This window comes from Streptomyces sp. NPDC049837 (assembly GCF_040674455.1).
Taxonomy (GTDB): Bacteria; Actinomycetota; Actinomycetes; order Streptomycetales; family Streptomycetaceae; genus Streptomyces.
The window spans coordinates 851,916-909,586 of the sequence record NZ_JBFAMP010000001.1; the positions used below are offsets into that span (position 1 = coordinate 851,916).

Consider the following 57,671-nt stretch of genomic DNA (forward strand, 5'->3'; position numbering starts at 1 on the left):
GAGACCGCACGTCCGCCAGGTGGATCACCATACGAAAGGGAAAGCAGCCCATGGCAGTCCAGACCCGTCCGGCCCCCGCCGAGCCGCAGATCCAGACCCAGGAGCAGATCCAGCTCAGCCTCAGCACGCGGGCCGCGCGGAACCTCGCGACGACCACCAAGTCCCAGCCCCAGATGCAGGAGATCAGCTCGCGCTGGCTGCTGCGGAAGCTGCCGTGGGTCCATGTGCCCGGCGGCACCTACCGGGTCAACCGACGGCTGTCCTACGCCGTCGGCGACGGCCGGGTGACCTTCGTACAGACCGGCTCCAAGGTGCAGGTCGTGCCGGCCGAGCTGTGCGAACTGCCGCTGCTGCGCGGGTTCGCCGACCCCACCGCGCTGGCGGCGCTGGCCGACAAGTTCGTCCAGAAGGAGTTCGAGCCCGGCCAGGTCCTCGCCGAGCGCGGCAAGAAGGCGGACCAGGTCTTCCTGATCGCGCACGGCAAGGTCGAGAAGCTCGGCAAGGCCAAGTACGACGACGCCGACACCCGGCTGGGCATGCTCGCCGACGGCGACTCGTTCGGCGGCCGGATGCTGGCGGGCGACAACGGCGCCAAGTGGGAGTTCTCCGTCCGCGCCACCACGAAGACCACGGTGCTGGTGCTCACGCAGGCCGCGTACAAGCAGGTGGCCGGCCAGTACGAGACGCTGCGCGAGCACGTCCAGTCGCTCGCCTCCAACGGGCACAAGCCGACGAACAAGTACGGCGAGGCCGAGATCAACTTCCTCTCCGGACACGACGGCGAGCCGGACCTGCCCACCACCTTCGTCGACTACGAACTCGAACCGCGCGAGTACGAGTTGAGCGTCGCGCAGACGATCCTGAAGGTGCACAGCCGGGTCGCCGACCTCTACAACAAGCCGATGAACCAGACCGAGCAGCAGCTCAGGCTCACCATCCAGGCGCTGCGCGAGCGCCAGGAGCACGAGCTGGTCAACAACCCCGACTTCGGGCTGCTGAACAACACGGACTACAACCAGCGCATCCAGGCCCACTCCGGCGCACCCACCCCGGACGACCTCGACGACCTGATCAGCATGCGGCGCAACACGCAGTACCTGTTCGCGCACCCGCGCACGATCGCCGCGTTCGGCAAGGAGTGCAACAAGCGGGGCCTGTACATGGGCAGCGTGGACGTCAGCGGCCACCAGATCCCCGCCTGGCGCGGCATCCCGATCCTCCCGTGCGGCAAGATCCCGATCACCGAGCACCACACGTCGTCGATCATCGCGATGCGTACCGGCGAGGACAACGAGGGCGTCATCGGCCTGTTCCAGACCGGCCTGCCCGACGAGTACGAGCCCGGTCTCAACGTCCGCTTCATGGGCATCGACGAGAAGGCGATCATCTCGTACCTGGTCAGCACCTACTACTCGGCCGCGATCCTGGTCCCGGACGCGATCGGCATCCTCGAGAACGTCGAGGTTCGTTCGCGTGCCGAATAGCCGGCTCGCCACGCACCACCGCACGGCCGCGCCGCCGGCCGTCCATGAGCTCGCGGGTCCGGTGGGCGTCCTGCTCGCCGGGCCTGCGGGACCCGCGCAGCCGCCCGCCCCGGCGGCCTCCCCGCTCGCCACGGGGCCGACGGGGCCGTGCTGATCGCGGCCGGGGAGGAGTGCTCGGGGCGCGCGGGCGGCGCCCGCGACGACGACGCGAGCGCCGCCCGGCCCCGCACCCCTCCCTCCCCCCACACATCGCAAGGAGCCACCCCCGTATGACCATGACCACCTCCTCCGACGAGGTGCTGCGCACCGACTTCCAGAGGTCCGTCGCCGCGTACTGGAACACCAACCAGCAGGACCCCGTCAACCTGCGGCTGGGTGAGGTCGACGGTCTCTACCACCACCACTACGGGCTCGGCGAGTACGACCCGGCCGTCCTCCAGGGCCCCGAGGACACCCGCCAGGAGCGGATCACGAGGGAGCTGCACCGGCTGGAGACCGCGCAGGCGGAGGTGCTGCTGGACCACCTGGGGCCCGTCACCGCCGAGGACCGGCTGCTCGACGCCGGCTCGGGGCGCGGCGGCACCAGCTTCATGGCCAACCAGCGCTTCGGCTGCTACGTCGACGGGGTGTCGATCTCGGAGTACCAGGTCGGGTTCGCCAACACCCAGGCCGAGGAGCGCGGCGTCTCGGACCGCGTGAAGTTCCACTTCCGCAACATGCTGGACACCCGTCTGGAGACCGGCTCCCGCCGGGCCGCCTGGACCAACGAGACGACCATGTACGTGGACCTCTTCGAGCTGTACGCCGAGATGTCCCGCGTACTGCGGCACGGGGGGCGCTACGTCTGCGTCACCGGCTGTTACAACGACCTCACCGGTGGTCGTTCCAAGGCCGTCAGCCGCATCGACGAGCACTACACCTGCAACATCCACCCGCGCAGCGAGTACTTCAAGGCCATGGCGGCCAACGGCCTGGTGCCGATCAACGTCGTCGACCTGACTGCCCGGACGATCCCGTACTGGGAGCTGCGCGCCAAGTCCGCCCTGGCCACGGGCATCGAGGAGCCCTTCCTCACCGCCTACAAGGAGGGCAGCTTCCACTACCTGCTGATCGCGGCGGACCGGGCCTGACGGGGCGGGGAGGCTCCCACGGGTGTGGGAGCGCGCCGAGGCGTACCGTGGGCTGGTAGGCAGCCTGCCGCCCGCGTGCTTGGAAGGGGTGCCTCCCATGCCCGACAAATCGCTGTTGCAGGGACGAGCCGCAGGTGCGCACGCCCACGGCTCCTGCCGGGGGGACATCGGCCGGCGTGTGGCCGCGCGCCGGGAGCAGCTCGGTCTGAGCCGCGAGGAGGTGGCCGTGCGGGCCGGGTCGGCGCCCGGGTACATCCAGTACCTGGAGGAGCAGCCCGCCACGCCCGGGATCGGCTTCCTGCTGCGGCTGGCGGACGCGCTGGAGACCAGCGTGGTGGAGCTCACCGGCGGTACCGCGGACCTGCCGCCCGGCACCGGCCACTCCCCGCTCCACCCGGAGCTGGTGGACCTCGGCCTCGACGAGTGCCGCTCGCTGCTCGGCACACACGGGGTGGGGCACGTGGCCGTGACGACGCGCGAGGGCCCCGCCATCCTGCCGGTGAACTACCTGGTCGACGAGGGCGAGGTCGCCTTCCGGGTGGCACCGGACGCGCTGCCGCCCCTGTCGGAGGGCGGCCGGATGGCGTTCGAGGTGGACCACATGGACGACGCGCTGGGACGGGGCTGGAGCGTTCTGGTCGTCGGCACCCCGCACACCGTCACCGATCCCGAGGCCGTGCACAGGCTGGACGACCAGGCGTACGGCACGCCGTGGGCCGAGGGCGAGCAGGTGTGCTGGGTGGCCGTCACGCCCGACCGGGTCAGCGGCCGGCGGATCAACGTGCCGTACACGCACGCGTGACTCCCCCGCGTGGGGTTCACGGGGGCAGCGGCAGCACGCAGACCTCACCCGGCTCGACCGTGACGGTGACACCGTCGGCCAGCTCGATGCCGATCGGCTCGCTGCCGGAGCCCGGCACGGCGATGTGCAGGTGGCCCGGCGTCATGCGCAACCGTACGCCCCAGTGGCCCCGGTAGCGGAGGGTGAAGTCGTACTCGGACAGCTCGGGCAGCGGTACCGGATCGAGCCGCAGCATGCCACCGCGCGTCTCCAGGCCGGTCAGGCCGCGCTGTACGAGGTCGAGGGTGCCCGCCATCGCGCCCAGGTGGATGCCCTCGCCGGTGGTGCCGCCCTGGACGTCGGCGATGTCCCCTTCGAGGGCCTCCTGGCAGAACCGCCACGCCTCCGAGCGCCGCACCCGGGCCAGCACCCAGCCGTGCACCAGGCCGCTCAGTGTCGAGCCGTGGCTGGTGCGGTGCAGGTAGTAGTCCACGGTCCGGTGCCAGGTGGCGTCGTCCAGGGAGTAGCCGAGGCGGCTCATCAGCGCCGCCAGCTCGGCGGGCGAGAAGAGGTAGCCGAGCATCAGCACGTCGGCCTGCTTGGACGCCTGGTAGCGGTTGACGGAGTCGCCCTCGGCCTCCAGGATCCGGTCGAGCCGGCGGATGTCTCCGAAGCGGGCGCGCCACCCTTCCCAGTCGAGTTCGGCCAGGTCGCCGAAGCCCTCGAACTGGCTGATGACGCCCTTGTGGAACGGCACGTGCAGCCCGCGTGAGACGTCCTCCCACAGCTCCAGCTCGCTGTGGTCCAGCTCCGTGCGCTCGACGAGCTCGCGCCGGCGCGGTTCGGGCAGGTCGCGCAGCAGCTCCAGGGTGCGGGCGAGCACCCAGGCGGCGGTGACGTTGGTGTACGCGTTGTCGTCGAGCCCCGGGGTGACGGCGTCCGGGTAGGCGTCGTGGTACTCGTCGGGGCCGAGGACGCCCCGGATGCGGTAGCGGGCCAGGTCGCGGTCCCAGGTGGCGCGGCAGGCCCAGAAGCGGGCGATCTGGAGCAGCATCTCCGCGCCCTTGGTGTGCAGGAACTCGGTGTCGCCGCTCGCCTCGCAGTACTTCCACACGTTGTACGCGATGGCCGAGCCGACGTGGTGCTGGAGGTGGGAGTGGTCGGGCAGCCAGCGTCCCGAGCGCGGGTTGAGGTGGAGCCGCTGGGTCTCCTCGCGGCCGTCGCTGCCGCTCTGCCAGGGGTACATCGCGCCGATGCAGCCCGCGTCGCGGGCGGTGAAGCGGGCGCGTTCCAGCCGCCGGTGGCGGTAGGTGAGCAGCGCCCGGGACACCTCGGGGAAGTGCAGGTTCAGATAGGGCAGGACGAAGAGTTCGTCCCAGAAGATGTGTCCGCGGTAGGACTCGCCGTGCAGGCCCCGGGCCGGGACGCCGACGTCGAGGTCGGCGGTGTGCGGGGAGAGGGTCTGGAGGACGTGGAACAGGTGCAGGCGCAGGATGCGGCCCGCCTGTTCCGGCACCTCCAGCGCGGCCCGCCGCCAGAGCTGCCGCCAGGCGGTGCGGTGGGAGACCAGCAGGGCGTCGAAGCCGGGGGCGCGGCGCACCCGGTCGACGGCGGCGTGCAGGGGGTCGCTGATCGCCGCGTCGCGGGAGGTGTGCAGGGCGACGGTCTTGTCGACGACGACGGGGCTGCCCGGCCGGACCGCGAACCGGAAGCACTGGGTGACGCGGCACTCGCCGTGGTGGACCGTGAGTTCGGTGTCCTCGGCGCCGGTGGCGGTCGTGCGGGCGGCCATGCCGATCCGGATGTCGGAGGTGCTCGTGCGGCAGCGCAGCCACACGGTGTCGGCGGCGGCGTCGCCGGTGTGCACGTGGGTGAGGTGGCGGGAGGCGAGCTGCCGGTAGCGGGCGACCCCGCCGTTGGTGACGTCGCCGTCGAGGCCGGCCTCGACGTCCAGGGTCCCCGCCCAGTTCTCGGCCGTGAACTCGGTGCGCAGCGCGGCGAGGTGCGGGTCGCCCATGTGCACGACCCGGGTCTGCCGCACGGCCAGCCGCCGGCCGTCGTCGTCCTCGTAGCGGATCAGGCGCTCCAGGGTGCCGGCGCGCAGGTCGAGGGTCTGGCGGTGGTCGATGAGCTCCTCGCTGTCGGGTCCGAGCCATGCGGCGGGCGTCTCGGCGTCCGTGTCGTCGATGCGGTAGCGCAGCGGCAGCCAGTTGGGAAGGTTGACCATGTCCTCGTTCTCGACGGTGCGGCCCGCCACGTCGGAGGTGAGCCGGTTGTAGCAGCCCGCCACGTACGTACCCGGGTAGTGGACGCCGTCGGCGGCGCACTCGGTGGCGGCACCACGGGTGGCGAAGTAGCCGTTGCCGAGGGTGCACAGGGACTCGCGGAGGCTCTCCTTGGCGGGCGTGTAGCCCTCCCACTCCCAGGTCCAGTCCGTCACGACGGCACTCCTTCACAGGGAGCGTCGAGCAGCTCCGCCAGGTCGTGTACGACGATGTCGGCGCCCGCGCGGTGCAGCGCGCCGCCCGCCCCGGGGACTCCCGTGCGGTTCACGCCGACGACCAGCCCGAAGCCGCCGCGCCGGCCCGCTTCGGCGCCGGCCAGGGCGTCCTCGACGACCGCGCAGTCGGCGGGCGGGGCGGCGAGTCTCCGGGCGGCCTCCAGGAAGAGGGCGGGGTCGGGCTTGCCGGGCAGCCCGAGGCGGGCCGCCTCGACGCCGTCGACCAGCGCGTCGAAGAGGTCCAGGACCCGCGCGGCGGCGAGGACCTCGCGGGCGTGGCGGGAGGCGGAGGCGGCGGCGAGCGGGGTGCGGGCGCGCCGGAGGGCGTGCAGCAGCCGCACGGCGTCGGGGAAGGCGTCGACGCCCCGCTCCCGGAGCCGTTCGGTGAACAGCCGTTCCTTCTCGGCGGCGACCGCCTCGACGGTGGCGGGTGAGGGGCGCAGCCCCCGCGAGGCGAGGAAGGCGGCCGCTCCGTCGAGGCGGGGCTTTCCGTCGACGTACCGGAGGTAGTCCTCGGTGGCGTCGAACGGCCGGCGCTGCGCCGGGTCCTCCGGCGGGTGGGCGCGCAGCCGGGCGTCGAAGGCCGCCTTCCAGGCCATGGCGTGCGCCCGGGCCGAGTCGGTGAGCACGCCGTCGGTGTCGAACACGACGGCACGCACCGCCCGCAGCCGGTCGGCGGCCTGTGCGGTCATGGGCGGGTCCTTCCGGGTCGTCCTCATGACCCCTCCTGACTCCTCGCGGGTTCCCGGCTACGGCCGGCGTACGCCGCGAGCCGTCACCCTCCGTCCGCCCTCCACTCGAACCTTCACTCGAACTTTCAGTCGAACCTTCACGCGAAAGTGGAACCTCTTCCGTCTCTTGATCCTCTTCCCTCCCGAAGCGCGCGCAGTCGACGGCTCAGGAGAACGAGCCCAGGAGAACGAGAGAGAAGGGGGCGCCGCGTGATGGCCCAGACGCTGCCGTACGGTCCGCGGCCGCCCCTCGGGGAAGGGCACTCATGTTCAGCAAGGCTCTCGCGCCGGAGTACCAGGGCGCGCTCAGCGCGCTGTCGGTCAACGCGTCCCTCACGGACGTGCTCGCCGCGGCGACCGAGCAGATGACCGCCGCCCGGCGTGCGGGGGACGCGCACGAGACGGCACGCGCCGGGCTCGCGGTGGCGGAGGCGCACCGCCGGCTGGGCCACGTCGAGGCGGCCGACCGGGCGTGGAAGGCGAGCTACCGCACGGCCCGCTCGGCCGGGGACGTACCGGCCATGGCGTGGGCGCTGTGGAGCGGCGGCACGCTGGCCCGGCAGCGCGGGGCGCTGGCGCTCGCCTTCCGGCTGCTGCGGTACGCGGCCGACCTCGGCAAACGCGGCGGTGACGTGGTGGCCCACGGCTACTCGCTGGCCGGGCTCGCGGAGACCGGCCGCATCCAGGGCGACTACGAGGCGGTCGGCGCCCTGCACGACGAGCTGCTCGCGGAGGCGCGCAAGCGGGGCGAGGCCCGGCACACCGTGTGGGCGCTGGAGGGCATCGCCCAGATGCACCGCAACAGCGGCCGGTACGACACGGCGTACGAGCTGTTCGAGGAGGCCGCCGGGATAGCGGCCGCCGCCGACGACCGGCGCGGTCACGCCTGGGCGCTGCGCGGGCTGGCCGACATCGTCTCCGTACGCGACGGTGACGCCGACCGCGCGCTGGAGCTGCTCGGCCGGGCGGAGGCGGACTGCCGCGCGATGGACCTGTCGAGCGCGCTGGCCTACAACCACAAGATGCGCGGCAACGTGCTGTACCGGGCGGGGCGGTACGCGGAGGCTCTGGAGACCTACGAGCGGGCGCTGGCCGAGTTCCGCGAGATGGACGAACCCCGGGGCGAGGCCCTGTCCCGCCTCGGCGCCGTCAAGGCCCGCGCCCGCCTCGGGGCGGACCCGGAGGGCACGGCCGCCGAACTCGCGGACCTCCGGGGCGTCCTGGACCGCATGGGTCTGCGCCACGCCCGCGCCATGGTCGACAAGGCCCACGCCGAGCTCGGCCTGCCGGTCGAGTCCGTCGCGCCTGCCGAGTCCGTCGCGTCCGATGCGTCTGCCGAGTCCGTCGCGTCCGTCGAGGGGCCCCGCCGGTGACGCCGCCGACGGCCCCGCACCACGCGCCCGCGCGGGGCCTCGACGCGGAGGCCGTGCTGGCGCGGTGCCGGGGCATGGTGGAGCCGGTGCTGCGGGCGCGGGTCGCGGGGATGCACGCGTGGCCGGCCGAGATGGCCGGGTACGCCTTCGGGTGGTGCGAGGCCGGTGGCGAGCCCCGGGCCGGGTCGTCCGGGAAGGGGGTGCGGCAGGCGCTGGCCGTGCTGTGCGCCGAGGCGGCGGGCGCGCGGGCGGAGACCGCCGTCGAGGGGGCCGTGGCGGTGGAGCTGATCCACACGTTCTCCCTGCTCCACGACGACATCATGGACGGCGACGAGACCCGCAGGCAGCGCCCGGCGGCGTGGAAGGCGTACGGGACGGGGCCCGCCGTCCTCGCCGGGGACGCGCTGTTCGCGCTGGCCTTCGAGGTCCTCGCGGGCTCGCCGGGCCCGCACGGCGCGGCGGCGGTGCGGCGCCTGTCGAGGGACCTGGCGGACCTGGTGGACGGGCAGGCGGAGGACCTGCTGTTCGAGGGGCGGCCGTGGACCGGCCCCGGTGCCGTCCCGGTCGGCGCGTACCTCCGCATGGCCGAGCACAAGACGGGGGCCCTGCTGGGCTGCGCGGCGGCGCTGGGTGCCCTGCTGGCGGGTGCGCCGGCGGTGACGGTGGACGCCCTGTCGGCGGCGGGGCGGGAGCTGGGCGTCGCCTTCCAGGCGGTCGACGACGTGCTGGGGCTCTGGGGCGACCCCGCGACGACGGGCAAGCCGGTCCACGGTGACCTGCGGCGCCGCAAGAAGACCCTGCCGGTGCTGGCCGCCCTGGCGGCGGGCACGCCCGCGTCCGGGCGGCTCGCCGCGCTGCTGTCCGCGCCGGGGCCGCTGGACGAGGCCGGGCTGCGGCGGGCGGCCGGGCTGGTGGAGGAGGCGGGCGGCCGGGAGGCGGCCATGGCCGAGGCGCGGGAGCGCCTGGACCGGGCGAGGGCCTCCCTGCTCGGGGTGGAGCTGGTGCCGGGGCCTGCCGCCGAGCTGCTGGCGCTGCTGCCGTACGTGGTGGGCCGCGTCGTGTGAACCCCGGGGCGTCGCCTCGCGTGCACCCCGGGGCGTCGCCTCCTGGGAACCCCGGTGTGTCGCCGCCTGGGAACCCCCGGTGCGCGGACAGGCTCCGACAAAGTCGGTCAACGCCAGGAAAACGTCCAATTCCCCACCTGGCACGCACATCCGTTATGACGCAATGCCAGCGAATCTGCACACCGAATGTACAGGCGTCACACCGCCTCCCACAGGCGCCCATGAACCGGGCGGGACACCCCGGCCCTTGATGCCGGAATGTCCCCTTCCGAAACGCCCGGAGGGCTGCCTTCCGAAAGGGCGTCGGCCGGGCATGTGAAGAACCCGGCACCATGCCATGGAGGTACCTGCACATCGGCGTAATTCCGTGGCGGGGAAGCATGGTTGCCGACCCCCACAGGATTGGCTGAGCAACGCACCCCCGTGCTTTGATCCTTCGCACTGCGGCGGCCGCACAAAGGCTCGCTCCGTAGTCATTTCGAGTTATTCGCGCGAAGGGAACAACATGAACCCGCAGATCCAGACCCAGGAGATCTCCGACGCCGACCTGGACGCCGTGTCCGGTGGCCTGCACAGCGCCGTTGCCAACAGCGCCATCGGCAGCGCGACGGCCACCCTCGACTCGGTCGCGCCGGTCTCCACCGTCGCCACCTCGGGCGTCGCCGCCGTCGAGTCCTTCGCCGGCCTGAACTCCTCGGCCCTCACCGGCTTCGTCGCCGGCCTCTGAGACGGCATGCGTGAGCCCCGGAACGTTGCCTGTTCCGGGGCTCGCCTCGCTGTTCGCTTCCTGAACCGGACATTTGCAGTCGAGGGAAGAGTTACGTGCAGTTCCGCCAAAAGGCCCTTTCCAAGCTGCAATCCCCCGAGGAAATAGACCTGCCGGTGCGTTTCGCCCGGCCACAGGGCCTTCTCGTCCTGACCGTCACCGTCCTCGCCATGGCCGCCGCCACGGTCTGGGCCGTCACCGGATCGGTGTCGTCCACGCTCACCGCGCCCGGAATCCTCAACCACGGCAAGGGCAGTTACATCCTCCAGAGCCCCGTCGCCGGACAGGTCACCGGCGTGCTCGCCGAAGAGGGCGACCACCTGCCGGCCGACGCGCCCCTGCTCAAGGTCCGTACCGCCGAGGGCAGTTCCGTCGTGAAAACCATGGCCGCGGGCCGCGTGACCACCCTCGTCGCGACGATCGGCTCCGTGGTCACGACCGGCGCGGACGTGGCCGCCGTCGAGCGCGTCGACAGCGAGGACGCGCCCCTGATGGCGGTGGTCTACGTGCCGGCCGACCGCGGTGCGACCGTACCCGTCGGCGCCTCCGTCGACCTCACCGTCCAGTCCGTGCCGACGCAGCAGTACGGCGTCCTGCGCGGCCGGGTGAAGGCCGTCGGGCGGACCGCGCAGACCCGCCAGCGCATCACCGCGTTCCTCGGCAGCAGCCAGCTCGGCGAGCAGTTCTCGCGCGCCGGCCAGCCGGTCGCGGTCCTCGTGGAGCTCAAGCGGTCGTCCGCGACGAAGACGGGCTACGCCTGGTCGACGTCCGACGGCCCCGCGTACGCCCTGGACTCCATGACCCTGGTGAGCGCCTCCGTGCACCTGGCCTCCCAGCGCCCCGTCGATTGGCTGCTGCCGTGAGCGCGCCGGGCGGCCGGCGCCGCGCTCCCACGCGATCCGCGCCCAAGAGGCCCAAGGGGAAACGGCCCAGGGCCGTCCGCACGCCCACCGTGCTCCAGATGGAGGCCGTGGAGTGCGGCGCCGCCTGCCTCGCCATGGTGCTCGCCCACCACGGGCGCCACGTGCCGCTGGAGGAGCTGCGCATCGCGTGCGGCGTCTCCCGCGACGGTTCACGCGCCAGCAACGTCCTGAAGGCCGCGCGCAGTTACGGCCTCCAGGCCAAGGGCATGCAGATGGAGCCGACCGCGCTCGCCGAGGTGCAGGGCCCGGCCATCCTGTTCTGGGAGTTCAACCACTACGTCGTCTACGACGGGATGGGGCGCCGCTTCGGCCGCCGGGGCGTGCACATCAACGACCCCGACAAGGGCCGTCGTTTCGTCTCCCCGGAGGAGTTCGACACCAGCTTCACCGGTGTCGCCCTGGTCTTCGAACCCGGCCCGGACTTCCGCCGGGGCGGCCGCAGACCGGGTGTGCTGAGCGCCGTCCCCGCGCGGCTGCGCGGCACGACGGGCACGCTGCTGGCGGCGCTGCTCGCCAGCCTCCTGCTGGTGGCGGTCGGCGCGGCGCTGCCCGCGCTGAGCCGTACGTACATCGACATGTTCCTGATCGGGAACCAGACCTCGGTGCTGGGCCCGCTGTTCGCGGCGATGGCGACGCTGGTCGCCCTGACCGCCGTGCTGACCGGGCTGCAACAGGCGAACCTGCTGCGCGGGCGGATCATCTCCTCCACGCTCAGCAGCGCCCGCTTCCTCAGACATCTGATGCGGCTGCCGGTCACGTTCTTCGCCCAGCGCAGCCCGGCCGACCTGGTGCAGCGGCTCCAGTCCAACGACGCGGTCGCCGAGACGCTGGCACGCGACCTGGCCGCGGCCGGGGTGGACGGCATCGTCGTCGTCCTCTACGCGCTGCTGCTGTGGACGTACGACCCCCAACTGACCGTGGTGGGAGTGCTGATAGCGCTCCTCAACATCGTCGCCATGCGGATAGTGATCCGGTTGCGGGCGACGCACACGCAGAAGCTGCGGGCCGACAGCGCACGGCTGACGAACACCTCCTACACCGGTCTCCAGCTCATCGAGACCATGAAGGCGACGGGCGGCGAGAACGGCTATTTCCGCCGCTGGGCGGGCCAGCACGCGACGACCCTGGAGGTGCAGCAGCGCCTCGGTGTTCCGAGCGCGGCCCTGGCCGTCGTCGCGCCCACCCTCGCCACGCTCAACAGCGCGCTGATCCTGTGGATCGGCGGCCTGCGGGCGGTGGAGGGCCACATCTCCATCGGCCTGCTCGTCGCCTTCCAGGCCCTGGTGACGCGCTTCACCGCGCCCATCACCCGGCTGAACGGGGTGGCGGGCCGTATCCAGGACTTCGCCGCCGACGTGGCCCGGCTGAAGGACGTCGAGAGCTTCCCCATCGACGCCCTCTACGCGCGCGTGGAGCCGGAAACGAGCACCCGCCGCCTCAAGGGCCATGTGGAGCTGGAGAACATCACCTTCGGCTACAGCCCCCTCGACAAGCCGCTGCTGAGCGGGTTCTCCCTGACCGTCGGCCCCGGGCAGCAGGTGGCGCTGGTCGGCGGCTCCGGCAGCGGCAAGTCGACCGTCTCGCGGCTGATCTCGGGCCTGTACGCCCCCTGGGAGGGGACGATCCGCATCGACGGGCAGCGCCTGGAGGACATCCCGCGCGGCGCGCTCGCCGCCTCCGTGTCGTTCGTCGACCAGGACGTGTTCCTGTTCGAGGGGACCGTCCGGGACAACGTGGCCCTGTGGGACCCCTCCATCCCGGACGACGCCGTCGTCGCCGCGCTCAGGGACGCCGCCGTGTACGACGACGTCATCGCGCGCCGCCCCGGCGGCATCCACAGCCGCGTCGAACAGGACGGCCGCAACTTCTCCGGCGGGCAGCGCCAGCGCCTGGAGATCGCCCGCGCCCTGGTGCGGCGGCCGAGCATCCTCGTGCTGGACGAGGTGACGAGCGCGCTGGATGCCCGCACCGAGCAGGTCATCATCGACAACCTGCGGCGGCGCGGCTGCGCGTGCGTCGTCATCGCCCACCGGCTGTCCACGGTCCGCGACAGCGACGAGATCGTGGTCCTGGACCACGGCACGGTCGTCGAACGGGGCCGCCACGAGGAACTGCTCGCCGCCTCCGGCGCGTACGCCGAGCTGGTCAAGGAGCGCTGACATGTCCGTCCACCCGGAGGCCCACCAGGAGGTCCACCAGGAGGTCCACCAGGAGGTCCACCCCGCGGTGGCCGCCGCCGCCGATCCGGTGCTCCACGCCCTCGGCGCCCTGGGCCACCCCGTCGACTGCGCGGGGCTGCGCAACGTCCCGCTGGAGGGCCCGCACGTGCTGTGGCTGGTCATGGCGGGCGGGCTGGACCTGTTCGCGGTCGACGCCGCCCAGCAGGGCCACTGGCACTTCCTGGGCCGCCTGGAGGCCGGCAGCCTGCTCCTCGGCCCCGTCGAGGGCCCGCAGCACACCCTGGTGGGCCGGCCGACGCAGGACTGCGCGCTGCGCCGCATCGCGCTGCGGGAGCTGTATCCGGGGCAGGGCGACACGTACGCCGGGCAGGACCTGTACGGAGGGTACGACCCGTACGCCGGATACGACCCGTACGCGGGGTACGCCTCGCCCCTGGAGCAGGCCTTCGCGCTGGGCACCGCCCGCAGCCTGGGCGTCCTGTTCGAGGCGCCGCTCGACGGGCGGCCCGCGGACGAGGCGGTGGCCGACGACGACATGCTGTGGATGCCGGTGCCGCCCGGCAGCGTCCGGTACGGCGCCGCGGAGGCGGCCGCCGACCTGCTGGTCGACGGCGCGCTGTGGCAGCGGATGGTCAACCAGCAGTACCGGCTGCTGTCCGCCGTGGACCGCTGGATCGAGCAGTTGGAGCGCGCCCACGAGGACCGGGCGGCGGCCGGCATGAAGGCGGGCGAGGCCGTCCGCGCCCGGGCGGACCAGGCGCTGCTCGCGTCCATCGGCCGGACCGACCGGGCGGGCCGGAAGCAGAGTTCGGCGGCGGACGACGACGCCACGTACGCGGTGTGCCGGCAGGTCGCCCGGGCGGCCGGGATCACGCTGGCCGAGCCGTCGGCGAGCGGCGTGGCCGACGAGCGGACCGGCGCGGTGGAGCGCATCGCGGTCGCCTCGCGCGTGCGCACCCGCGCGGTGCGGCTGGAGGGGCGCTGGTGGCGCACGGACTCCGGGCCCCTGGTGGGCCACTGGGCGAAGTCGGGTGCCCCGGTGGCGCTGCTGTGGCGGCGCGGCCGGTACGAGGCGGTGAACCCGGCGTCGGGGCTGCGGATACGGATCGGCGAGGAGAAGGCCGCCGAGCTGGAGCCGCGCGCGGTGATGTTCTACCGCCCGCTGCCGGAGCGCCCGATGACACCGCTGCGGCTGCTGGCGTTCAGCCTGCGCGGCGCCGGGAGCGACGTACGGAACCTGGCCCTGGCCGGACTGGTGACGGTCGGTCTGGGCGCGCTGGTGCCGATCGCGACCGGCCGCATCCTCGGCGTGTACGTGCCGACCGCGCAGACGAGCCTGATCACACAGGTGGCCGTGGCCGTGATGATCGCGGGCGTGGTGTCGGCGGCGTTCATGCTGATGCAGAACCTGACGGTGCTGCGGATGGAGGGGCGCATCGAGAGCGTCCTCCAGCCGGCCGTGTGGGACCGGCTGCTGCGGCTGCCGACGCGGTTCTTCGCCGAGCGCTCCACCGGGGAGCTGGCGAGCGCGGCCATGGGGATCAGCGCGATCCGCCGCGTCCTGACCGGTGTCGGCCCGGTGGCCGTGCAGGCGAGCACCGTCGGTGCGGTGAACCTGGTGCTGCTGCTGTGCTACAGCGTGCCGCTGGCGCTGGCGGCGATGGCGATGCTCCTGGTCATCGCGGTCGTCTTCCTCGGGCTCGGGCTGTGGCAGGTGCGCTGGCAGCGGCGGCTGGTGGAGCTGAACAACAAGCTCAACAACCAGGCGTTCCAGACCCTGCGCGGGCTGCCGAAGCTGCGCGTCGCGGCGGCGGAGAGCTTCGCGTACGCGGCGTGGGCGCGGGAGTTCGCCCGTTCGCGGGAGCTCCAGCAGCGGGCGGGCCGCATCCGCAACGTGACCACCGTGCTGGACGCGGTCTACCTCCCGCTCTGCTCGCTCATCATGTTCATGCTCCTGGCGGGCCCGGCGCGCGGCAGCATGACGGCCGGTGAGTTCCTGACGTTCAGTACGTCGGTGACCATGCTGCTGACGTCGGTCACCCAGATCACCGGGGCGCTCGTCTCGGCCGCCGCGGCGCTGCCGATGTACGAGCAGATCAAGCCGGTCCTGGACGAGGCCCCCGAGGTCCGGGGATCCACCACCCGGCCCGGCGTCCTGTCCGGCGCCATCGAGGCCCGCAACCTGTCCTTCCGGTACTCCGACGACGCGCCCCTCGTCCTCGACGACGTGTCGCTCGACATCCGGCCGGGCGAGTTCGTGGCGGTGGTGGGCCCGAGCGGCTGCGGCAAGTCGACCCTGCTGCGCCTGCTCATCGGCTTCGACCGGCCGGTGTCGGGCAGTGTCCTGTACGACGGCCAGGACCTGACCGCCCTCGACCAGGCGGCGGTGCGCCGCCAGTGCGGGGTCGTCCTCCAGAACGCCCAGCCGCTCACCGGCTCGATCCTGGACTGCATCAGCGGCGCCGAGTCCTTCTCCCAGGAGGAGGTGTGGGCGGCCGCGGAGATGGCGGGCCTGGCGGAGGACATCAAGCGCATGCCGATGGGCCTGCACACCATGATCGCGGGCGGCGGGGCCATCTCCGGCGGCCAGCGCCAGCGCCTGATGATCGCCCAGGCCCTGATCCGCCGCCCCCGCATCCTGTTCCTGGACGAGGCGACGAGCGCCCTCGACAACGAGGCCCAGCGGATCGTCATCGACTCCACGCGCCGCCTCAACGCCACCCGTCTGGTGATCGCCCACCGCCTGTCGACGGTGATGGACGCCGACCGGGTGATCGTCATGTCGGCCGGCCGCGTCGTCGAACAGGGCCCCCCGGCCGCGCTCCTCGCCGACCCGAACGGTCATCTGTACGAACTGGTACGCCGCCAAATGCGCTGACCGGACACCCCTCGAAAGGGTGGGATCCGCCCTCCGGGGCGCGCCGGTACCCGCGAACCCGGGAACCTCTCCCTCCGAACCCCGCCCGGACGGACCGGGCGGCGCGTCCACGGAGGAACAGATGCTCAGGAAGGCCTTTGCGTGCACGGCCCTCGTCGCCGCCGCCATGGCGGTCGGCACCGCCCCGGCCGCCGCTCACGGAGACAAGGACAGGGACGACCACGGCAGCTTCCACGCCGCCGAGTGGAACAAGGGCAAGTTCGCCGCGCTGGAATCGGCCGGCGGTTCGAAGATCTCCGCCGGCGGGTTCCACCAGGGCGGGGCGATGCACGCCGAGTGGTAACGGCCGCCCCGTCGCGATCGACGGCCGCCGGGACGACAACCGTCGCCCGGCGGCCGCCCTGCTTCACGGCCCCGGCACCTCGTCGGCAGCCGGGAACGACTCCTGCGCCCCCCTCCGGGTGACGGCCGCCGCGCCCACCCGTACCGCGTAACCGGCCGCCCGCGCGAGGTCGTCGCCGAGGCCGGTACGCCAGGCCAGGGCGGCCGTGAAGGCGTCGCCGGCGCCGGTCGTGTCGACGGCGTCGACCCGGGGGCTCGGTACGCGTACGACGGTGTCCGTGCGGGTGTCCGCGACGAGTGCGCCCGCCGCGCCGAGGGTGATCACCACCGACCGGGGGCCCAGGGCGAGCAGTGCCCGCGCCCAGTCCTCCGGGGTTCCTTCGGCGCCGCCGAGGAGGAACGCGGCCTCGTGCTCGTTGAGGACCAGGGGGTCGCAGGCGGCGAGTACGCCGGCCGGCAGCGGTGCGGGCGGCGAGGGGTTGAGGACCAGCCGGGGGCCGTCCGGTCGCGTACGGACGAGCTCGGCGACCGTCGCCACCGTCTCCAGGGGGATCTCCAGTTGCACCGAGACGACCCGCGCGCGGGCCAGCAGCTCCCCGGCCGCGCGGATGTCGTCCGGGGTCAGCCGGGCGTTGGCGCCGGGCGAGACGACGATGCTGTTGTCGCCCGACGGGTCCACCGTGATCAGCGCGACCCCGGTGGGCGCCCCGCCGACCAGCACCGCGGCCGTGTCGACACCGGCGGCGCGCTGCGCGTCCAGCAGCAACCGCCCGTGGGCGTCGTCGCCGACCCGGGCGAGCAGGGCCGTCCGGGCGCCGAGGCGCGCGGCGGCGACGGCCTGGTTGGCGCCCTTGCCGCCGGGGTGGACGGCCAGGTCGGAGCCGAGCACGGTCTCGCCGGGCGCCGGGCGGCGGTCGACCCCGACGACCAGGTCGGCGTTGGCGGAGCCCACGACCACCAGGTCGTAGGAGTCACTGTTCCGCATTCCGTTGATCCCCTCGGGAGAAGTCGGCGACGTTGTCCTTGGTGACGACCTTGACCGGCACCTTCACCACACCGGCGACCTTCTTGCCCTGCCCGGCGCGGAGGGCGTTCCGTACCGCGATGCGGCCGATCTCCTCCGGCTGCTGGGCGATGGACGCGTGGAGCGTGCCCGCCTCGACCGCCTTCAGGCCGTCGGGGGTGCCGTCGAAGCCGACGACGGCGACGGAGCGGCCGGCCCTGGCGCCGAGGGCCTTGGCCGCGCCGAGGGCCATCTCGTCGTTCTCGGCGAAGACTCCGGTGATGTCCGGGTGGGCCTGGAGCAGGTTCGTCATCACGTCCAGGCCCTTGGTGCGGTCGAAGTCGGCGGGCTGCTCGGCGACGACCCGGATGCCCGGGTACGCCGTGAGCCCCTCAGCGAAGCCCGCCCCGCGCTCCCGGCTGGCGGACGTGCCGGCCGTGCCCCGGAGGACGACGATCGTGCCCTTGCCGCCGAGCCGTTCGGCCAGCGTCCTGGCGGCGAGCCGGCCGCCCGCGACGTTGTCGGAGGTGACGAGCGCCGCGGTCGCCGCCTTGTTGACGCCCCGGTCGGCCGCGACGACCGGGATGTCCGCCGCGTTGGCGGCCCGTACCGCCGGGCCCACGGCGTCCGAGTCGACCGGGTTGACGATGACGGAGGTGACGCCCGAGCCGGTGAAGTTCTGGAGCTGGTTGGCCTGCTGGGAGGCGTCGTTCTGCGCGTCGGTGACGGTCAGGTCCACCCCGGCGGCCTCGGCCTCCGCCTGGGCGCCCGCCTTCATCTGCACGAAGAACGGGTTGTTGAGGGTCGACAGCGACATGCCGAGCCTGGTCGTCGTACCGGACGATCCGGGGTTGAGGAAGGACACGGCACCCACGACCGCCGCCACGCACACCGCCACGACGGCGAGTTGTCCCGCCTTCCGGTGCCCGGAGCCGACCGGGCCCGTGCCGGGGGCCGTCGCCGACGTACCGGCCTTGCGGCGCAGCGAGTCCAGCAGCACGGCGAGCGCGATGACGACACCGATGACGACCTGCTGCCAGAACGCCGAGACCGACAGCAGGTTCAGGCCGTTGCGCAGCACCGCGAGTATGAGCGCGCCGATCAGCGTGCCGGACGCCTTGCCGACGCCGCCGGCCAGGCTGGCGCCGCCGATGACGACGGCGGCGATCGCGTCGAGCTCGTACCCCTGCGCGGCCTGCGGCTGGGCGGAGACCAGACGGGCGGCGAGGACGACGCCCGCGACGGCGGCGAAGAGGCCGGAGAGCGCGTAGACGGCCAGTTTCTGGCGCTTGACGCGCAGTCCGGACAGCCGGGCGGCCTCCTCGTTGCCACCGATCGCGTACATCGCGCGGCCGAGGTACGTACGGGACAGCACGAGCGCCGTGACGAGCCCGGCCGCGATCATCACCAGGACCGGCACGGGCAGCCATCCGCCGAGCGTGTCACCGAGGACGGCCACCGGCTGGGGGACGGCGATCGGGCTGCCCTGCGAGATGACGAGGGCCAGGCCCCGGCCGACCGACAGCATGGCGAGCGTGGCGATGAACGGCGGGAGCTTCCCGTACGAGACGAGGGCGCCGTTGACGAGACCGCACGCGATGCCGGTCCCGATCGCGAGCAGGACCGCGAGCCAGACCGGTACGCCCTCGTTCGTCGCCGTCCAGGCCAGGACGGTGGCGGAGAGCGCGGCGACCGAGCCGACCGACAGGTCGATGCCCGCCGAGACGATGACGAAGGTTACGCCGAACGCGAGGATCGCGGTGACGGCCGCCTGCACGCCGACGTTGAGGAGGTTCTGGGTGGTCAGGAAGTCGCCGGACAGCAGCGACATCGCCACCAGCAGCACCACCAGGGCGGTGAGGGCGCCGTTGTCGAGCAGGACACGGCGAACCGCCGTACGGTCGAGCGTGTCAGTGGCCACGGGAGCCCTCCACTTCGTTGTGCGGTGTGCTGACGGCGAGCGCCATGACGGCGTCCTGGGTCGCCTCGTGCGCCGGGAGTTCACCGGCGATCCGGCCCTGGGCCATGACGAGGACCCGGTCGCTCATGCCGAGCACCTCGGGCAGGTCGCTGGAGATCATCAGGACGGCGTGCCCGGCGGCGGTGAGTTCGTTGATCAGCCGGTAGATCTCGACCTTGGCGCCGACGTCGATGCCGCGCGTCGGCTCGTCGAGGATCAGCACCCTGGTGCCGGCGAGCAGCCACTTGCCGATGACGACCTTCTGCTGGTTGCCGCCGGACAGGGTGCGTACGTGCTGGTCCAGCCCGGCCATCCGTACGCCCAGCCGCTCGGCGATCCGGGCGGCGGCCGTGCGCTGCGCCGCGCGGTCCACGAGCCCCGCGCGGGTCATGGAACGCAGCGTCACCAGGCCGAGGTTCTCCTGTACGGAGGCGTCGAGGACCAGGCCCTGGCCCTTGCGGTCCTCGGGTACGAGGCCGAGGCCGGCGCCCATCGCGGCCACGACGTCGCCCGCCGCCAGCCGCTCGCCGCGCACGTGGACGGCGCCCGCGTCGTAGGGATCGGCGCCGAAGACGGCGCGGGCGACCTCGGTGCGCCCGGCGCCGACGAGGCCGGCGAGCCCGACGACCTCGCCCGCGTGCACGTCGAAGCCGACGTCGTGGAAGACCCCGTCGCGGGTCAGCCCGCGTACGGAGAGCAGGGGCGGCCCCGGCTCGGGCCGTTCGCGCGGGTACTGCCGGCCGATGGCGCGGCCGACCATGAGCCGTACGAGTTCGTCCTCGGGCCCCGACGCCGCCACCCGGCCGACGCTGCGGCCGTCGCGGAGCACGGTGACGCGGTCCCCGAGGGCGGCGATCTCGTCGAGGTGGTGGGTGATGAAGACGATTCCGACGCCGTCCTCGCGCAGTTGCCGGACGATCCCGAAGAGCTTGTCCACCTCGTCGGAGGTGAGCACGGCGGTCGGCTCGTCCATGATGAGCACGCGGGCTTCCAGGCTCAGCGCCTTGGCGATCTCCACCATCTGGCGGTGCGCGATGCCCAGTTCCCGCACCCGCGCCTTCGGCGGGACACGTACCCCGACCCGGCGCAGCAGCTCCCCGGCCTCCGCCTCCATCCTCCGCCGGTCGATGAGCCCGAAGCGCCGGGGCTGGCGGCCCAGGAAGATGTTCTCCGCGACCGTCAGGTCGGGCACCAGGTTGAACTCCTGGTGGATCGTGGCGATGCCCAACCGCTCGGCGTCCTGGGCTGTGTGGATGCGCACTTCCCGGCCGTCGACGAGGACGCGTCCGCTGTCGGGCCGGTGGGCGCCGGAGAGCACCTTGATCAGGGTGCTCTTGCCCGCCCCGTTCTCGCCGAGCAGGACGTGCACCTCGCCGGGGCGCAGCTCGAAGTCGACGCCGTCGAGCGCGACCACGCCGGGGAACGCCTTGCGTACGCCCTCCACGCGCAGCAGTTCGTCGGTGTCCTTCACGCGTCTCTCCTCCTGAGGTCCTCGCCGTCTTCGCCACACGAGCGGCGTACGACGAGGCGGGCGGGCAGGGTGACGGACTGCGGCGGCCGGCCTTCGATGAGGTCGGCCAGCGCGCGTACGGCGGCCCGGGCCAGTTCGCCGGCCGGCTGGACGATCGCGGTGATCGGCGGGTCGGTGTGCACGAACCACGGGATGTCGTCGAACGCGGCGAGCCCGATGTCGTGCGGGACGCGCAGGCCGCGTGCGCGGATGGCGTCCAGCGCGCCGAGGGCCATCAGGTTGTCGGCGGCGAAGACGACGTCGGGCGGCTCGGGCAGGTCCAGGAACCGCTCGGTGGCGCGGCGCCCGCTGGCCGCCTGGAAGTCGCCCTGCCCGATGTACGCGTCGGGCAGCGCCGTCCCGTGCTCGGCCAGGGCCTCCCGGAACGCCTCGACGCGCTCGTGCCCGGTGGTGGTGGCGGCGGGCCCGGCGATGATGGCGAGCCGACGATGCCCCAGCCCGTGCAGGTGCGCGACCAGGTCCCGTACGGCCCGCCGCCCGTCGGCGCGTACGACGGGGACGTCGACGCCCGGAACCCACCGGTCCACGAACACCATGGGCGTCCCGGAGCGCGCGGCGTCCAGCGTGGGTGTCGAACGCCCGTCGGCGGGCGACACCAGCAGCCCGTCGATCCGGCGGTCGAGGAGCGTGCGGATGTGGTGGTCCTGGAGGTCCGGCCGCTCGTCGGCGTTCCCGATGATCACGCTGTAGCCGAGCGCCCGGGCCTCCTCCTCGACGAACCGGGCCAGCTCGGTGAAGTACGGGTTGAGCACGTCACCGATGACCAGCCCCAGGGTCCGCGTCTGATCGGTCCGCAGTGACCGCGCGACGGCGTTGGGCCGGTACCCGAGCTCCTCGACGGCCGTGAGAACACGGCTCCGGGCGTCGGGGCTGACGGACGGATGCCCGTTGACGACCCGCGACACCGTCGCGACGGACACCCCCGCCCGGGCCGCGACGTCCTTGATGCTCGCCACGCCGGACCACCTCCTCGTGGGCCTTATGGAGCCGTGGAAACGATTACAGGAAGGATTGGAATCGATTACACGGCTAGATGACAAGGGGTGGGGCGGGGGGTGAGACCGGATCGTGATCGGTGAGGGGCGTCGACTTCGGCGCAACGCAAAATGCCGGCCGGGACGAATCCCGACCGGCATTTCCGTGGTGTCCGAGGGGGGACTTGAACCCCCACGCCCGATAAAGGGCACTAGCACCTCAAGCTAGCGCGTCTGCCATTCCGCCACCCGGACAAGGTGTCTGCCGTTCGCGGGGTGTTCCCCGAGGCGACATGGATAACTCTACCAGGGGTTCGAGGTGCCCTTCACCCGCATATCCCGTGGTCAGGCGGCCGGGGCGGGCCGCCGGCAGGTCCGCGCCGCGACACACACGCGGCGTCTCCACGGGTGTACGGAGCGTGAAGGTAGCGTGCGGGCGTGAGTTTTGTGCCGGAATACCGCAGGCCCCGGGTGCTGTCCCCGCTGCGGGAGCACCTGCGGGACACCTTCTGGTTCGCGCCGACCGCCGGGCTGGTGTGCGTGATCGTGCTGTGGGGGGCGGCCGCGACGGTCGATGCCGCGATCGTCGACTACCTGAGGGAGCGGCGGGCGTACGACGAGATCGGCGATCTCACCGCGATCGCCGAGGACGCCAAGACGATCGTCACGACGGTCAGCCAGGCGATGATGACGTTCATCGGTGTCGTCTTCAGCATCTCGCTGGTGGCGGTGCAGATGGCCAGCGGGCAGCTCACCCCGCGGGTGGTGCGGATCTTCGTGCGGAGCCGGATCAGCAAGCTGACGCTGACGGTGTTCCTGTCGACGTTCCTGTTCTCGCTGCTGGTGATGACGTCGTACGAGAGCGAGACGGACCCGGAGCGGATCACGGCCGTGCCTCTGGTGCAGTCGGTGGTCACGCTGCTGCTGGTGGGGCTGAGTCTGCTGCTGTTCATCGCCTATGTGACGACCACGCTGCGGCTGATGCAGGTCGGGCCGGTCGTGGACCGGATCACCCGGGAGGCGTTGACGGTGCTGCGGCGGCAGTCGGCCGGTGGGCCGGAGGCGGCGGTGCTGCCGCCCGAGACCGGGCGGGTGGTGCACCGGGGCCGGTCCGGGGTGCTGCGCGATGTGAACGTGTCGCGGCTGGTGCGGCTGGCGCGGCGGCAGGACGTGGTGCTCCGGCTGATGCCGCGCATCGGGGACTACGTGGTGCCGGGTACGCCGGTGCTGGCCGTGCACGGCGGCCGGGCGCCGGGGCCGGGCGGGGTGTGGTCGGCGATGTCGGCTTCGGTTTCGGTGGGGATGGACCGGACGTTCCATCAGGACGTGGCGCTCGGGCTGCGGCAGTTGGTGGACATCGCGCTGCGCGCCATGTCGTCGGCGGTGAACGATCCGACGACGGCGGTGCAGTGCCTCGACCGGATCGTGCAGTTCCTGGCGGCCGTGGCCCCACGTCCCCTGGGTACCGTGCTCCACCGCGACCGGCGGGGCGCGGTGCGGCTGGTCCAGGACGTGCCGGGCTGGGACGACCTGGTCGATCTCGGGTTCGCCGAACTGAGGGCGCACGCGGTGGACAGCGCCCAGGTCACGCGGCGGATGCTGGCCGGGATCGACGACCTGCTGCTGCTCGCGCCGGAGGGGCGGCGGGAACCGCTGCTGCGCCACCGCGCGCTCCTGGAACAGGCCGTGGAGCGTGCGGTGGCGCAGCCCGCCGACCGGGTGTTCGCGCTGGAGCCCGACCGGCAGGGCATCGGCCGGTCCGGGACTCAGGGCATCAGGCGGTAGTCGGGGAAGTTTCCGGGCGGGCGTTCGCCCGGCGGGCCCTGGGTGACGGCCTTGACGAGGAGTTCACCGCCGACGAAGGCGCCGCGCCAGGAGGCGCCGAAGCCGCCGAACAGTTCGTCGCGGTCACCACGGGAGCGGGGGACGCCGTGGCCGGTTTTGAAGGCGCGGATCTGGGGGGCCAGCCGGGCGTAGGTGGCGTCGTCGTCGGTGGAGAGGCTGGCGACGAGGGCGCCGTTGGAGGCGTTCATCGCGGCGAGCAGTTCGGCCTCCGTATCGACGAGGACGATCGTGTCGACCGGGCCGAAGGGTTCCGCGTGGTGGAGCGGGGAGGACGGGGGCGGGTTCAGGAGGGTGACCGGGGGGAGGTACGCGGCGGTGCCCTGGCCCGGGAGGAACCGGCCGTCCGCGAGGGAGCCCCGGTGGAGGGGGACGGCGCCCCGGTCGATGGCCTCGGCCACCTGGTCGGCGAGTTCCTTGGCCTTGGCCGCGTTGATGAGCGGGCCGAAGTCCAGGGCGGGGAGCGGGTCGCCGGGGTGCTCGACGGCGAGCGGGTGGCCGATGCGGAGGGAGCGGACGGCGGGCAGGTAGACGGCGAGGAAGTCGGCGAACAGGTCCCGCTGGACGACGAAGCGCGGGTAGGCGGTGCAGCGTTGCTTGCCGTAGTCGAAGAGCTTGGGGACGACGGCGGTGAGGGCGGGCCAGTCGCTGTAGTTCCAAATGCCCCAGGTGTTGAGGCCCTCCTGTTCGAGGATGTGCCGTTTGCCGAGGTCTGTGACGGCGGTGGCGATCCGGGCGCCGGTGTCACGGCCTCCGACGAAGGAGACGCAGCCGATCTCGGGGGCACGGACGAGCGGGTCGGACAGCTCGCCGCCGCTGCCGCTGAGGAGGGTGACCGGGATGCCCTCGCGGGCGGCGAGCGCCGAGGCGAGGGTCAGGCAGGCCAGGCCGCCGTCGGTGGGGGTCTTGGCGATCACCGCGTTGCCGGCCAGCGCCTGGACGAGCATGGCGTGGACCAGGACGGACATCGGGTAGTTCCAGCTCGCGATGTTGGAGACGGGGCCGTCCAGCGGGGCGCGGCCCTCCAGCATGGGTTCGATGCCGTCCACGTACCACCTGACGCCGTCGACGGCCCGGTCGACGTCGGCCTGCGCGAGCCGCCACGGCTTGCCGATCTCCCAGACGAGGAGGAGGGCGAGCAGTTCCCGGTGCTCGGTGAGTGCGTCGAGCGTGGCGCTGACGCGGGCACGGCGCTCGGGCAGCGGAATGTGCCGCCAGGCGCGGTGCTCGTCGAGGGCCGCCCGGACGGCCCGGTGCGCGGTGGCCGCGTCGAGGCGCGGCGGGCCGGCGATGGGAGTGCCGTCGACCGGACTGGTGGCGGGGAGGGCCCGGCCGTCGGACCGCCAGGCCCCGTTCCAGAGGTTGAGGACGCGGTCGTCGTCCCGGAAGGCCTCGGGGGCGGTGGTGAGGCAGCGGCGCCACGTGTCGGACCAGGCGGTGCCTGGTTTGAGGGTGAGGTGGCTGGGGTGGGCGGGATTGGCTGGGGTGGTGCGTGCCATGGGGTGTCTCCGCTCTCGGGATCGCTGCGCGGGGCGGGCGCCGTCACGCGCGCGTGGGGCGCGTAGGGCGCGTAGGGCCGGAGGGCGCGTAGGGCCGGAGGGCGCGTAGGGCCGGAGGGCGCGTGGGGCGCGTGGGGCGCGTAGGGCCGGAGGGCGCCCGCACGCGCGCGTGGGCCCGGACGCGCGAGGGACCGGACGCGCGCGTAGGGCCGGACACGCGTGGGACCGCACGCGCGCGTGGGACCGGGCCGGTGCTGAAGCGGGGGGTGCGCGGGGCGCTTCGGCGGCGGGGCCCGGGTCAGCCGGGCAGGTGCTTGAGGACGAGGCGGGCCGTTTCGGTCGGAGTGGCGCCGACGTGGACGCCGGCGGCTTCGAGCGCCTTCTTCTTCGCCTGGGCGGTGCCGGTGGAGCCGGAGACGATGGCGCCCGCGTGGCCCATGGTCTTGCCTTCCGGGGCGGTGAAGCCCGCGATGTAGGCGATGACGGGTTTGGTGATGTGCGCGGCGATGTGGGCCGCGGCGCGCTCCTCGGCGTCCCCGCCGATCTCGCCGATGAGGACGATGAGTTCGGTGTCGGGGTCCTCTTCGTACGCGGTGAGGCAGTCGATGTGGGTGGTGCCGATCACCGGGTCGCCACCGATGCCGACGGCCGAGGAGAAGCCGGTGTCCCGCAGCTCGTGCATGAGTTGGTAGGTGAGCGTGCCGGACTTGGAGACCAGGCCGATGGGCCCGGGTTTGGGGCCGATGTCGGCCGGGATGATGCCGGCGTTGGACTGGCCGGGGCTGATGAGGCCGGGGCAGTTGGGGCCGATGACGCGGGTACCGCGCCGGTTCGCGTGCGCCTGGAAGGCGACCGCGTCGTGGACGGGGATGCCCTCGGTGATCACGACGGCGAGGCCGATCCCGGCGTCGGCCGCTTCGGTGACGGCCGCCTTGGCGAACGGAGGTGGGACGAAGACGACGGTGACGTCGGCGCCGGTGGCGGCCATGGCCTCGCGTACGGAGCCGAAGACGGGGACGGTACGGGTGTCGAGGTCGACGGACCGGCCCGCTTTGCGCGGGTTGACGCCGCCGACGACGTCGGTGCCGGCGGCGAGCATGCGGCGGGTGTGCTTCATGCCCTCGGCGCCGGTCATGCCCTGGACGAGGACCTTGCTCTCCTCGGTGAGGAAGATGGCCATGTCGGGTCCCTTCAGGTGATGGACAGTTCGGCGGCGCGGCGGGCGGCGGCGTCCATGGTGGTGGCCTGTTCGACGAGGGGGTGCGCCCGGGCGTCGAGGATGGCGCGGCCCCGGGCGGCGTTGTTGCCGTCGAGGCGGACGACGAGCGGTCTGGTGAGGCGGACGCTTTCGAGAGCCTGAACGATGCCGTCGGCGACGGCGTCGCAGGCGGTGATGCCGCCGAAGACGTTGACGAGGACGCTGCGTACGTCCGTGTCGGCCAGAATGAGGTTCAGGCCGTCGGCCATGACCTGGGCGGAGGCGCCGCCGCCGATGTCGAGGAAGTTGGCGGGGCGGGCGCCGCAGCCGGCGACGACGTCGAGGGTCGACATGACGAGCCCGGCGCCGTTGCCGATGACGCCCACCCGCCCGTCGAGCTTGACGTAGTTGAGGCCCTTGGCGGCCGCGGCCTCTTCCAGGGGGTCGGTGGCCGGGTCGGCGGGGGCGTCGCCCCAGCGGCTGTGGCGGAAGCGGGCGTTGTCGTCGAGGGTGACCTTGCCGTCGAGGGCGAGGAGCCGGCCGTCGGTGGTGCGGACGAGCGGGTTGACCTCGACGAGCAGGGCGTCCTCGCGGACGAGGACCTGCCAGAGTCCCTGGAGGATGCCGGCGGCTTCGGCGGGGAGGCGGGCCGCGGCGGCGATCTCGGCGGCCTTGGTGTGGGTGACGCCTTCGGCCGGGTCGACGGGGACGCGGACGACGGCCTCGGGGCGGGTGGCGGCGACCTCCTCGATGTCCATGCCCCCTTCGGCGGAGGCGATGGCGAGGAAGCGGCCGGCGGCGCGGTCGAGGACGTAGCCGACGTAGAACTCGGCGGCGATGTCCACGGGCCGGGCGAGCATGACGCTGCGTACGGTGTGGCCCTTGATGTCCATGCCGAGCATCTGACGTGTGGTCAGCTCCGCTGCCGCGGGGTCCGTGGCGAGCTTGACGCCGCCCGCCTTGCCGCGGCCACCGGTCTTGACCTGGGCCTTGACGACCACGCGTCCGCCGAGGAGTTCGGCGGCGCGGCGGGCCTCGCGCGGGTGGTCGACGACGGCCGCGTCGGGCACGGGGATGCCGTGGTCCTTGAAGAGTTCCCTTGCCTGGTGCTCGTACAGGTCCATTGCGGACTCCTGTCGATCGCGTCGATGAAAGTGCCGTACGCCCCCTGGACACCTCCCACCGGATGCGGGATAACAAGGTTCATACAGTATTCGTCGACTGTATGCAATCTGCCTCCACCCCCCTCAATCCCCTACGAAGGGACAGGACTTCGCCATGCCCGACGAAAGCCAGGACCGCAGCCAGGACCGCATCTCCGGTGGACATCTGGTCGCCAAGGCCCTCAAGGCGGAGGGGGTCGACGTCATCTACACGCTGTGCGGCGGCCACATCATCGACATCTACGACGGTTGCGTCGACGAGGGCATCGAGGTCGTCGACGTACGCCATGAGCAGGTGGCCGCCCACGCCGCCGACGGGTACGCCCGCATCACCGGCAAGCCGGGGTGCGCCGTGGTCACCGCCGGGCCCGGAACGACCGACGCGGTGACCGGTGTCGCCAACGCCTTCCGCGCCGAGTCACCCATGCTGCTGATCGGCGGCCAGGGCGCGCACACCCAGCACAAGATGGGCTCGCTCCAGGACCTGCCGCACGTCGACATGATGACGCCCATCACCAAGTTCGCCGCGACCGTACCGGACACGGCGCGGGCCGCCGACATGGTGTCGATGGCCTTCCGCGAGTGCTACCACGGGGCACCCGGGCCGTCGTTCCTGGAGATCCCGCGCGATGTGCTGGACGCGACCGTCCCCGTCGACAGGGCGCGCGTGCCCAAGCCCGGCCACTACCGGGCCTCCACGCGAAGCGCCGGCGACCCGGAGGCGGTCGAGAAGCTGGCCGACCTGCTGGTGCACGCCGAGAAGCCGGCGATCCTGCTGGGCAGCCAGGTGTGGACGACCCGCGCGACGGACGCGGCCGTCGACCTCGTCCGAGTCCTGAACGTCCCCGCGTACATGAACGGCGCCGGGCGCGGCACGCTGCCGCCCGGTGACCCGCACCACTTCCAGCTCTCGCGGCGTTACGCCTTCTCCAACGCCGACGTCATCGTCATCGTCGGGACGCCGTTCGACTTCCGGATGGGATACGGCAAGCGGCTGTCGCCGGACGCGACGGTGGTGCAGATCGACCTGGACTACCGGACGGTGGGCAAGAACCGGGACATCGACCTGGGAATCGTCGGCGACCCCGGGCTGATCCTCGCCGCCGCCGGCCAGGCGGCGTCCGGCCGGCTCAACGGCGGCGCCGTGCGGCGCAAGGCGTGGCTGGAGGAGCTGCGGGCCGCCGAGCAGACCGCCCTGGAGAAGCGGCTGCCTCAGCTCAGGTCCGACGCCTCCCCCATCCACCCGTACCGGCTGGTCAGCGAGATCAACGACTTCCTCACCGAGGACTCGGTCTACATCGGCGACGGCGGCGACATCGTCACCTTCTCCGGGCAGGTCGTGCAGCCCAAGTCCCCCGGGCACTGGATGGACCCGGGACCGCTCGGCACGCTCGGCGTCGGCATCCCCTTCGTCCTGGCCGCCAAGCAGGCACGGCCCGACAAGGAGGTCGTGGCGCTCTTCGGCGACGGCGCGTTCTCCCTCACCGGCTGGGACTTCGAAACGCTCGTCCGCTACAACCTCCCCTTCGTCGGCATCGTCGGCAACAACTCCTCCATGAACCAGATCCGTTACGGCCAGGCCCGGAAGTACGGCCCGGAGCGCGAGCGGGTCGGCAACACCCTCGGCGACGTCCACTACGACAAGTTCGCCCAGATGCTGGGCGGTTACGGCGAGGAGGTGCGCGACCCCGCCGACATCGGCCCGGCACTGCGGCGCGCCCGCGAGTCCGGGAAGCCCTCGCTGATCAACGTCTGGGTCGACCCGGACGCGTACGCCCCCGGAACCATGAACCAGACCATGTACAAGTGAGGAGCGAGCCGGTCATGACCAAGGCTCTTGAGGGCATCCGCGTCCTCGACATGACACATGTGCAGTCCGGCCCGTCCGCCACACAGTTGCTGGCGTGGCTGGGTGCGGACGTGGTGAAGCTGGAGGCGCCGAGCGGTGACATCACGCGCAGGCAACTGCGTGACATCCCGGACGTCGACTCGCTCTACTTCACGATGCTCAACTGCAACAAGCGGAGCATCACCCTCAACACCAAGACCGAGCGCGGCAAGGAGCTGCTCACCGAGCTGATCCGCCGGTCCGATGTGATGGTGGAGAACTTCGGCCCGGGCGCGGTGGACCGCATGGGCTTCACCTGGGACCACATCCAGGAGATCAATCCGCGTATCGTCTATGCCTCCATCAAAGGGTTCGGCGAAGGCCCGTACACCAACTTCAAGGCGTACGAGGTCGTCGCACAGGCCATGGGTGGCTCGATGTCCACCACCGGTTTCGAGGACGGCCCGCCGCTGGCGACGGGCGCCCAGATCGGGGACTCGGGCACGGGCGTCCACGCGGTGGCGGGCATCCTCGCCGCGTTGTTCCAGCGCGAGAACACGGGGCGCGGGCAGCGTGTGCAGGTGGCGATGCAGCACGCCGTACTGAATCTGTGCCGGGTGAAGCTGCGGGACCAGCAGCGCCTGGCGCACGGCCCGCTGGCTGAATATCCCAACGAGGACTTCGGCGGGGAAGTTCCCCGGTCGGGAAACGCTTCCGGTGGCGGCCAGCCGGGCTGGGCGGTCAAGTGCGCGCCCGGCGGGCCCAACGACTACGTGTACGTCATCGTCCAGCCGGTCGGGTGGGCCCCGATCTGCGGGCTGATCGGCCGGTCCGAGCTGGCCGAGGACCCCGAGTGGGCGACGCCCGAGGCGCGGCTGCCGAAGCTGGGCAAGATGTTCCAGTTGATCGAGGAGTGGTCCGCCACGCTCCCCAAGTGGGAGGTGCTGGAGAAGCTCAACGCCCACAACATCCCGTGCGGGCCCATCCTTTCCACCAGGGAGATCATCGAGGACGCCTCGCTGGTCGCCAACGAGATGGTCGTCGAGGTCCCGCACCCGCAGCGCGGCACGTTCACGACGGTCGGATCGCCGCTCAAGCTCTCCGACTCTCCGGTCGAGGTGGTCACCTCACCGCTGCTCGGCGAACACAACGAAGAGGTGTACGTCGGTGAGCTCGGTCTCGGCGACGAGGAGCTGCGGCTGCTGAAGACGACCGGGGTGATCTGAGTGACTGAGGTGTTCGACAAGGATGCCGTACGGGCCGTGCTGGACGCCGTACGGGGCGAGGGGCGCACCGCGCTGACGGCGCCCGAGGGCAAGGCGGTGGCCGACGCGTACGGGATCGCCGTGCCCGGTGAGGTGCTGGCGCGGGACGTGGAGGCGGCGGTGGCGGCGGCCGGGCGGCTCGGCGGCAAGGTCGTCCTCAAGATTGTTTCCCCCGACATCCTCCACAAAACCGATGCGGGCGGGGTGATCGCCGGGGTCGAGGGCGCGGCCGAGGTCCGGGCGGCGTTCCGCCGGATCGTCGGGAACGCGAAGGCGTACGCGCCGGACGCCCGCGTCGACGGCGTCCAGGTGCAGCAGATGCTGCCGCCGGGCCAGGAGGTCATCGTCGGGGCGGTGACGGACCCGACGTTCGGGAAGGTCGTCGCCTTCGGGCTGGGCGGGGTGCTGGTGGAGGTGCTCAAGGACGTGACCTTCCGGCTGGCGCCGGTGGACGCGGACGAGGCGGCCTCGATGCTCGACTCGATCCGCGCGGCGGAGGTGCTGCGCGGCGTGCGGGGCGCCGCGCCGGTGGACCGGTGGGCGGTCGCCGAGCAGATCCGCCGGGTGTCCCGGCTGGTGACGGACTTCCCCGAGATCGCCGAGGTGGACCTGAACCCGGTGATCGCCACACCGGAGGGGGCGGTGGCGGCGGACGTCCGGGTTATCCTCGCCGAGGGCGGCGCGCCGGAGCCGCGGCGCCGTTACGGCCGGGAGGAGATCCTCCGCTCGATGCGGCGGCTGATGCAGCCGCGTGCGGTGGCGGTGATCGGTGCGTCCAACGAGCAGGGGAAGATCGGCAATTCGGTGATGCGCAACCTCATCGACGGCGGCTTCCCGGGCGAGATCCATCCGGTGAACCCCAAGGCCGATGACATTCAGGGCCGCAAGGCGTACAAGAGTGTCACGGACGTTCCCGGTGAGGTGGATGTGGCGGTCTTCGCGATCCCCGCACGTTTTGTCGCCGCGGCGCTGGAGGAGGTGGGGCGTAAGGGCGTGCCCAACGCCGTACTGATCCCATCGGGGTTCGCCGAGACCGGTGAACACGCGTTGCAGGCCGAGATCGTGGCGATCGCGCAGCGGCACGGCATCCGGCTGCTGGGGCCGAACATCTACGGCTACTACTCGACCTGGCAGGACCTGTGCGCCACGTTCTGCACGCCGTACGACGTGAAGGGCGGCGTGGCGCTCACCTCCCAGTCCGGTGGCATCGGGATGGCGATCCTCGGGTTCGCCCGCACCACGCGCACGGGTGTGTCGGCGATCGTCGGGCTCGGCAACAAGTCGGACATCGACGAGGACGACCTGCTCACCTGGTTCGGCGAGGACCCGAACACCGAGTGCATCGCCATGCACCTGGAGGACCTCAAGGACGGCCGCGCCTTTGTGGAGGCCGCCCGGGAGACGGTGCCCAGGAAGCCGGTGGTGATGCTGAAGGCGGGCCGTACGAGCGCGGGCGCCAAGGCGGCCGGCTCGCACACGGGAGCCCTGGCGGGCGACGACGCGGTGTACGACGACATCCTGCGGCAGGCGGGCGTCATCCGGGCGCCGGGGCTGAACGAGATGCTGGAGTACGCGCGGGCGCTGCCCGTCCTGCCGGCGCCCAAGGGGGACAACGTCGTCATCATCACCGGGGCGGGCGGTTCAGGGGTGCTGCTGTCCGACGCCATCGTCGACAACGGGCTGTCCCTGATGGAGATCCCGGACGACCTGGACGCCGCCTTCAAGGCGTTCATCCCGCCCTTCGGGGCGGCCGGCAACCCGATCGACATCACGGGAGGGGAGCCCCCTTCGACGTACGAGGCGACGATCCGGCTGGGCCTGGAGGACCCGCGCATCCATGCGCTGGTGCTGGGTTACTGGCACACCATCGTCACTCCCCCGATGGTGTTCGCGGAGCTCACCGCGCGCGTGGTGGCGGATTTCCGGGCGAAGGGCATCGAGAAGCCGGTCGTGGCGTCGCTCGCGGGCGACGTCGAGGTCGAGGAGGCGTGCCAGTACCTCTTCGAACGGGGTGTCGTGGCGTACCCCTACACCACGGAGAAGCCCGTCGCGGTCCTGGGCGCCAAGTACCGCTGGGCCCGGGCCGCGGGGCTGCTGTGACGGCCGGGGTCGCGGGCCGGGTGCCCCGGGCGGGCGGCGCGCGGCGGGCGGGGCGGTGGTCGATGGGCTGAGTGACGGCTCGACCCGACGGGGCCCGCGGACACCGCTCGTCGCGGGCCCCCGCACGAGAAGTACGGACAGGGGGCGCTGGCCTGGCTTCTTCGACGCAAGGGGTTCGATCGACATGGCGACAACACACATCTCCACACCCGTCCCCTACAGGGAGGTGACGGACGCCAACGGCCGCGTGTACCGCATCGGCGAGTCCGATGTCGACATCATGGGCCGCAAGCGCAAATGGATGGTCATCCTGCCGTGGGTCGGCATGATGGGCATCAGCTCGGCGGAGTACGCGTTCGCGTCCGCCGAGGAGACCCTGCACACGGCGCACAGTTGGAGCAGTCAGCACATCTTCTGGATGCTCGGGGTGTGGGTCTTCTTCCAGGCCGCGGTGGCCTTCCCGGCCGGCAAGCTGCGTGAGAGCGGGAAGCTGCCGGCGCGGTGGGCGATGATGCTGGGCGCGCTGGGCACTCTGCTCGGCTACCTCTCGCTCGCGTACGCGCCGCACGTCATCGTGGCGTACGTCGGTTTCGGCATGTTCAGCGGCATGGGCGCGGGCATGGTCTACGCGACCTGCGTGAACATGGTCGGCAAGTGGTACCCGGAGCGCAAGGGCGGCAAGACGGGCTTCGTCAACGGCGGCTTCGCCTATGGCTCGGTGCCCTTCGTCTTCATCTTCACCGGGTACATGGACCTGACGAACTTCCGCTGGGTGCTGGTGTCGGTCGGGCTGTTCCTGGCGGCGACGGTGGCGGTCGCCGGGTACTTCTTCCAGGACCCGCCGAAGAACTGGTGGCCTGCCGAGGTCGACCCGCTGAAGAAGCCCGACGACCCGAGGGCGCGGCGCGCGCTGGAGAAGAATCCGCCCGCCGTGAAGCAGTACACCCCCAAGGAGGCCTGGCAGACCGGCCGGGTGGCCCTGATGTGGTTCTGCCTGCTGTGCACGTCCGGGGTGAACATCTTCGGTATCGCCTTCCAGGTGCCGTTCGGTGACGAGGCCGGGTTCGCCGGAGGCATCGTGGCGACGGCGATGTCCCTGAAGGCGATCGTGAACGGCACGGGGCGCGGGGTCATCGGCTGGCTGTCGGACCGGTACGGGCGCAAACAGTGCCTGATCTTCGTCTGCATCGTGCTGGGGCTGTCGCAGTACGGCATCCTGCTCGCCGGCAACATCGGCAATCTGCCGCTGTTCCTGCTGTTCTCCAGCATTTCCGGGTTCGGCGGCGGGGCGATCTTCCCGATGTTCGCGGCGATGACGGCGGACTACTTCGGGGAGAACAACAACGCCTCCAACTACGGGCTGGTCTACAGCTCGAAGCTGGTGTCCGGGCTCCTCGGCTCCGGCATGGGCGCCGTGGTGGTGGGCGCCTGGGGCTACGGCGGCGCCTTCGTCCTGGCGGGTTCGATCTCGCTGTTCGCCGGCTGCGTGGCGCTGTTCCTGCACCCCCCGGGGCGGCCGCGGGCACGCCACATCAGGGCGAACCCGCGACCGATCAGCCGGGATATCTAGGCCCTAACAGTCTTTTTCGCGCAGCGAGTGCAGGTGCGCGCTCGACTTGCGGGCGAAGGCGAAGGACTCGGCCGGGTTGTCGTGTTCGGCCTGCCAGTGGTGATCGCGCCGGCCGCCGTGGGTCCGGGTGACCGCCGAGATGAAACGCTGGTAGTCGATGTCTCCGTCCCCGACGTCCACCATCCGGTAGCCGTCGCGGGCGGAGTCGTCGCGTTCACCGTCCTTGACGTGGAAGAGCGGGTAGCGGTCGGGCTGCTTCAGTACGTAGGCGAGGGGGTCGAAGGGCGCGGGCGTGCCGTCGGCGCGCTTGCCGAACCGGAACTGACCGGCGTACGCCCAGTAGATGTCCATCTCCAGGTAGACGAGGTCGGGGTCGGTCTCGGCGAGCAGCACGTCGTAGAGGCGGACGTCGGGCCGGTCGGTGGCGAAGGAGAACTCCTCGGCGTGGTTGTGCTGGTAGAACTTCATGCCGCGCTTCTTCGCCTCGGCGCCGTAGTGGTTGAACTCCTCGGCGCAGCGCTTCCAGCCGTCGACGGTGGCGCCGTAGCGCCAGGGGCCGGAGGCGGTGCCGATGTGCTTCAGGCCGAGGGCCTGGGCGTCGTCGAGGACCTTCGTCAGGTTCTGGGCGAAGGTGTACGCCTTGGGGTCGGAGGAGTAGTAGCCGACGTGGCTGCCGATGGCGCGCAGGCCGTGGTCGCGGGTGAGCCGCCTGAGCTGGGCGAGGGTGATGGGGCCGGCGGAGCCCTGGGAGTATCCGGCGTACTCGACCTCGTCGTAGCCGAAGCGCCGCAGTTCCTCGAAGACCTTGGCGAAGCCGAGGGTGGAGACCTTGTCGCGCAGTGAGTAGAGCTGGATGCCGAGGCGGCCGGGAGGCAGAACGGGGCGGCCGTGGCCGCTGCTCGGGGCGGTGGCCTCGGCGGCCGAGGCGGCGGTCGTGGTGCCGCCGAGGAGGGCGGCGGCGGTGGCGCCGGCGGCGACACCGAGCATGTTGCGTCTGCTGAGCCTGTGCGCGAGCTCGGGGTCGGTGGTCCTGGTCGTGCGCGGCATGTGGATAACTCCTCGTTGTCGGTGGCGTCTGCTTCACTGGGATCAGGTCAGTGGAGACCCGCGAGTTGAAGCAGCAGGGACTTCACATCGGTGGCCGCGACGCGGCCCGGTAGCGCGCGGGGGGTGGAGCACAGGATGAGTGGCCCGGTGTCACTGTCGTCACTCGTGGGGAGGCGGCCATGGCTGCCGCGAATAGGTGAGGGGTCGAGGGGCACGACCGCCATGCGGTAGCGCATGCCCAGCTTCTTGCGGGCGATCGCCGTGGCCGCCTTGAGCCGTACGTAGGGGTCGAGGGGGTCCATGAACAGCTCGACGGGGTCGTAGCCGGGCTTGCGGTGGATCTCGACGAGCTGGGCGAAGTCGGGCGCGCGGGCGTCGTCGAGCCAGTAGTAGTACGTGAACCAGGCGTCGGGCTCGGCGAGGGCGACGAGCTCGCCCGAGCGGGGGTGGTCCAGTCCGTGGGCCTTCTTGCCCTCGTCGTCGAGGAGCGTCTCGATGCCGGGTACGCCGGCGAGGGCGTCACGGGCGGCGGTCAGGTTCTCGGGGTTCTCGGGGTGTCGTACGTAGACGTGGGCGATCTGGTGGTCGGCGACGGCGAACGCCCGGGAGGCCATGGGGTCGAGGTACTCCATGCCGTCCTGGGTGTGGACCTCGAGCAGGCCGGCGCGGCGCAGGGCGCGGTTGATGTCGACGTGCCGGTTCACCCGGGTGATGCCGTATTCGGAGAGGGCGACGACGGTGCGGCCTTCGGCCCTCGCGTCGTCGAGGAGGGGGGCCATCACCGCGTCGAGGTCGGCGGCGGCGCGGTGGGCGCGCGGATCGTCGGGGCCGTAGCGCTGGAGGTCGTAGTCGAGGTGTGGCAGGTAGCACAGGGCGAGGTCGGGGGTGCGGGTGCGGATGATGTGGCGGGTGGCGTCGACGATCCACTGGCTGGAGACGATGTCGGCGCCGGGGCCCCAGAAGTGGAAGAGGGGGAAGGTGCCGAACTTGCTGGTGAGTTCGTCGTGCAGGGCCGGGGGCCGGGTGTAGCAGTCGGGTTCCTTGCGGCCGTCGGCGTAGTAGACGGGACGGGGGGTGACGGTGATGTCGGTGTCGGCGCCCATGGCGTACCACCAGCAGATGTTGGCGACGGTGTAGCCGGGGTGGGCGCGGCGGGCGGCGTCCCAGAGTTTGTCGCCGGAGACGAGTCCGTTGTGCTGGCGCCACAGCAGGACGTCGCCGAGTTCGCGGAAGTACCAGCCGTTGCCGACGATGCCGTGTTCGGAGGGGAGGGTGCCGGTGAGGAAGGTGGACTGGGCGGTGCAGGTGACGGCGGGCAGGACGGTGCCGAGCGGGGCGTGGGAGCCGGACTGGGCGAGCCGCTTGAGGTGGGGCATGTGGTCGAGGAGCTGGGGGGTGAGGCCGACGACGTCCAGGACCAGGAGGGGGGTGGGCTGGGTCATGGCAGTTCCTTGAGGCCGAGGTCGGTGAGGAGGTCGCGGGCGAGGGTGAGTTCGGCGGCGATGCCGTCGGCGAGCCGGCTCCGGGTGCGGGGGCGGAGGTCGGGCGGGAGGGCCTGCCAGGTGTAGGTCTCGACTTCGAGGTGGCGGGTGTGCGGGACCGGGCCGCCGACGAGCCGGGCCAGGGTGTCCTGGAGCACGGGAAGGGTGGAGGTGAGGGGCGCGGCCGGGGCGCTGTGCAGGGGGACGTGGAAGTGGGCGCGCCAGGGGGCGCCGTCGGGGAGGGTTTCGCCGCCGAGGGCCTCGGCGAGGTCGTCGGTGCCGCGCAGGCCGGCGGCGGTGCTGGTGCGGGTCTGGTGGAGGAAGCGCGGTTCGGCGAAGGCGGCGAGGGCTTCGCGTACCTCGGGGAGGTGAGGGTGTTCGGCGTGGAGGGCCGCGGAGAGCTGGGCCTTGGGGATCGGGACGTGGGCCGCGAGGAGGGCGTCCAGGGCGGTGTGGGGACTTTCGAAGGAGGTGGCGAGATGACAGGTGTCGACACAGATGCCGATGCGCGGGCTTGATACGTCGGTGATCGGGCCGATCGCGTCGGCGGTGGTCTCGATCACGCAGCCGGGCTCGGGTTCGAGGCCGATGCGGATGGACATGCCGGTGAGGTCTTCGAGGGCGTCCAGGCGCTCGGCGAGGGTGATCAGCGCGGTGCGGGCGGTGTTGGCGGCGGCGGTGCCGAAGGAGGTGCGCCAGGCGAGGGGCAGGGTGGAAATGGAGCCTTCGGTGACGTCGTCGGGCAGGAGCGCGGCGAGGAGGCGGGCCAGGTCGGTGGTGTGGGCCAGGCGTTCGGGCCGGGTCCAGTCGGGCTGGTAGACGCGGTACTTGACCTCGTCGGAGCCGAAGCCTTCGTAGGGGAAGCCGTTGAGGGTGACGACTTCAAGGCCGCGGCGGTCGAGCTCGGCGCGGAGGCCGCGCAGGGCGGCGGGGTCGGTGGTGAGGGCGTGGGCGGCGTTCTTGGCGAGCCAGAGGCCGATGCCGAGGCGGTCGCGTCCGAGGCGCTTGCGGACCGGTTCGCAGTGGTCGCGCAGTTGGGCGAGGACGCCGTCGAGGGTTTCGGCGGGGTGGACGTTGGTGCAGTAGGCGAGGTGGATGGTGGAGCCGTCCGGGTGGCGGAAGCGCATGGCCGGCTCCTCTCATTCCCCGCCGCGGAGGATGGAGTTGCCCTCGTGGAGGGTGCCCGGGGAGGGGAGGTCGAGGTGGAGGCGGCCGCTGAGGCCGTAGAAGGCGACGGGGTTGCGCCACAGGACCTGGTCGACGTCGTCGTCGGTGAAACCGGCGGCGAGCATGGCGTCGCCGACCTTGCGGGTCTTGAGCGGGTCGCTCCGGCCCCAGTCAGCGGCCGAGTTCACCAGCACGCGCCCCGTCCCGTACTCCTTGAGGATGGCGACCATGCGCTCCTCGTCCATCTTGGTGTCGGGGTAGATGGAGAAGCCGAGCCAGGCGCCGCTGTCAGTGGCCTCCTTTACCGTTGTCTCATTGAGGTGATCGAGCAGGACCCGCTCCGGGGGGAGGTGGGATTCGCGGATGACGTCGATGGTGCGGCGCAGCCCGGCGAGCTTGTCGCGGTGCGGGGTATGGACGAGGGCGGGCAGGCCGTGGTCGGCGGCGAGCTGGAGCTGGGCGGCCAGCGCGGTGTCCTCGGCGGGGGTCATGGAGTCGTAGCCGATCTCGCCGACGGCGACGACGGAGTCCTTGACGAGATAGCGGGGCAGGGCGTCGAGGACGGGGGTGCAGCGGGGGTCGTTGGCCTCCTTGGGGTTGAGGGCGAGGGTGCAGTGGTGGGCGATGCCGTACTGGGCGGCGCGGAAGGGTTCCCAGCCGAGGAGGGAGTCGAAGTAGTCGAAGAAGCTGGCGGGCGAGGTGCGGGGCTGGCCGAGCCAGAAGGAGGGTTCGACGAGGGCGCGGACCCCGGCGTCGTACATCGCCTGGTAGTCGTCCGTGGTGCGGGAGGTCATGTGGATGTGCGGGTCGAAGATGCGCATCAGGACTCCTCCGGGGGGACGGTCAGGGCGAGGACGTGGTGGAGGCCGGCGGGGACGGGGCGGCCGGCGGCGGTGCGTTCGGCGGCGTAGTCGGCGAGCATCCGGGCCAGTTCGGCGTCGCCCCGGGCCCGCCGGGGCAGGTCGGCGACGGCGTCGACCGGGACGCCGGTGAAGAGGCACTTGAGGACGGCGTGCCGCCAGGAGTGCGGGTCGAGGTGGGCGGCGGCGTAGGGGCCGACGGCGGCGGCGACCAGTCGGGTGTCGTTGGTGCGCAGGGCGTCCTCGACCAGGGGCAGGGCCTCGGGGCCCGGTACGAGGGATGGGAGGGCGAGCAGGACGGCGCGGCGCTCGGCGGCGGTGCCGTGGTGGTAGAGGCGGGTGAGGGTGTCGGTGTCGGCGCGGGCCTCGTGGAGGAGGAGGGTGCGTACGGAGTCGGCGTGTTCCTGGCCGCAGTGGCGGCCCGCGGAGGCGAACCGCAGCTCCCAGGAGGCGGACACGTAGGGGCTCGGCGGCCCGGGTGGGGCGCCGGCGGCGTGGGCGGCCTCGGCGAGGGCCTCGTGCAGCCAGGCGCGGGCGGCGCCTCCGAGCCGGTCGTCCAGTTCCGTGCGTAGTTCCTTGCGCAGGTCCGGGTGTAGTTCCTTGCGCGGTTCCTCGTGGGGCGTCGTCACGGTGCCGGTTCTCCCTTCGTGCCGGTCCGGCTGCGGAGGAACTCGATGGAGGAGCGGGCGAGTTCGGGGCCCGCGTGGGAGTGGCGGGGCAGTTCGACGACCGTCAGGCCCTGGTAGCCGGTGGCAGCGAGGGTTTCCAGGGCGGGCGGGAAGTCGATCTCTCCGTCGCCGAACGGCAGGTGTTCGTGGACGCCGCGCCGCATGTCCTCGATCTGGACGTGGCGCAGCCAGGGCGCGGCGTCGCGTACGCAGTCGGCCGGCGGTGCCGGCTCCAGGCACTGGCAGTGGCCGATGTCGAGGGTGAGGCCGAGGAGGTGGGGGCCGGGGTCGCCGAGGAGGCGGCGGAGGTGGTGGAAGTCGGCGAGGGTGGCGAGGAGGTGACCTGGTTCGGGTTCGATGGCGAGCGGGACGCGGGCGGTGGCCGCGGCGTCCAGGACGGGGGTGAGTGACTCTTCGAGCCGCTTCCAGACGGCGGTGGTGTCGGTGGTGGGCAGGTCGCCGGGGGTGGTGCCGCTGAAGCAGTGCACGGCGTGCGCGCCCAGGTCGGCGGCGACCTGAACGGCGCGGATGAGGAGCCGGGTGCGGGCGGCGCGGCCGTCCGGGTCGGGGTCGAGGAGGGAGGGGCCGTGTTTGCGGCGCGGGTCGAGTACGTAGCGGGCGCCGGTCTCGACGGTGACGCCCAGGCCCAGGTCGCCGAGGCGGCGGGCGACGCGGGCGGTGCGGGCGGCCAGGTCGGGGGCGAGGGGGTCGAGGTGCATGTGGTCCAGCGTCAGGCCGACCCCGTCGTACCCGAGGTCGGCGAGGAGGGTGAGGGCGTCGTCGAGACGGAGGTCGGTGAGGCCGTTGGTGCCGTAGCCGAAGCGGAGGGAGGCGGTGTGGGCCGTGGCGCGGGCCTGGTCGCGGGCGGAGGTGTGGTGGGGGGCGCTCATGTGGGGCTCACCTTCCGTGCGAGTGCGCGGGCGAGGGGGACGAGCCCCATGAGGGCGAGCCCGGTGCCGGTGGCTCCACCCCGGGCGGCGAGTGCGGCCTGGAGCGGGATCATGGCGCGGATGCCGCCGCCGACGGCGCGCTGGGTGAGGGGTGGTGAGGGGTTGAGCGCGGCGTGCAGGAAGGGGACGGCGGCGGTGCGGAGGTAGGCCGCCGCGGTGAGGGCGGTGACTGGCTGCCGCCCCGGCAGGGTCAGGGGCGTGGGCGGCGGGCCCGTGGCGGCGTGGCGGGCGGGGGCCGCGAGGTTCTTCCCGGTGCTTCTCCCCGCGCCCAGGGGCGTGGGGCGGCCTCCACGCCCCGAAACCGGGGCCGCGCTCCTTGAACCCCGAGGGGTGGGCTCCACGGCTGCCCGGCCGGGGCGCTCGGCCGGCGGCGCGTGGCCGCTGCGGCTCAGCAGGGCGGCCAGGGTCGCGGTGGCCGCGAGGGCCGCGAGCGGGGCGGCCGTCGAGCCGCCGTGGGCTTCGTGACGGGAGATCGCGGTCACCGCGTAGGTGTGCGCCCCGAGCGCGGCGGCGGACGGCAGGGCGGCCAACGCCGTTCGCGCTGCCGGCCGGACGGCTCCGGCCGGTGTCGCGGCGCCTGCCACGCGGCGCGCGCCGTGACCGACGCGCTCCCGCCGCGCCCGCGAGCCCGACGCCCCCGGGGTCGCCCGGGTCGCCGTGGCCGTGGCGCCGAGGAGGAGGTCCAGGGCGCGGGCGGTGGCCATGGCGGCGGGGGCCGCGCGGGTGTGCTTCAGGCGCAGGTCGTACGCCCAGACCGTCGCCGCCAGGGCGGTCGCCACGACCAGGGGCGCACGGCCCGCGCGGGCGGCGAGAGCGAGGCCGGTTGCCGTCAGCGCGGCGGAGGCGGCCAGGGCGGCGGGCGGTGCGACGCGGCCCGACGGGATGGGGCGGTGTGGGCGGTCGACGGCGTCCTCGGCGCGGTCCGACCAGTCGTTGAGCGCCATGCCCGCCTCGTACAGGCAGAGGGAGGAACCGATGGCCAGCACGGTGCGCCGGTTGGGGCGCGCGCCCACGGCCGCCGCGCCCGCGAGGGCGTCGCCCGGCACGGAGAACAGCGCGGAGACGCGGAGGAGTTCCGCCCATGCGCGCAGGCGCGGCGTCATACGGAGTCCCGGAGGCGGGCGGCGAAGGAGAGGAGCGTGGCGTACTGGTCGGAGAGGGCCGCCGGGCCGCCCGGGTCGGGGTCCTTGAAGTAGAAGGCGAGCTCGGGCAGGGGCCCCCAGAGGCCGGCCTCGTGGGCGCGGGAGACGAGGCGGGCGAGGTCCAGCACCAAGGGGGCGGCGAGCGCCGAGTCGCAGCCCTGCCAGATGGTCTGGAGGATCATCCGGGAGCCGAGGAAGCCGTCGAAGGCGATGTGGTCCCAGGCGGTCTTCCAGTCACCGAGGGCCGGTACGTCGTCGATGTGGACCTCGCCCTCCGGGGCACCGCCGAGCACATCGGCGAGGACGCGTTCCTTGCCGGCGTTCTTCGCGGCCGCCGCGGCGGGGTCGGCCAGCGCCGCCCCGTCCCCGCCGCCCAGGAGATTGGTGCCGGACCATGCCCGTACGGACAGGGCGCGTTGCACGAACATCGGGGCGAGCACGGAGCGGAGCAGCGTCTGGCCGGTCTTGCCGTCCCGGCCCGCGTGGGGAAGTCCGCAGGAGGCCACGGCGTCGGCGAGGGCCGCGGTGCGCAGCCCGGTGGAGGGGGTGAAGTTGACGTAGGAGCAGCCGGCCCGTAGTGCGGCGGCCGCGTAGAGGGAGCTGGGCGCGAGGCCCGGGTCGTCCGGGCCCGGGGCGGGTTCCGTGGAGGCGACGTTGATCACGACCGTACGGGCCAGGTGGTGGCGGCGGGTGAAGTCGGTGATGTCGGAGGTGAAGGACATGATGAGTTCGTCGTCGGTGCGGGTGTCGCCGGGGGCGGGGCCACCGGGGCGGATCTCGGCGTCGGCCGCGGCGAGTTCACCGCGTACGGCGGCGGCCAGCCCGTGCGGCAGGACGCCCGCCGCCGTCAGTTCCTCCGCCCGTTTGGGCAGCGGGCACGCCGCCGTGTCGTGCCCGCCGAAGACGAGCGAGGAGAGGGAGGGGAGGCCGGACGCGGCGAACGGCGGGGTTTCGGTGACCATGCCCGTCGGCGGGTGCAGCCCGGCGGCGACGGCCGCGCACCCCGCCACCGCGGTCGTGGCGACGGAGCCGCGCGCCCCGACGAACCAGACGCCGACGGCGCCGGCGGCCCCGGAGGCCTGGGGCTCTCCGGCCGCCTCGGGGGCTCCGGCGGCCTCCGGGTCTCCGGCGGCCCCTGCGCTCCCGGCGTCTCCGACTCGGTGTTCATCGAACATGGCCAGCCTCCCTGGGTGTGGTGCGTTGGAGGCGGCGGGCGGGGGGTACGGCGCCTCCCCGCCCGCCGCCGGCTTGTACGGGAGCGACCCCCTACGAGGACGAGGGCAGCTCCTTGAGCTGGATGTTCCGGAAGGACACCTGGTCGTCGGCGCCGTGGTTCTGGATGCCGATGTAGCCGTCCTTCAGGCTGCGGACACGGTCGGTGTTGGTGAAGTCGTTGATCTTCACACCGTTGAGGAAGACCTGGAGGCGCTCCCCCTGGACCTTGATCTCGTAGCTGTTCCACTGGCCGGGCGGCCGGAGGACCTGGTCACGGAGCTTGAGGTTCGCCGACTTGAAGCCGTACACCGCACCGGTGGTGCGCTCGGGGGCGTCCGTCGCGTCGATCTGGATCTCGTAGCCGTTGTTCACGGCCGACCAGGGGTCGTCGGAGGCCGGGAAGCCGACGAAGACACCGGAGTTGTCGTCGCCCGCCATCTTCCAGTCCAGCTTCAGCGAGTACGACGAGAGCTCCTTCGCCTGGTACCAGAGCATCCCCATGCCGCCCTCGGTGCGCAGCTCACCGTCCACGACGGTGAACTTCCCCGGCCCGGCCTGCTTCCAGCCCTCCAGGGTGTGTCCGTTGAAGAGGAAGCGGTAGCCGGTCCGTGGCGTGCAGTCGGCCTTCACCTGGCCGGTGGCGTAGCGGAGGCCGCCCAGCAGGTGCTGCCGGAACGCGGGCTCGGCGTAGGAGGCCGCCGTGTGGCCGCCGCCGGTGTAGAAGGCCCGCCCGCCCTCGTAGGTCTGGCACCAGGCGATCGGGTGGTCGCCCTTCATGGTGCCGCCCTGATAGGTGGTTTCGTCGAGGGTGGCGAGGATGCGGGCCTGGCCGCGCGGGTTGGTGCGGTAGTTGTACCACTCGTCCGTACGCTCCCAGCCGGCCGTCGGCAGGTGGGACGTGGCCGGGTGCTCGTGGTCCTCCACCCGGACCGTGGCGGGCTGGATGTGCGGATGCGAGGCGAAGTGGGCGCCGACGAGCCCGCCGTAGAACTCCCAGTCGTACTCGGTGTCGGCGGCCGCGTGGACGCCGACGTAGCCGCCGCCCGTGGCGACGTAGTTCTCGAACGCCTTCTGCTGTTCGGCGTTCAGCACGTCACCGGTGGTCGACAGGAAGACGACCGCGTCGTAGCGGGCCAGGTTGTTCGTGGTGAACTGCGCGGCGGTCTCCGTCGCGTCGACCGTGATGCTGCCGGCGGCGCCCAGTTCCTTCAGGGCCGCGATGCCGGCCGGGATGGAGTCGTGCCGGAAGCCGGCGGTCTTGGAGAAGACCAGCACCCGCTTGGCGGTCCGGTCGACCGGTGTGTTCGACAGTTCGAAGTCGTCCACGTCGTACAGCGCGCCCGTCCCGCCCTTGAACACCAGGAACAGTTGGGTGGTCCGCTTCGGGACGGCCCGCAGCGGGACGTCGACGTCCTGGAAGGTCTCCCAGCCGCCGGTCACCGGCACCGGGGCGGAGCCGAGCAGTGTGCCGGTCGCCGAGCCGGTGCGTACCTCCAGGAAGCCGCCCGCGCCACCCGACGAGATCCGGGCGGTGAGCTTGGTGGAGCCGGTCAGGTTGTAGGGCGTGAAGGAGATCCAGTCACCGTTGTCGATGTCGCCCACGGTCTTGCCGCCGTGCGCGGTGGCCTTGTCGTACGTACGGATGCCCGACTGCGCGGAGAAGTGCTCGGCCTGCCGGTGGCGCGGCTGGAGCTGCGCCTGGTCGTGGCCGGTCAGCGCGGCCTGTCCGCCGCCACCGCCGTCGGTGTACTCGGCGTCGAAGACCCCGAAGATGTTGGCGTTCGGGTCGTGGCCGCCGTCGGCCGACGTCTTGATGGTGCCCGAGCAGCCGTTCGCCGAGGTCACCGGGTGGCCGTGGCTGTCATGGCCGAGGATGTAGGTGACCTTGACCTTGGCGCAGTCGATCGTGCCGTCCTCCGGGTCGGTGACGGTCACCTTGAACGGGATCTCGTCGCCGAAGCTGAACAGCGCGCCGTCCTTCGGCAGGTCGAGCGTCACCTTGGGTGCCGTGTTGCCGACGACGACGTGCACACTGGCCGAGCCGGTGCGGCCCGATGCGTCGCGCGCGGTGACGGTCGCGGTGTAGGTGCCGTTCTTGCGGTAGGTGTACGTCGGGTTTGCGGCCGTCGACGTACCCGTGCCGTCGCCGAAGTCCCAGTGGTACGTCAGGGCGTCGCCGTCGGCGTCCGTCGTGCCCGCCGACGAGAAGGCGACCCGCAGCGGCGCCTGGCCGGAGGTCTTGTTCGCCGACGCCTCGGCGACCGGCGAGAAGCCCCCGGTGGCGTTCTCGATCCGGTAGAGGCCGGAGTTCTCGTCGCCGCCGAACCAGGCGGTGCCGTAGTCCAGGACGTACAGCGCACCGTCGGGGCCGAAGGCCATGTCCATCACCTGCGTGCCCGTCCACGGCACGGGGTTGATGGACTGCACCGCCCCGTCGGAGCCGTGTTCGATGCGCTTGATCCAGCGCCGCCCGAACTCGCCGGCGAAGAAATCGCCGTCGTACGCCTCCGGGAACTTGACGGGAGAGGGGTTAGCGGCGTCGTACCGGTACACCGGCCCGCCCATCGGCGACTCCGACCCGGAGCCGAACTCGGGCACGGACCCGCCGTCGTACGGGATCCACGCGGGCTCGGCCGGCGGCAGGTCGGCCAGGCCCGTGTTGTGCGGCGAGTCGTTCTTGGGCGCCGCGCAGTCGAAGGTGGCGCCGGAGGTCTTGGTGGCGAAGTCGTAGTCGACGTACGGGTCGTTGTCGCCGGTGCAGAACGGCCAGCCGAAGTTGCCCGGCTTGGTCACGCGGGCGAACTCGACCTGTCCGGCCGGGCCGCGTTTGGGGTCGGCCGCGCCCGCGTCGGGGCCGTAGTCGCCGACGTACAGCACGCCCGTCTTCTTGTCGACGCTGAAGCGGAACGGGTTGCGGAAGCCCATCGCGTAGATCTCCGGCCGCGTCTTGGCGGTGCCGGGCGCGAAGAGGTTGCCGTCGGGGACGGTGTACGAGCCGTCGTCGGCGACCTTGATGCGGAGGATCTTGCCGCGCAGGTCGTTGGTGTTGCCCGAGGTGCGGCGGGCGTCGTACGCGGGGTTGCGGGTGGGCCGCTCGTCGATGGGGGTGAAGCCGTCGGAGGCGAAGGGGTTGGAGTCGTCGCCCGTCGACAGGTACAGGTTGCCCTGCGCGTCGAAGTCGATGTCACCGCCGACGTGGCAGCAGATGCCGCGCGTCGCCGGGATGTCGATGACCTTCTTCTCGCTCGCGTTGTCGAGGGTGCCGTCGGCCTTCAGTACGAACCGGGAAAGGCGGTTGACGCCTTCGTACTTGGCGAAGTCGGCTGCCGTGCCGTCGTTGGGCGCGTCCCCGGCCGGGGTGTCGAGCGGGGGCGCGTAGTAGAGGAATATCGCCCGGTTCCGTGCGAAGTCCGGGTCGAGGGCGACGCCCTGGAGGCCCTCCTCGTCGTGGGAGTAGACCGGGACGGAGCCGATGACCTTGGTGTTGCCGGCGGCGTCGGTACGCCGCAGTTCACCGTTGCGCGAGGTGTGCAGCACGCTGCGGTCGGGCAGCACGGCCAGCGACATCGGTTCGCCGACCTCCTCGCCGCCCTTGGCGAGGGTGACCTGCTGGAACTGCTCCTCGGCGGAATCGGCCGCGGACGGTGCCGGGGCGCCGGCCGCGACGACCGGCGGGGCGCCGAGGGCGAACGACGTCACGGCGAGCAGGCCGCCGGTGAGGAGTGCGAGCGCGTTGCGCGCTCCGAGCCGTTTTCTGTGCACGAATGTCCTCCGGAGAAGGCCGGATACGCGGGTACGGGCGTGTTGCCTCGATCGGGCGGCTCCCGGGTGGTGCTTCGAGGTGGTGCTCCCCGGGGGTGCCGCGCCGGGTTGTCCGGGGACCGGCGTGCGCCGTCACGCTGGTCGGGTCCAGGCCTGGGTGGTGTGCAAGGGGACGTTAGCCGGGTTGCTCCTGAGCCGAAAGCCCTTGTGCGGAACGTGAGTTGCACTTTTTCCCGGCGCTGGACAAAGCGGGGGGAGGGCAGCCCCGGCCGCCCGGTGGCGGTGACCACCACCGGGCTGCCGACCTGGCCCTCTTCCCTAGTCGGCGCCGCCGAACGCGGCGTCGAAGGAGGCGGCCGGCGGGTCGAAGTCGTACCGCTTCAGCGTGGCAAGCGCTTCCGGCGCGCCGGTCAGCCGGTCCATCCCGGCGTCCTCCCACTCCACCGACACCGGCCCGTCGTAACCGATCGAGCGCAGCATCCGGAAGACGTCCTCCCACGGCACGTCCCCGTGCCCGGCCGACACGAAGTCCCAGCCGCGCCGGGGGTCGCCCCACGGCAGGTGCGAGCCGAGCCGGCCGTTGCGGCCGTCCAGCCGCCGCCGGGCCTCCTTGCAGTCCACGTGGTAGATCCGGTCCCGGAAGTCGTACAGGAACCCGACCGGGTCCAGGTCCTGCCACACGAAGTGGCTCGGGTCGAAGTTGAGCCCGAAGGCCGGGCGCCGGTCCACCACCTCCAGGGCCCGCTGCGTGGTCCAGTAGTCGTAGGCGATCTCGCTGGGGTGGACCTCGTGGGCGAACCGCACGCCCTCCGCGTCGAAGACGTCCAGGATCGGGTTCCAGCGCTCGGCGAAGTCCTCGTAACCGCGCTCGATCATCCGCTCCGGCACCGGCGGGAACATCGCCACCAGGTGCCAGATGGACGACCCGGTGAAGCCGATGACGGTGCGCACCCCGAACGCGGCGGCCGCCCGCGCGGTGTCGGCCAGCTCCCGCGCGGCCCGCTGCCGCACGCCCTCGGGGTCGCCGTCGCCCCAGATCCGCCCCGGCACGATCGCCTGGTGGCGCTCGTCGATGGGGTGGTCGCAGACGGCCTGGCCGACCAGGTGGTTGGAGATGGCCCAGCACTTCAGCCCGTACTTGTCGAGCAGTGCCCGCCGCCCGTCCAGGTACGAGGGGTCGGCCAGCGCCTTGTCGACCTCGAAGTGATCGCCCCAGCAGGCGAGTTCGAGACCGTCGTAGCCGAAGTCACGGGCGAGGCGGCAGACCTCCTCCAGCGGCAGGTCGGCCCACTGGCCGGTGAAGAGGGTGAAGGGACGTGGCACGGCGGACCTCCTACAGCGGTACGGGGGTGTAGACGGCGTTCTTCTCCGCGCTCTCCTCCACGGCGGCCAGCACGCGCTGCACCCGCAGCCCGTCCGCGAAGGACGGCGCCGGATCGGTGCCGGAGGCGATGGCGTGGACGAGATCGCGCGCCTGGTGGGCGAAGGTGTGCTCGTAGCCGAGGGCGTGGCCGGGCGGCCACCACGCCTCCAGGTAGGGGTGGTCCGGTTCGGTGACGAGGATGCGCCGGAAGCCGGCCGACTGCGCGGGGTCGCTCCCGTCGTAGAACGACAGCTCGTTCAGCCGCTCCAGGTCGAAGGCGAGGGATCCGCGCTCCCCGTTGATCTCCAGCCGCAGCGCGTTCTTGCGGCCCGCCGCCATCCGGGTCGCCTCGAACGACACCAGCGCCCCCGACGCCAGCCGCCCCGTGAACACGGCCGCGTCGTCCACCGTGACGGCCCCGCGCTCGGCGCCCCCCGACGCCGAGAGCCCGGCCGGCGCCCCGGCGAGCAGCGGCCGCTCGCGTACGAAGGTCTCGGTGAGCGCCGACACCCCCACGAGCGGCTCCCCCGCCAGGTACTGCGCGAGGTCCACGATGTGCGCGCCGAGGTCGCCGAGCGCCCCGGAGCCGGCGTGCTTGCGCTCCAGCCGCCACGTCAGCGGGAAGTCGGGGTCGACCAGCCAGTCCTGGAGGTATGTCACCCGTACGTGGCGCAGCGCGCCCAGACGGCCGTCGGCGATCAGACCGCGCGCGTACGCCATGGCGGGCACACGGCGGTAGTTGAAGCCGACCATGGCGACCTGGCCGCGCGTCCGGGCCCGTTCGGCGGCCGCGACCATGGCTTCCGCCTCCGCGACGGTGTTGGCGAGGGGCTTCTCGCACAGCACGTGCTTGCCCGCCTCCAGGGCGGCGACGGCGATCTCGGCGTGGCTGTCGCCCGGGGTGCAGATGTCCACGACGTCCACGTCGTCGCGTACGACGAGGTCGCGCCAGTCGGTCTCGGCGGCGGCCCAGCCGTGTTTGTCCGCGGCGGCCCGCACGGCCGCGGCGTCACGTCCGCAGACGGCGGCGAGCACGGGCCGCAGCGGCAGGTCGAAGACGCGGCCCACGGTGCGCCAGCCCTGTGAGTGGGCGGCGCCCATGAACGCGTACCCGACCATGCCGATGCCGATCGTCCGTTCCTGCTGCGCCATACGGATTCCTCCTCGTCGGTTGCTCGGTGGGGGCGGGCAGAGCCGGATCAACTGAAGCCCGTCGGCAGGTACTCGTCGACGTTGTCCTTGGTCACCACGGCCGAGTAGAGGGTGATCGAGGCCGGGATCTCCAGCTCCGACATGCCTCCGATGCCCTTCTTCTGACCGAGCGCGCGGGCCAGGTCGATGGCGGAGGCGGCCATGGTCGGCGGGTAGAGGACGGTCGCCTTCAGCACGCTGTTGTCGGCTTTGATGGCGTCCATCGCCGACTTGGCGCCCGCCCCGCCGACCATCAGGAAGTCGTCCCGGCCGGCCTGCTGGATGGCGCGCAGCGCGCCCACGCCCTGGTCGTCGTCGTGGTTCCACAGGGCGTCGAACTGCTGCTGGGCCTGGAGCAGTTGGGCCATCTTGGCCTGGCCGGACTCGACGGTGAACTCGGCGGCCTGCCGCGCCACCTTCTTGATGTTGGGGTAGTTCTTCAGGGCGTCGTCGAAGCCCTGGGTGCGCTGCTTGGTCAGTTCCAAGTTGTCCAGTCCGGCGAGCTCGACGACCTTGGCGTTCGGCTTGTCCTTGAGCTGTTCGCCGATGTAGCGGCCGGCGTTGAGGCCCATGCCGTAGTTGTCGCCGCCGATCCAGCAGCGGTACGCCTGCGGGGAGGCGAAGATCCGGTCGAGGTTGATCACCGGGATGCCGGCCTTCATGGCCTGGAGGCCGACCTGGGTGAGGGCCTTGCCGTCGGCCGGCAGGATAACCAGGACGTCGACCTTCTTGTTGATGAGCGTCTGGATCTGGCCGATCTGGGTGGCGGTGTCGTTGGACCCCTCGGTGATCTCCAGGGTCACCTCGGAGTACTTCTCGGCCCGCTGCTTGGCGTTGACGTTGATGGCGTTGAGCCAGCCGTGGTCTGCCTGCGGTCCGGCGAATCCGATGGTGACGGGCGTGCCGGGCTTGTCGTCGGCGGCCGGGACGTTGTTGGTGGCGGGGGCGGAGTTCTTGGGTTCGTTGCTGGTGCAGGCGGTCAGCAGGGCACCGGCGGAGACGGCGGCGGTGCCGAACAGCAGGCCTCTGCGGCTGGTTTGTGGCATGGCGGGGGAACCCTTCGGGTCGGGACACACAAGGGGAGTGCGGGGTGTCAGGCCTCGCCGGAGCCGCGCGCGGTGCGGCGCTGGACCAGGACGGCGGCGACGATGATCGCGCCCTTGGCGATCTGCTGGACGTCGCTCTGGAGGTTGTTGAGGGCGAAGATGTTGGTGATGGTGGTGAAGACGAGGACGCCGAGCACGGAGCCGGCGATGGTGCCGCGACCGCCGCTGAGCAGGGTGCCGCCGATGATGGCGGCGGCGATGGCGTCGAGTTCGTACAGGTTGCCGTTGGTGTTCTGGCCGGAGCCCGCCAGGACGATCAGCAGGAAGGCCGCGATGCCGCAGCACAGCCCGGACAGCAGGTAGAGGTAGAGGCGCTGGCGGCGTACGTCGATCCCGGCGAGCCGGGCCGCCTCCGCGTTGCCGCCGACGGCGACGGTGCGCCGGCCGAAGGTGGTGCGGTTCAGCAGCAGCCAGCCGATGACGGTGACGGCGGCGAAGACCAGCACCAGCGGCGGTATGCCGAGGATGTACGCGTCCGGGACGCCGAGGTCGAGGACCGACTGGACGGTGACGATCTGGGTCTTGCCGTCGGTGATCTGGAGGGCGAGTCCGCGCGCCGAGGCGAGCATGGCGAGTGTCGCGATGAAGGGGACCATCCCTCCGTACGCGATGAGCACGCCGTTCACCAGGCCGCAGCCGAGCCCGACCACCACGGCCGTGAAGAGGATGCCCGCGAAGCCGTACTCCTGGGTGGCGACGGTGGTCGCCCAGACGGACGCGAGGGCGACGATCGCGCCGACCGAGAGGTCGATGCCGCCGCTGGTGATGACGAACGTCATGCCGACGGTGACGACACCGATGACGGACGCCTGGGTGAGGACGAGCTGGAGGTTGTTGGTGTCGAGGAACTGGTCGGGCTTGGTGATGCCGCCGACCGCGATCAGTACGGCGAGGACACCGAGCAGGGAGAGGTTGCGGACGTCGGCCCGCAGCCCCAGGGGCGGTCGGCCACCGGCTTTGCCGACGGGTGGTTCGGCGGTCGTGACCGGAGCGGGCTGCGTCATGACGTCGGGCTCCCTTCCATCACAGGGCTTCCATCAGAGGGCTTCCATCACAAGGTCGAGTACGCGGTGTTCGTCGAGCTCCCGGGCGGGCGCGGTGTGCACGACGCGGCCCTCCCGGAGGACCAGCACCCGGTCGGCGAGGCCCAGCACTTCGGGGACCTCGCTGGACACGAGCAGGACGGCGAGCCCGTCGTCGGCGAGGCGGCGGATCACGGCGTACAGCTCGGCGCGGGCGCCGACGTCGACGCCGCGGGTCGGCTCGTCGAGGAGGAGGACGCGGCATCCGCGCAGCAGCCAGCGGGCGAGGACGGCCTTCTGCTGGTTGCCGCCGGACAGGGTGCGGATGCGGGCGTCGGGGTTGTCGGGGCGCAGCGACAGGTCGCGGGTGGCGGCGCGGGCGGCGGTGCGTTCGGCCGCGCGGTCGATCCAGCCGCCGCGCGCGAAGCGGGGCAGGGACGACACGGAGACGTTGCGGGTGACGGATTCGAGCATCAGCAGGCCCTGCGCCTTGCGTTCCTCCGGGGCGAGGCCGAGTCCGGCGCGGACGGCGGCGCGGACGCTGCCGGGGCGCAGGGGGCGGCCGTCGACGAGGACGCGTCCGGCGGTGGGGCGGCGGGCGCCGTAGACGGTCTCCAGGATCTCGGAGCGCCCGGAGCCGACGAGCCCGGCGAGGCCGACGATCTCGCCGGGCCGCAGTTCCAGGTCGACCGGTGCGAACTCCCCTTCGCGGGCGAGCCCTTCGACCTTCAGGACGGGCTCCCCGGCCAGCGGCGCGGCCGAGGGGCGCTCGGGGAAGACGTACTCGACATTCCGACCGGTCATCATGGCAACGATGTCGCGCGTCGGTGTGTCCTTGGCGGGCAGTCCCCCGGCGACGGCCCGGCCGTCCTTGAGGACGGTGACGCGGTCGCCGATGCGGCGGATCTCCTCCAGGCGGTGGGAGATATACACGACGGCGACCCCGTCGGCGGTGAGGTCGGCGACTATCCGGAAGAGGTTGGTGGTCTCGTCGGGGTCGAGGGCGGCGGACGGCTCGTCCATCACGATGAGGCGTACGTCGTGGGAGAGCGCGCGGGCCATGGAGACGATCTGCTGCTGGGCGGCGGACAGGTCGCCCACCGCCCGGGCGGGATCGATCTCCGGGTGGCCGAGGCGGCGCAGCAGGGCGGCGGTGGTGGCGCGTGCGCTGCGGCCGCGCACGACGAACCCGGCGGTGGTGGGCTCGTGGCCGAGGAAGACGTTCTCGGCGACGGACAGGCCTTCCACCAGGTCCAGTTCCTGGTAGATGGTGGCGATGCCGAGGCGCATGGCGGCGATGGGCGACTTGAGCGTGACGTGCTCGCCGCGCCAGGTGATGGTGCCGTCGTCGGGCTGGTGGGCGCCGGCGAGGACCTTGATGAGGGTGGACTTGCCGGCGCCGTTCTGGCCGAGGAGGCAGTGGACTTCGCCGGCCCTGACCTCCAGGTCGACGCCGTCGAGGGCGCGTACGCCGGGGAACGACTTGGTGATGCCGGACATGGTGAGCAGGGGTGGTTCTGGTGCCATGACAATCCCCTCGCGGATGCGGGCGCGTGCGGGTGGTGCCGTGGTTCCGGTGCGGCCGGGTGCGTCAGGCCGGTGAGAACAGGTGGTCGCTGATGAGGCGGGCTGCGCCGATGACTCCGGCGGTGGCGCCCAACTCCCCCAGGACGATGGGGAGGTTGCCGGTGGCCAGGGGCAGGGAGGTGCGGTAGACCTGGGTGCGGACGGCGGCGAGCAGGTTGTGACCGAGACCGGTCACCCCGCCGCCGATCACCACCAGGCCCGGGTTGAAGAAGCTGACGAGCCCCGCGATGACCTGACCGACGCGGTTGCCGCCCTCGCGGATCAGGGCGAGCGAGGTGGCGTCACCGGCGGCCGCGCCCGCGGCGACGTCCACGGCGGTGAGCCGCCCCGCCGCCTCCAGGCGCCGGGCGAGCTCGTCGGACCGGCCGGCCCGCGCCGCGTCCTCGGCGTCCCGGGCGAGCGCGGCACCGCTGAAGTGGGCCTCCAGGCAGCCCCGGTTGCCGCACGCGCAGGCGCGGCCTTCGGGTACGACCTGGATGTGGCCGATGTCGCCGGCGCTGCCCGTCGTACCCCGGTAGACCTCGCCGCCCACGACGATGCCGCAGCCGATACCCGTACCGATCTTGACGCAGAGGTAGTCGCCCACGGAGCGGGCGACGCCCGCGTGCTGCTCCCCCATCGCCATCAGGTTCACGTCGTTGTCCACCATGACCGGGCAGCCCAGCTCCTGGCTGAGCGCCTCCCGGACGGGGAACCCGTCCCAGCCGGGCATGATCGGCGGCGCGACCGGTACGCCCTCGGGGAAGCGGACCGGGCCGGGTACGCCGATCCCGGCGCCGTCGAAGCCCTCGGCGAGGCCGGACGCCCTGAGCTTGGCCGCCATCGCGAGGACCTGCTCGAACACGGCGACCGGTCCGTCGCGTACGTCCATGGGGTGGTTGAGGTGGCCCAGCACCTCCAACTCGGCGTTGGTGACGGCGACATCGATGGAGGTGGCGCCGATGTCGACGCCGAGGAAGCGCAGTTCGGGTGCGAGGCGGATGTTGTGCGACCGCCGCCCGCCGCGGGACGCGGCGAGTCCGTCCGCCACCACGAGCCCGGTCTCCAGGAGCCGGTCGACCTCGACGGCCAGCTTGGAGCGGGACAGGTCGACCTGGTCGCCCAACTGCGCACGGGAGTTGGGGCCGCCGTCGCGCAGCAGCCGCAGCAGTCGTGCCTGGTGCGCGTTGGCGGGTCGAGCCGTCATGCGTCTCACGCGCCCCTCCCCGCCGTCGTGTCCGGCCTTGGTGTGCTGCTTTCGAGGGGGAACGTAGCAGCGCTTTCCCGTAGGGGGAAGAAGTTGCGCGGCAATCCGTACCAACTTTCTCCACAGCCAGGACAAAGCCCCACGCGTGCGTGTCCCCGAGGTGCGCGACCGCACCAGGCGCGTCGCGGTCAGGCGCGTCGCGGTCAGGCGCGTCGTGGTCAGGCGCGTCGCGGTCAGGCGCGTCGCGGTCAGGCGCGTCGCGGTCAGGCGCGTCGCGGTCGGGCGCGTCGCGGTCAGGCGCGTCGCGGTCGGGCGTGAAAAGGCCTGACCGGCACCGTCAGGCCGTGTCGCGGTGGTGGTACGTGGCGCGGGTGTGCTCGGTGTGGGCGCGCATGACTTCCGTGGCGCGCTGCTCGTCACGGGCGGCGATCGCGGCGATCAGTTCGCGGTGCTCGATCCAGGACTGCTTGCCCCGCTGCCGGGCGACCGGCGTGTAGTACCAGCGGACCCGGCGGTCCACCTGGGCGGCCAGCTCGGCGAGGACGACATTGCCCGCGAGCTCCATCACCTTGGCGTGGAACGCGGCGTTCGTGGCCACCGCCTGGTCCACGTCGTCGTCCGCCACCGCCCGCTCGCCCCGCGCGCACAGCTCCTCCAGGGCGGCGATGCCGGCCGTACCGGAGTTGGCGGCGGCCAGCCGCGCGGCCTCCGCCTCCAGGAGCGTGCGCACCGAGAGGAGCTGGTCCGCCTCCTCCTCCGTCGGTTCGTGGACGAACGCACCCTGGGCGGGGCGCAGATCGACCCACCCCTCGGTGTTGAGCCGCTGGAGCGCCTCGCGCACCGGCTGGCGGGAGACCCCGAGGTGGCCGGCCAGCTCGCTCTCGACGAGGTGCTGGCCGGGCCGCAGGGCGCGGGTGGTGATCAGTTCGAGCAGCGCCTCGTAGACGCGCTCGCGCAGCGGGCCGGGCCTCTCCAGCCTCGGTACGGCACCTTGCGGCAGTCCTGCGGACAACATCCGGCCCCCTCGTCTGCAACGGCTGTCTATTGTCTACAGTCTACCGACCGACACCGCCCCGTCACGGAACGCGGACCAACGGAACGCCGACCGCGGAACGAGGACTCACGGAACGCGGACGACCTGGCCCGCGTACGACAGGTTGCCGCCGAAGCCGAAGAGCAGGGCGGGCGCGCCGGAGGCGACCTCGCCGCGCTCGACCAGCTTGCTGAGCGCCATCGGGATGGAGGCGGCCGAGGTGTTGCCGGACTCGGTGACATCGCGGGCGATCACCGCGTTGACCGCGCCGATCTTCTGCGCGACCGGCTCGATGATGCGCAGGTTCGCCTGGTGCAGCACGACCGCCGCCAGCTCCTCGGGCGCGACGCCCGCCCGCTCGCACACCTTCCGGGCGATGGGCGGCAGTTGGGTGGTGGCCCAGCGGTAGACCGCCTGGCCCTCCTGGGCGAAGCGCGGCGGGGTGCCCTCGATGCGGACGGCGTGGCCCATCTCCGGGACGGAGCCCCACAGCACCGGGCCGATGCCGGCCTCGCCGGGCGCCGCCTCGACGACCGCCGCGCCCGCCCCGTCGCCGACCAGGACGCAGGTGGTCCGGTCGGTCCAGTCGGTGACCTCGGTCATCTTGTCGGCGCCGATCACCAGCGCGCGGGTCGCCGAGCCCGCCCGTACGGCGTGGTCGGCGGTCGCCAGCGCGTGGGTGAAGCCGGCGCACACCACGTTGAGGTCCAGCGTCGCGGGCGAGCCCATGCCGAGCCGGGCCGCGACCCGGGCCGCGGTGTTCGGGGAGCGGTCGATCGCCGTGGAGGTGGCGACCAGGACCAGGTCGACGTCGGCGGGGGTGAGCCCGGCGGCGGCCAGCGCCTTGGCGCCCGCGTGGGCGGCCATCTCGTCGACCGTCTCGTCGGGGCCCGCGACATGGCGGGTCCTGATGCCGACCCGGCTGGTGATCCACTCGTCGCTGGTGTCCACCAGGGCGGTCAGGTCGGCGTTGGTCAGGACCTTGGCGGGCTGGTAGTGCCCGAGCGCGGCGATACGAGTGCCAGTCATGCCCGGGACCCCCTTGGTGTGCGGTGTGCGGTGTGCGGTGTGCACGAAGGTGCGGTGTGCTTCGTGCGGGTGCAGGAGGCACCCAGTTTCGTCAGCGACTGGTGAGTAACCGGTCGGGTGAACCAACAGGATTCACGCCCGCCTCTTGGAGAGTCCGCAACATCGCCGGTCCTGGCGGGCATCCCGTGGAAGTCGGAACCCTTGTCGACCGTCCTTCCATACTGTAGACAATATTTCGTCGACAACACACCCTTCCGGTCCCTTGCCTCGGTCCCTCAACCGAACGGAGACCCCCACGTGAAAGTCGCAGTCCTCGGCGCCGGAGCGATCGGCGCCTACGTCGGAGCCGCGCTGGACCGCGCGGGCGCCGACGTCCACCTGATCGCCCGTGGGCCGCACCTGGCGGCCATGAGGCAGCACGGCGTGCGGGTCCACAGCCCGCGCGGCGACTTCACCGCCCGCGTCCACGCCACCGACGACCCGGCGGACGTCGGCCCGGCCGACTATGTGTTCCTGGGGCTCAAGGCCAACTCGTACGCGGCGTGCGGGCCGCTGATCCGGCCACTGCTCCACGACACCACCGCGGTGATCGCCGCCCAGAACGGCATCCCCTGGTGGTACTTCCACCGGCACGGCGGGCCCCACGACGGGCGGCGCGTCGAGAGCGTCGACCCGGGCGGGTCGGTCAGCGCGGTGCTCGCGCCGGAACGGGCCATCGGGTGCGTCGTCTACGCCGCGACCGAGCTGGCCGGGCCCGGCGTCGTACGGCACCTGGAGGGCACCCGCTTCTCGATCGGCGAGCCGGACCGGTCGGTGTCCGAGCGGTGTGTGCGGTTCAGCGAGGCCATGCGGGCCGGTGGCCTGAAGTGCCCGGTGGAGCCGGAGCTGCGCGAGGACATCTGGATCAAGCTGCTCGGCAACATCTCCTTCAACCCGATCAGCGCCCTCGCCCGGGCCACCATGCGCCAGATGTGCCTGCACGGTGGTACGCGGCGGGTCATCGAGCTGATGATGGCCGAGACCCTGGCCGTCGCCGCCGCCCTCGGCTGCCGCCCCGGCATCTCCGTGGAACGCCGCATCGCCGGCGCCGAACGGGTCGGCGACCACCGCACCTCCACGCTCCAGGACCTGGAGAAGGGCAAGCCGCTGGAGCTCGATGTGCTGCTCGCGGCGGTCGTCGAGCTGGCGGACGCCGGGAACGTCCCGGTGCCGACGCTGCGCACGGTGCACGCGCTGTCGGACCTGCTGGCCACGCAGATACAGACGAGGAACGCGGCATGAAGAGGAACTACACCCGCCTGACCCATCCGCTCGTACGCGACGTCAAGGGCGGGCCGCTGCGGCGGGCCACGTGGGACGAGGCGCTGGACCGGGCCGCGGCCGGATTCCGCGCGGCCCGGGGCGCCTTCGGGATGTTCTCCTGCGCCCGCGCCACCAACGAGATGAACTACGTGGCACAGAAGTTCGCCCGCGTGGTCATGGGCACCAACGACGTCGACTCCTGCAACCGCACGTGTCACGCGCCGAGCGTCGCGGGCCTGTCGGCCGTCTTCGGCTCGGGCGGCGGGACGTCGTCGTACGAGGAGGTCGAGCACACCGACGTCATCGTGATGTGGGGCTCCAACGCCCGCTTCGCGCACCCGATCTTCTTCCAGCACGTCCTGAAGGGGATACGGAACGGGGCACGGATGTACGCCGTCGACCCGCGCCGCACCTCCACGGCCGAGTGGGCGGAGGGCTGGCTGGGCCTCAACGTCGGCACCGACATCCCGCTCGC

Annotated in this window: 44 protein-coding genes and 1 tRNA gene (1 of these 45 only partly in view); 18 read left to right on the forward strand and 27 right to left on the reverse strand. The window is 72.3% G+C overall.

Annotated features, from left to right (window positions below):
• The first annotated feature begins 50 nt into the window (after positions 1 to 50).
• From AB0J57_RS03825 to AB0J57_RS03840, 4 genes are all read left to right on the forward strand, one after another.
• The gene (locus tag AB0J57_RS03825) at positions 51 to 1,484 is read left to right on the forward strand and encodes a family 2B encapsulin nanocompartment shell protein (protein ID WP_366126289.1); all 1,434 of its coding nucleotides are present in this window, start codon (positions 51 to 53) and stop codon (positions 1,482 to 1,484) included.
• Entirely contained in the window at positions 1,474 to 1,638 is a 165-nt protein-coding gene (locus AB0J57_RS03830; protein WP_366126290.1) for a hypothetical protein, read from the forward strand. The genes AB0J57_RS03825 and AB0J57_RS03830 overlap by 11 nt, the downstream gene beginning before the upstream one ends.
• A gap of 121 nt (positions 1,639 to 1,759) precedes the next feature.
• On the forward strand, positions 1,760 to 2,614 hold the full coding sequence (locus AB0J57_RS03835; RefSeq protein ID WP_366126472.1) for a geranyl diphosphate 2-C-methyltransferase: 855 nt from the start codon (positions 1,760 to 1,762) through the stop codon (positions 2,612 to 2,614).
• Positions 2,615 to 2,711: 97 nt separating this feature from the next.
• Positions 2,712 to 3,416 carry a pyridoxamine 5'-phosphate oxidase family protein gene (locus tag AB0J57_RS03840; protein ID WP_366126291.1) on the forward strand — a complete coding sequence of 235 codons (705 nt, stop codon included), beginning with the start codon at positions 2,712 to 2,714 and terminating at the stop codon, positions 3,414 to 3,416.
• 16 nt (positions 3,417 to 3,432) lie between these two features.
• Here AB0J57_RS03840 and AB0J57_RS03845 read toward each other — a convergent pair whose 3' ends face one another.
• Both AB0J57_RS03845 and AB0J57_RS03850 read right to left on the reverse strand, forming a co-directional pair.
• Entirely contained in the window at positions 3,433 to 5,835 is a 2,403-nt protein-coding gene (locus AB0J57_RS03845; RefSeq protein WP_366126292.1) for a glycosyl hydrolase family 65 protein, read from the reverse strand.
• Positions 5,832 to 6,587, reverse strand: a complete 756-nt coding sequence (locus AB0J57_RS03850) for an HAD-IA family hydrolase (protein WP_366126473.1) — start codon at positions 6,585 to 6,587, stop codon at positions 5,832 to 5,834. The genes AB0J57_RS03845 and AB0J57_RS03850 overlap by 4 nt, the downstream gene beginning before the upstream one ends.
• Positions 6,588 to 6,892: 305 nt before the next feature.
• On the opposite strand from AB0J57_RS03850, the gene AB0J57_RS03855 reads away from it, so the two are divergent.
• From AB0J57_RS03855 to AB0J57_RS03885, 7 genes are all read left to right on the forward strand, one after another.
• The gene (locus AB0J57_RS03855) at positions 6,893 to 7,999 is read left to right on the forward strand and encodes a tetratricopeptide repeat protein (RefSeq protein ID WP_366126293.1); all 1,107 of its coding nucleotides are present in this window, start codon (positions 6,893 to 6,895) and stop codon (positions 7,997 to 7,999) included.
• 74 nt (positions 8,000 to 8,073) lie between these two features.
• A complete protein-coding gene (locus AB0J57_RS03860) occupies positions 8,074 to 9,063 on the forward strand; it encodes a polyprenyl synthetase family protein (RefSeq protein ID WP_366126474.1) in 990 nt (329 codons plus the stop codon).
• Positions 9,064 to 9,568: 505 nt separating this feature from the next.
• Entirely contained in the window at positions 9,569 to 9,790 is a 222-nt protein-coding gene (locus AB0J57_RS03865; RefSeq protein WP_366126294.1) for a type A2 lantipeptide, read from the forward strand.
• Between the two features lie 95 nt (positions 9,791 to 9,885).
• On the forward strand, positions 9,886 to 10,692 hold the full coding sequence (locus tag AB0J57_RS03870) for an HlyD family efflux transporter periplasmic adaptor subunit (protein ID WP_366126295.1): 807 nt from the start codon (positions 9,886 to 9,888) through the stop codon (positions 10,690 to 10,692).
• Positions 10,693 to 10,781: 89 nt separating this feature from the next.
• A complete protein-coding gene (locus AB0J57_RS03875; RefSeq protein ID WP_366126296.1) occupies positions 10,782 to 12,911 on the forward strand; it encodes an NHLP family bacteriocin export ABC transporter peptidase/permease/ATPase subunit in 2,130 nt (709 codons plus the stop codon).
• 1 nt (position 12,912) lies between these two features.
• Positions 12,913 to 15,810, forward strand: coding sequence for an NHLP bacteriocin export ABC transporter permease/ATPase subunit (locus tag AB0J57_RS03880; protein ID WP_366126297.1), 2,898 nt, complete (start codon positions 12,913 to 12,915; stop codon positions 15,808 to 15,810).
• Between the two features lie 121 nt (positions 15,811 to 15,931).
• Positions 15,932 to 16,153 carry a hypothetical protein gene (locus AB0J57_RS03885; protein ID WP_366126298.1) on the forward strand — a complete coding sequence of 74 codons (222 nt, stop codon included), beginning with the start codon at positions 15,932 to 15,934 and terminating at the stop codon, positions 16,151 to 16,153.
• A 63-nt stretch (positions 16,154 to 16,216) separates the two neighbouring features.
• Here the strand turns inward: AB0J57_RS03885 and AB0J57_RS03890 are convergent, their stop codons facing one another.
• The 5 genes from AB0J57_RS03890 to AB0J57_RS03910 form a co-directional block, all read right to left on the reverse strand.
• Positions 16,217 to 17,137 carry a ribokinase gene (locus AB0J57_RS03890; protein ID WP_366126299.1) on the reverse strand — a complete coding sequence of 307 codons (921 nt, stop codon included), beginning with the start codon at positions 17,135 to 17,137 and terminating at the stop codon, positions 16,217 to 16,219.
• Positions 17,124 to 19,076 (reverse strand): substrate-binding domain-containing protein, encoded by a 1,953-nt coding sequence (locus tag AB0J57_RS03895; RefSeq protein ID WP_366126300.1) that lies wholly within the window; start codon positions 19,074 to 19,076, stop codon positions 17,124 to 17,126. Before AB0J57_RS03895 ends, AB0J57_RS03890 begins: the two co-directional genes overlap by 14 nt.
• Entirely contained in the window at positions 19,066 to 20,586 is a 1,521-nt protein-coding gene (locus AB0J57_RS03900) for a sugar ABC transporter ATP-binding protein (protein ID WP_366126301.1), read from the reverse strand. The genes AB0J57_RS03895 and AB0J57_RS03900 overlap by 11 nt, the downstream gene beginning before the upstream one ends.
• On the reverse strand, positions 20,583 to 21,602 hold the full coding sequence (locus tag AB0J57_RS03905) for a LacI family DNA-binding transcriptional regulator (RefSeq protein ID WP_366126302.1): 1,020 nt from the start codon (positions 21,600 to 21,602) through the stop codon (positions 20,583 to 20,585). The genes AB0J57_RS03900 and AB0J57_RS03905 overlap by 4 nt, the downstream gene beginning before the upstream one ends.
• Before the next feature lie 185 nt (positions 21,603 to 21,787).
• Positions 21,788 to 21,875, reverse strand: a tRNA-Leu gene (locus AB0J57_RS03910).
• Positions 21,876 to 22,067: 192 nt separating this feature from the next.
• Between AB0J57_RS03910 and AB0J57_RS03915 the strand changes: the two genes are divergently transcribed.
• The gene (locus AB0J57_RS03915) at positions 22,068 to 23,405 is read left to right on the forward strand and encodes a DUF2254 domain-containing protein (protein WP_366126475.1); all 1,338 of its coding nucleotides are present in this window, start codon (positions 22,068 to 22,070) and stop codon (positions 23,403 to 23,405) included.
• Here AB0J57_RS03915 and AB0J57_RS03920 read toward each other — a convergent pair.
• The 3 genes from AB0J57_RS03920 to sucC all read right to left on the reverse strand — a co-directional run bounded on the left by AB0J57_RS03920 (position 23,387) and on the right by sucC (position 27,283).
• Positions 23,387 to 24,961 (reverse strand): aldehyde dehydrogenase family protein, encoded by a 1,575-nt coding sequence (locus AB0J57_RS03920; protein WP_366126303.1) that lies wholly within the window; start codon positions 24,959 to 24,961, stop codon positions 23,387 to 23,389. The two genes, AB0J57_RS03915 and AB0J57_RS03920, sit on opposite strands and share 19 nt — an antisense overlap.
• A gap of 298 nt (positions 24,962 to 25,259) precedes the next feature.
• Positions 25,260 to 26,141, reverse strand: a complete 882-nt coding sequence (gene sucD, locus AB0J57_RS03925) for a succinate--CoA ligase subunit alpha (RefSeq protein ID WP_366126304.1) — start codon at positions 26,139 to 26,141, stop codon at positions 25,260 to 25,262.
• An 11-nt stretch (positions 26,142 to 26,152) separates the two neighbouring features.
• Positions 26,153 to 27,283, reverse strand: a complete 1,131-nt coding sequence (sucC, locus tag AB0J57_RS03930; RefSeq protein WP_366126305.1) for an ADP-forming succinate--CoA ligase subunit beta — start codon at positions 27,281 to 27,283, stop codon at positions 26,153 to 26,155.
• 154 nt (positions 27,284 to 27,437) lie between these two features.
• Between sucC and AB0J57_RS03935 the strand changes: the two genes are divergently transcribed.
• The 4 genes from AB0J57_RS03935 to AB0J57_RS03950 all read left to right on the forward strand — a co-directional run bounded on the left by AB0J57_RS03935 (position 27,438) and on the right by AB0J57_RS03950 (position 34,085).
• Complete coding sequence (locus AB0J57_RS03935; protein WP_366126306.1) at positions 27,438 to 29,132, forward strand: thiamine pyrophosphate-binding protein; 1,695 nt, start codon at positions 27,438 to 27,440, stop codon at positions 29,130 to 29,132.
• Between the two features lie 14 nt (positions 29,133 to 29,146).
• Positions 29,147 to 30,376 (forward strand): formyl-CoA transferase, encoded by a 1,230-nt coding sequence (gene frc, locus AB0J57_RS03940; protein WP_366126307.1) that lies wholly within the window; start codon positions 29,147 to 29,149, stop codon positions 30,374 to 30,376.
• Positions 30,377 to 32,515: an acetate--CoA ligase family protein gene (locus AB0J57_RS03945; protein WP_366126308.1), complete on the forward strand. Its 2,139-nt coding sequence runs from the start codon at positions 30,377 to 30,379 to the stop codon at positions 32,513 to 32,515.
• A 184-nt stretch (positions 32,516 to 32,699) separates the two neighbouring features.
• Positions 32,700 to 34,085, forward strand: coding sequence for an OFA family MFS transporter (locus AB0J57_RS03950; protein ID WP_366126309.1), 1,386 nt, complete (start codon positions 32,700 to 32,702; stop codon positions 34,083 to 34,085).
• A 3-nt stretch (positions 34,086 to 34,088) separates the two neighbouring features.
• Here AB0J57_RS03950 and AB0J57_RS03955 read toward each other — a convergent pair whose 3' ends face one another.
• The 17 genes from AB0J57_RS03955 to AB0J57_RS04035 all read right to left on the reverse strand — a co-directional run bounded on the left by AB0J57_RS03955 (position 34,089) and on the right by AB0J57_RS04035 (position 55,894).
• Positions 34,089 to 35,132, reverse strand: a complete 1,044-nt coding sequence (locus AB0J57_RS03955) for a sugar phosphate isomerase/epimerase (RefSeq protein ID WP_366126310.1) — start codon at positions 35,130 to 35,132, stop codon at positions 34,089 to 34,091.
• A gap of 47 nt (positions 35,133 to 35,179) precedes the next feature.
• On the reverse strand, positions 35,180 to 36,574 hold the full coding sequence (locus AB0J57_RS03960; RefSeq protein ID WP_366126311.1) for a nucleotide pyrophosphatase/phosphodiesterase family protein: 1,395 nt from the start codon (positions 36,572 to 36,574) through the stop codon (positions 35,180 to 35,182).
• Positions 36,571 to 37,740 (reverse strand): metabolite traffic protein EboE, encoded by a 1,170-nt coding sequence (gene eboE, locus AB0J57_RS03965; protein ID WP_366126312.1) that lies wholly within the window; start codon positions 37,738 to 37,740, stop codon positions 36,571 to 36,573. Before eboE ends, AB0J57_RS03960 begins: the two co-directional genes overlap by 4 nt.
• 12 nt (positions 37,741 to 37,752) lie before the next feature.
• Positions 37,753 to 38,601 (reverse strand): TatD family hydrolase, encoded by an 849-nt coding sequence (locus tag AB0J57_RS03970; RefSeq protein WP_366126313.1) that lies wholly within the window; start codon positions 38,599 to 38,601, stop codon positions 37,753 to 37,755.
• Positions 38,601 to 39,224 (reverse strand): EboA domain-containing protein, encoded by a 624-nt coding sequence (locus AB0J57_RS03975; protein WP_366126476.1) that lies wholly within the window; start codon positions 39,222 to 39,224, stop codon positions 38,601 to 38,603. The genes AB0J57_RS03970 and AB0J57_RS03975 overlap by 1 nt, the downstream gene beginning before the upstream one ends.
• A 41-nt stretch (positions 39,225 to 39,265) precedes the next feature.
• Complete coding sequence (locus tag AB0J57_RS03980) at positions 39,266 to 40,198, reverse strand: sugar phosphate isomerase/epimerase family protein (RefSeq protein WP_366126314.1); 933 nt, start codon at positions 40,196 to 40,198, stop codon at positions 39,266 to 39,268.
• Positions 40,195 to 41,361: an SCO3242 family prenyltransferase gene (locus tag AB0J57_RS03985; RefSeq protein WP_366126315.1), complete on the reverse strand. Its 1,167-nt coding sequence runs from the start codon at positions 41,359 to 41,361 to the stop codon at positions 40,195 to 40,197. Before AB0J57_RS03985 ends, AB0J57_RS03980 begins: the two co-directional genes overlap by 4 nt.
• Positions 41,358 to 42,575 (reverse strand): inositol-3-phosphate synthase, encoded by a 1,218-nt coding sequence (locus AB0J57_RS03990; RefSeq protein WP_366126316.1) that lies wholly within the window; start codon positions 42,573 to 42,575, stop codon positions 41,358 to 41,360. The genes AB0J57_RS03985 and AB0J57_RS03990 overlap by 4 nt, the downstream gene beginning before the upstream one ends.
• 91 nt (positions 42,576 to 42,666) lie before the next feature.
• The gene (locus AB0J57_RS03995; RefSeq protein ID WP_366126317.1) at positions 42,667 to 46,377 is read right to left on the reverse strand and encodes a ThuA domain-containing protein; all 3,711 of its coding nucleotides are present in this window, start codon (positions 46,375 to 46,377) and stop codon (positions 42,667 to 42,669) included.
• A 318-nt stretch (positions 46,378 to 46,695) separates the two neighbouring features.
• Complete coding sequence (locus AB0J57_RS04000; RefSeq protein ID WP_366126318.1) at positions 46,696 to 47,700, reverse strand: sugar phosphate isomerase/epimerase family protein; 1,005 nt, start codon at positions 47,698 to 47,700, stop codon at positions 46,696 to 46,698.
• 10 nt (positions 47,701 to 47,710) lie between these two features.
• The gene (locus AB0J57_RS04005; RefSeq protein ID WP_366126319.1) at positions 47,711 to 48,892 is read right to left on the reverse strand and encodes a Gfo/Idh/MocA family oxidoreductase; all 1,182 of its coding nucleotides are present in this window, start codon (positions 48,890 to 48,892) and stop codon (positions 47,711 to 47,713) included.
• A gap of 47 nt (positions 48,893 to 48,939) precedes the next feature.
• Positions 48,940 to 49,977, reverse strand: a complete 1,038-nt coding sequence (locus AB0J57_RS04010) for a substrate-binding domain-containing protein (RefSeq protein WP_366126320.1) — start codon at positions 49,975 to 49,977, stop codon at positions 48,940 to 48,942.
• A gap of 47 nt (positions 49,978 to 50,024) precedes the next feature.
• Entirely contained in the window at positions 50,025 to 51,041 is a 1,017-nt protein-coding gene (locus tag AB0J57_RS04015; RefSeq protein WP_366126321.1) for an ABC transporter permease, read from the reverse strand.
• 33 nt (positions 51,042 to 51,074) lie between these two features.
• Positions 51,075 to 52,586 (reverse strand): sugar ABC transporter ATP-binding protein, encoded by a 1,512-nt coding sequence (locus AB0J57_RS04020; RefSeq protein WP_366126322.1) that lies wholly within the window; start codon positions 52,584 to 52,586, stop codon positions 51,075 to 51,077.
• A 64-nt stretch (positions 52,587 to 52,650) separates the two neighbouring features.
• The gene (locus tag AB0J57_RS04025; RefSeq protein WP_366126323.1) at positions 52,651 to 53,832 is read right to left on the reverse strand and encodes an ROK family transcriptional regulator; all 1,182 of its coding nucleotides are present in this window, start codon (positions 53,830 to 53,832) and stop codon (positions 52,651 to 52,653) included.
• Between the two features lie 337 nt (positions 53,833 to 54,169).
• On the reverse strand, positions 54,170 to 54,847 hold the full coding sequence (locus tag AB0J57_RS04030) for a GntR family transcriptional regulator (protein WP_366126324.1): 678 nt from the start codon (positions 54,845 to 54,847) through the stop codon (positions 54,170 to 54,172).
• Positions 54,848 to 54,952: 105 nt separating this feature from the next.
• On the reverse strand, positions 54,953 to 55,894 hold the full coding sequence (locus AB0J57_RS04035; RefSeq protein WP_366126325.1) for a beta-ketoacyl-ACP synthase III: 942 nt from the start codon (positions 55,892 to 55,894) through the stop codon (positions 54,953 to 54,955).
• Between the two features lie 297 nt (positions 55,895 to 56,191).
• Between AB0J57_RS04035 and AB0J57_RS04040 the strand changes: the two genes are divergently transcribed.
• Together AB0J57_RS04040 and AB0J57_RS04045 are read left to right on the forward strand one after the other, a co-directional pair.
• Complete coding sequence (locus AB0J57_RS04040; protein ID WP_366126326.1) at positions 56,192 to 57,175, forward strand: 2-dehydropantoate 2-reductase; 984 nt, start codon at positions 56,192 to 56,194, stop codon at positions 57,173 to 57,175.
• On the forward strand, positions 57,172 to 57,671 hold the start of the coding sequence (locus tag AB0J57_RS04045; RefSeq protein WP_366126327.1) for a molybdopterin-dependent oxidoreductase. Its footprint extends 1,444 nt past the window's final position; only the first 500 of its 1,944 coding nucleotides appear in the window; the start codon lies at positions 57,172 to 57,174; its stop codon lies beyond the right edge, outside the window. The genes AB0J57_RS04040 and AB0J57_RS04045 overlap by 4 nt, the downstream gene beginning before the upstream one ends.

Bases quoted from the DNA above. Each gene is read 5' to 3' on its own strand.
- AB0J57_RS03825 (WP_366126289.1), top strand. From the start codon at position 51: ATGGCAGTCCAGACCCGTCCGGCCCCCGCCGAGCCGCAGATCCAGACC.
- AB0J57_RS03835 (WP_366126472.1), top strand. From the start codon at position 1,760: ATGACCACCTCCTCCGACGAGGTGCTGCGCACCGACTTCCAGAGGTCC.
- AB0J57_RS03840 (WP_366126291.1), top strand. From the start codon at position 2,712: ATGCCCGACAAATCGCTGTTGCAGGGACGAGCCGCAGGTGCGCACGCC.
- AB0J57_RS03850 (WP_366126473.1), bottom strand. From the start codon at position 6,587: ATGACCGCACAGGCCGCCGACCGGCTGCGGGCGGTGCGTGCCGTCGTG.
- AB0J57_RS03855 (WP_366126293.1), top strand. From the start codon at position 6,893: ATGTTCAGCAAGGCTCTCGCGCCGGAGTACCAGGGCGCGCTCAGCGCG.
- AB0J57_RS03860 (WP_366126474.1), top strand. From the start codon at position 8,074: ATGGTGGAGCCGGTGCTGCGGGCGCGGGTCGCGGGGATGCACGCGTGG.
- AB0J57_RS03865 (WP_366126294.1), top strand. From the start codon at position 9,569: ATGAACCCGCAGATCCAGACCCAGGAGATCTCCGACGCCGACCTGGAC.
- AB0J57_RS03880 (WP_366126297.1), top strand. From the start codon at position 12,913: ATGTCCGTCCACCCGGAGGCCCACCAGGAGGTCCACCAGGAGGTCCAC.
- AB0J57_RS03885 (WP_366126298.1), top strand. From the start codon at position 15,932: ATGCTCAGGAAGGCCTTTGCGTGCACGGCCCTCGTCGCCGCCGCCATG.
- AB0J57_RS03890 (WP_366126299.1), bottom strand. From the start codon at position 17,137: ATGCGGAACAGTGACTCCTACGACCTGGTGGTCGTGGGCTCCGCCAAC.
- AB0J57_RS03920 (WP_366126303.1), bottom strand. From the start codon at position 24,961: ATGGCACGCACCACCCCAGCCAATCCCGCCCACCCCAGCCACCTCACC.
- sucD (WP_366126304.1), bottom strand. From the start codon at position 26,141: ATGGCCATCTTCCTCACCGAGGAGAGCAAGGTCCTCGTCCAGGGCATG.
- sucC (WP_366126305.1), bottom strand. From the start codon at position 27,283: ATGGACCTGTACGAGCACCAGGCAAGGGAACTCTTCAAGGACCACGGC.
- AB0J57_RS03935 (WP_366126306.1), top strand. From the start codon at position 27,438: ATGCCCGACGAAAGCCAGGACCGCAGCCAGGACCGCATCTCCGGTGGA.
- frc (WP_366126307.1), top strand. From the start codon at position 29,147: ATGACCAAGGCTCTTGAGGGCATCCGCGTCCTCGACATGACACATGTG.
- AB0J57_RS03950 (WP_366126309.1), top strand. From the start codon at position 32,700: ATGGCGACAACACACATCTCCACACCCGTCCCCTACAGGGAGGTGACG.
- AB0J57_RS03955 (WP_366126310.1), bottom strand. From the start codon at position 35,132: ATGCCGCGCACGACCAGGACCACCGACCCCGAGCTCGCGCACAGGCTC.
- AB0J57_RS03960 (WP_366126311.1), bottom strand. From the start codon at position 36,574: ATGACCCAGCCCACCCCCCTCCTGGTCCTGGACGTCGTCGGCCTCACC.
- eboE (WP_366126312.1), bottom strand. From the start codon at position 37,740: ATGCGCTTCCGCCACCCGGACGGCTCCACCATCCACCTCGCCTACTGC.
- AB0J57_RS03970 (WP_366126313.1), bottom strand. From the start codon at position 38,601: ATGCGCATCTTCGACCCGCACATCCACATGACCTCCCGCACCACGGAC.
- AB0J57_RS03980 (WP_366126314.1), bottom strand. From the start codon at position 40,198: ATGAGCGCCCCCCACCACACCTCCGCCCGCGACCAGGCCCGCGCCACG.
- AB0J57_RS03985 (WP_366126315.1), bottom strand. From the start codon at position 41,361: ATGACGCCGCGCCTGCGCGCATGGGCGGAACTCCTCCGCGTCTCCGCG.
- AB0J57_RS03990 (WP_366126316.1), bottom strand. From the start codon at position 42,575: ATGTTCGATGAACACCGAGTCGGAGACGCCGGGAGCGCAGGGGCCGCC.
- AB0J57_RS04005 (WP_366126319.1), bottom strand. From the start codon at position 48,892: ATGGCGCAGCAGGAACGGACGATCGGCATCGGCATGGTCGGGTACGCG.
- AB0J57_RS04010 (WP_366126320.1), bottom strand. From the start codon at position 49,977: ATGCCACAAACCAGCCGCAGAGGCCTGCTGTTCGGCACCGCCGCCGTC.
- AB0J57_RS04015 (WP_366126321.1), bottom strand. From the start codon at position 51,041: ATGACGCAGCCCGCTCCGGTCACGACCGCCGAACCACCCGTCGGCAAA.
- AB0J57_RS04020 (WP_366126322.1), bottom strand. From the start codon at position 52,586: ATGGCACCAGAACCACCCCTGCTCACCATGTCCGGCATCACCAAGTCG.
- AB0J57_RS04025 (WP_366126323.1), bottom strand. From the start codon at position 53,832: ATGACGGCTCGACCCGCCAACGCGCACCAGGCACGACTGCTGCGGCTG.
- AB0J57_RS04030 (WP_366126324.1), bottom strand. From the start codon at position 54,847: ATGTTGTCCGCAGGACTGCCGCAAGGTGCCGTACCGAGGCTGGAGAGG.
- AB0J57_RS04035 (WP_366126325.1), bottom strand. From the start codon at position 55,894: ATGACTGGCACTCGTATCGCCGCGCTCGGGCACTACCAGCCCGCCAAG.